This is a genomic window from Mitsuaria sp. WAJ17 (genome assembly GCF_014174515.1).
Taxonomy (GTDB): Bacteria; Pseudomonadota; Gammaproteobacteria; order Burkholderiales; family Burkholderiaceae_C; genus Roseateles_B.
Window position 1 is genome coordinate 1 of sequence record NZ_JACJUG010000013.1, and the last position, 55,389, is coordinate 55,389.

General features: G+C 68.2%; 53 protein-coding genes (1 of these 53 only partly in view). 38 read left to right on the forward strand and 15 right to left on the reverse strand.

The window, feature by feature from the left end; all coding sequences use genetic code 11:
• The 3 genes from H5407_RS12035 to H5407_RS12045 form a co-directional block, all read left to right on the forward strand.
• The coding region (locus H5407_RS12035; protein WP_183104697.1) for a hypothetical protein at positions 1 to 664 on the forward strand (664 nt) is incomplete at its 5' end.
• A 166-nt stretch (positions 665 to 830) separates the two neighbouring features.
• Positions 831 to 1,220 (forward strand): LiaF transmembrane domain-containing protein, encoded by a 390-nt coding sequence (locus tag H5407_RS12040; RefSeq protein WP_183104698.1) that lies wholly within the window; start codon positions 831 to 833, stop codon positions 1,218 to 1,220.
• Positions 1,217 to 1,921 (forward strand): LiaI-LiaF-like domain-containing protein, encoded by a 705-nt coding sequence (locus H5407_RS12045; RefSeq protein ID WP_183104699.1) that lies wholly within the window; start codon positions 1,217 to 1,219, stop codon positions 1,919 to 1,921. Before H5407_RS12040 ends, H5407_RS12045 begins: the two co-directional genes overlap by 4 nt.
• Positions 1,922 to 1,981: 60 nt before the next feature.
• Here the strand turns inward: H5407_RS12045 and H5407_RS12050 are convergent, their stop codons facing one another.
• From H5407_RS12050 to H5407_RS12065, 4 genes are all read right to left on the reverse strand, one after another.
• Positions 1,982 to 2,566 carry a hypothetical protein gene (locus H5407_RS12050; RefSeq protein WP_183104700.1) on the reverse strand — a complete coding sequence of 195 codons (585 nt, stop codon included), beginning with the start codon at positions 2,564 to 2,566 and terminating at the stop codon, positions 1,982 to 1,984.
• A 52-nt stretch (positions 2,567 to 2,618) separates the two neighbouring features.
• Positions 2,619 to 3,371 (reverse strand): hypothetical protein, encoded by a 753-nt coding sequence (locus tag H5407_RS12055; protein ID WP_183104701.1) that lies wholly within the window; start codon positions 3,369 to 3,371, stop codon positions 2,619 to 2,621.
• 123 nt (positions 3,372 to 3,494) lie between these two features.
• Positions 3,495 to 3,854, reverse strand: a complete 360-nt coding sequence (locus tag H5407_RS12060) for a cytochrome c (RefSeq protein WP_183104702.1) — start codon at positions 3,852 to 3,854, stop codon at positions 3,495 to 3,497.
• Positions 3,854 to 5,068, reverse strand: a complete 1,215-nt coding sequence (locus tag H5407_RS12065) for a sulfite oxidase (RefSeq protein ID WP_183104703.1) — start codon at positions 5,066 to 5,068, stop codon at positions 3,854 to 3,856. The genes H5407_RS12060 and H5407_RS12065 overlap by 1 nt, the downstream gene beginning before the upstream one ends.
• A gap of 189 nt (positions 5,069 to 5,257) precedes the next feature.
• Between H5407_RS12065 and H5407_RS12070 the strand changes: the two genes are divergently transcribed.
• Both H5407_RS12070 and H5407_RS12075 read left to right on the forward strand, forming a co-directional pair.
• Positions 5,258 to 6,430, forward strand: coding sequence for a rhodanese-like domain-containing protein (locus H5407_RS12070; protein ID WP_255501211.1), 1,173 nt, complete (start codon positions 5,258 to 5,260; stop codon positions 6,428 to 6,430).
• A gap of 200 nt (positions 6,431 to 6,630) precedes the next feature.
• On the forward strand, positions 6,631 to 7,677 hold the full coding sequence (locus tag H5407_RS12075; RefSeq protein ID WP_183104705.1) for a M35 family metallo-endopeptidase: 1,047 nt from the start codon (positions 6,631 to 6,633) through the stop codon (positions 7,675 to 7,677).
• 188 nt (positions 7,678 to 7,865) lie between these two features.
• On the opposite strand, the gene H5407_RS12080 is transcribed toward H5407_RS12075, so the two are convergent.
• Positions 7,866 to 8,729: an HDOD domain-containing protein gene (locus tag H5407_RS12080; RefSeq protein ID WP_183104706.1), complete on the reverse strand. Its 864-nt coding sequence runs from the start codon at positions 8,727 to 8,729 to the stop codon at positions 7,866 to 7,868.
• A gap of 281 nt (positions 8,730 to 9,010) precedes the next feature.
• Here H5407_RS12080 and H5407_RS12085 point away from each other — a divergent pair, with 281 nt between their 5' ends.
• Together H5407_RS12085 and H5407_RS12090 are read left to right on the forward strand one after the other, a co-directional pair.
• Entirely contained in the window at positions 9,011 to 9,679 is a 669-nt protein-coding gene (locus H5407_RS12085; RefSeq protein WP_255501212.1) for a transglutaminase-like cysteine peptidase, read from the forward strand.
• Positions 9,680 to 9,707: 28 nt separating this feature from the next.
• Positions 9,708 to 11,630, forward strand: coding sequence for a LapD/MoxY N-terminal periplasmic domain-containing protein (locus H5407_RS12090; RefSeq protein WP_183104707.1), 1,923 nt, complete (start codon positions 9,708 to 9,710; stop codon positions 11,628 to 11,630).
• A 30-nt stretch (positions 11,631 to 11,660) separates the two neighbouring features.
• On the opposite strand, the gene H5407_RS12095 is transcribed toward H5407_RS12090, so the two are convergent.
• A complete protein-coding gene (locus H5407_RS12095; RefSeq protein WP_183104708.1) occupies positions 11,661 to 12,209 on the reverse strand; it encodes an NUDIX hydrolase in 549 nt (182 codons plus the stop codon).
• A gap of 93 nt (positions 12,210 to 12,302) precedes the next feature.
• Between H5407_RS12095 and maiA the strand changes: the two genes are divergently transcribed.
• Together maiA and pgeF are read left to right on the forward strand one after the other, a co-directional pair.
• The gene (maiA, locus tag H5407_RS12100) at positions 12,303 to 12,941 is read left to right on the forward strand and encodes a maleylacetoacetate isomerase (RefSeq protein WP_183104709.1); all 639 of its coding nucleotides are present in this window, start codon (positions 12,303 to 12,305) and stop codon (positions 12,939 to 12,941) included.
• Positions 12,938 to 13,723 carry a peptidoglycan editing factor PgeF gene (gene pgeF / locus H5407_RS12105; protein WP_255501213.1) on the forward strand — a complete coding sequence of 262 codons (786 nt, stop codon included), beginning with the start codon at positions 12,938 to 12,940 and terminating at the stop codon, positions 13,721 to 13,723. The genes maiA and pgeF overlap by 4 nt, the downstream gene beginning before the upstream one ends.
• Here the strand turns inward: pgeF and H5407_RS12110 are convergent.
• Positions 13,655 to 13,951, reverse strand: coding sequence for a hypothetical protein (locus tag H5407_RS12110; protein WP_183104710.1), 297 nt, complete (start codon positions 13,949 to 13,951; stop codon positions 13,655 to 13,657). The genes pgeF and H5407_RS12110 overlap by 69 nt on opposite strands.
• Before the next feature lie 325 nt (positions 13,952 to 14,276).
• Here H5407_RS12110 and phaC point away from each other — a divergent pair, with 325 nt between their 5' ends.
• From phaC to phbB, 3 genes are all read left to right on the forward strand, one after another.
• Positions 14,277 to 15,938: a class I poly(R)-hydroxyalkanoic acid synthase gene (gene phaC / locus H5407_RS12115; RefSeq protein WP_404935626.1), complete on the forward strand. Its 1,662-nt coding sequence runs from the start codon at positions 14,277 to 14,279 to the stop codon at positions 15,936 to 15,938.
• Positions 15,939 to 16,002: 64 nt separating this feature from the next.
• Entirely contained in the window at positions 16,003 to 17,184 is a 1,182-nt protein-coding gene (locus H5407_RS12120; protein WP_183104712.1) for an acetyl-CoA C-acetyltransferase, read from the forward strand.
• A 182-nt stretch (positions 17,185 to 17,366) separates the two neighbouring features.
• Complete coding sequence (gene phbB / locus H5407_RS12125; protein ID WP_183104713.1) at positions 17,367 to 18,110, forward strand: acetoacetyl-CoA reductase; 744 nt, start codon at positions 17,367 to 17,369, stop codon at positions 18,108 to 18,110.
• 144 nt (positions 18,111 to 18,254) lie between these two features.
• Here the strand turns inward: phbB and H5407_RS12130 are convergent, their stop codons facing one another.
• A complete protein-coding gene (locus H5407_RS12130) occupies positions 18,255 to 19,061 on the reverse strand; it encodes an IclR family transcriptional regulator C-terminal domain-containing protein (protein WP_183104714.1) in 807 nt (268 codons plus the stop codon).
• Between the two features lie 87 nt (positions 19,062 to 19,148).
• Here H5407_RS12130 and H5407_RS12135 point away from each other — a divergent pair, with 87 nt between their 5' ends.
• From H5407_RS12135 to ntrC, 14 genes are all read left to right on the forward strand, one after another.
• Positions 19,149 to 19,961 (forward strand): TIGR00266 family protein, encoded by an 813-nt coding sequence (locus H5407_RS12135; protein ID WP_183104715.1) that lies wholly within the window; start codon positions 19,149 to 19,151, stop codon positions 19,959 to 19,961.
• Positions 19,962 to 20,221: 260 nt separating this feature from the next.
• On the forward strand, positions 20,222 to 21,319 hold the full coding sequence (locus H5407_RS12140; RefSeq protein WP_183104716.1) for a diguanylate cyclase: 1,098 nt from the start codon (positions 20,222 to 20,224) through the stop codon (positions 21,317 to 21,319).
• Positions 21,316 to 22,074, forward strand: a complete 759-nt coding sequence (locus H5407_RS12145; RefSeq protein WP_183104717.1) for an ABC transporter substrate-binding protein — start codon at positions 21,316 to 21,318, stop codon at positions 22,072 to 22,074. Before H5407_RS12140 ends, H5407_RS12145 begins: the two co-directional genes overlap by 4 nt.
• On the forward strand, positions 22,071 to 22,931 hold the full coding sequence (locus H5407_RS12150) for an ABC transporter substrate-binding protein (protein WP_220800586.1): 861 nt from the start codon (positions 22,071 to 22,073) through the stop codon (positions 22,929 to 22,931). Before H5407_RS12145 ends, H5407_RS12150 begins: the two co-directional genes overlap by 4 nt.
• Positions 22,928 to 25,312, forward strand: a complete 2,385-nt coding sequence (locus H5407_RS12155; RefSeq protein ID WP_183104718.1) for an ATP-binding protein — start codon at positions 22,928 to 22,930, stop codon at positions 25,310 to 25,312. Before H5407_RS12150 ends, H5407_RS12155 begins: the two co-directional genes overlap by 4 nt.
• A 97-nt stretch (positions 25,313 to 25,409) precedes the next feature.
• Positions 25,410 to 26,405, forward strand: a complete 996-nt coding sequence (locus H5407_RS12160) for a YncE family protein (protein ID WP_183104719.1) — start codon at positions 25,410 to 25,412, stop codon at positions 26,403 to 26,405.
• The gene (locus H5407_RS12165) at positions 26,405 to 27,211 is read left to right on the forward strand and encodes a polysaccharide deacetylase family protein (protein WP_183104720.1); all 807 of its coding nucleotides are present in this window, start codon (positions 26,405 to 26,407) and stop codon (positions 27,209 to 27,211) included. The genes H5407_RS12160 and H5407_RS12165 overlap by 1 nt, the downstream gene beginning before the upstream one ends.
• Before the next feature lie 27 nt (positions 27,212 to 27,238).
• Positions 27,239 to 28,222 (forward strand): sterol desaturase family protein, encoded by a 984-nt coding sequence (locus H5407_RS12170; RefSeq protein ID WP_183104721.1) that lies wholly within the window; start codon positions 27,239 to 27,241, stop codon positions 28,220 to 28,222.
• A 102-nt stretch (positions 28,223 to 28,324) separates the two neighbouring features.
• Entirely contained in the window at positions 28,325 to 29,227 is a 903-nt protein-coding gene (locus tag H5407_RS12175; RefSeq protein ID WP_255501214.1) for an EI24 domain-containing protein, read from the forward strand.
• A gap of 13 nt (positions 29,228 to 29,240) precedes the next feature.
• Entirely contained in the window at positions 29,241 to 30,035 is a 795-nt protein-coding gene (locus H5407_RS12180) for a molybdopterin-binding protein (RefSeq protein ID WP_183104722.1), read from the forward strand.
• Between the two features lie 277 nt (positions 30,036 to 30,312).
• Entirely contained in the window at positions 30,313 to 31,728 is a 1,416-nt protein-coding gene (gene glnA / locus H5407_RS12185) for a type I glutamate--ammonia ligase (protein WP_183104723.1), read from the forward strand.
• 162 nt (positions 31,729 to 31,890) lie between these two features.
• Positions 31,891 to 32,436 (forward strand): hypothetical protein, encoded by a 546-nt coding sequence (locus tag H5407_RS12190; RefSeq protein ID WP_183104724.1) that lies wholly within the window; start codon positions 31,891 to 31,893, stop codon positions 32,434 to 32,436.
• A gap of 26 nt (positions 32,437 to 32,462) precedes the next feature.
• Positions 32,463 to 33,554, forward strand: a complete 1,092-nt coding sequence (gene glnL, locus H5407_RS12195) for a nitrogen regulation protein NR(II) (protein WP_183104725.1) — start codon at positions 32,463 to 32,465, stop codon at positions 33,552 to 33,554.
• A 30-nt stretch (positions 33,555 to 33,584) separates the two neighbouring features.
• Positions 33,585 to 35,063 (forward strand): nitrogen regulation protein NR(I), encoded by a 1,479-nt coding sequence (gene ntrC, locus H5407_RS12200; RefSeq protein ID WP_183104726.1) that lies wholly within the window; start codon positions 33,585 to 33,587, stop codon positions 35,061 to 35,063.
• Positions 35,064 to 35,069: 6 nt separating this feature from the next.
• On the opposite strand, the gene H5407_RS12205 is transcribed toward ntrC, so the two are convergent.
• Positions 35,070 to 36,029, reverse strand: a complete 960-nt coding sequence (locus tag H5407_RS12205; protein ID WP_183104727.1) for an MBL fold metallo-hydrolase — start codon at positions 36,027 to 36,029, stop codon at positions 35,070 to 35,072.
• A 52-nt stretch (positions 36,030 to 36,081) separates the two neighbouring features.
• Here H5407_RS12205 and def point away from each other — a divergent pair, with 52 nt between their 5' ends.
• On the forward strand, positions 36,082 to 36,618 hold the full coding sequence (gene def, locus H5407_RS12210; RefSeq protein WP_183104824.1) for a peptide deformylase: 537 nt from the start codon (positions 36,082 to 36,084) through the stop codon (positions 36,616 to 36,618).
• Between the two features lie 101 nt (positions 36,619 to 36,719).
• The gene (locus H5407_RS12215; RefSeq protein WP_183104728.1) at positions 36,720 to 38,834 is read left to right on the forward strand and encodes a DUF6600 domain-containing protein; all 2,115 of its coding nucleotides are present in this window, start codon (positions 36,720 to 36,722) and stop codon (positions 38,832 to 38,834) included.
• A 7-nt stretch (positions 38,835 to 38,841) separates the two neighbouring features.
• Here the strand turns inward: H5407_RS12215 and H5407_RS12220 are convergent, their stop codons facing one another.
• A complete protein-coding gene (locus H5407_RS12220; protein ID WP_255501215.1) occupies positions 38,842 to 39,456 on the reverse strand; it encodes an arylesterase in 615 nt (204 codons plus the stop codon).
• Positions 39,457 to 39,484: 28 nt separating this feature from the next.
• Between H5407_RS12220 and H5407_RS12225 the strand changes: the two genes are divergently transcribed.
• Positions 39,485 to 40,198 carry an ABC transporter ATP-binding protein gene (locus tag H5407_RS12225; RefSeq protein WP_183104730.1) on the forward strand — a complete coding sequence of 238 codons (714 nt, stop codon included), beginning with the start codon at positions 39,485 to 39,487 and terminating at the stop codon, positions 40,196 to 40,198.
• A 225-nt stretch (positions 40,199 to 40,423) separates the two neighbouring features.
• Here H5407_RS12225 and H5407_RS12230 read toward each other — a convergent pair whose 3' ends face one another.
• The 5 genes from H5407_RS12230 to H5407_RS12250 form a co-directional block, all read right to left on the reverse strand.
• Entirely contained in the window at positions 40,424 to 41,224 is an 801-nt protein-coding gene (locus tag H5407_RS12230; RefSeq protein WP_183104731.1) for a peptidylprolyl isomerase, read from the reverse strand.
• A 138-nt stretch (positions 41,225 to 41,362) separates the two neighbouring features.
• Entirely contained in the window at positions 41,363 to 41,653 is a 291-nt protein-coding gene (locus tag H5407_RS12235; RefSeq protein WP_183104732.1) for a BolA family transcriptional regulator, read from the reverse strand.
• The gene (locus tag H5407_RS12240) at positions 41,650 to 42,309 is read right to left on the reverse strand and encodes a septation protein A (protein WP_183104733.1); all 660 of its coding nucleotides are present in this window, start codon (positions 42,307 to 42,309) and stop codon (positions 41,650 to 41,652) included. Before H5407_RS12240 ends, H5407_RS12235 begins: the two co-directional genes overlap by 4 nt.
• A gap of 24 nt (positions 42,310 to 42,333) precedes the next feature.
• Positions 42,334 to 42,741: a peptide-methionine (R)-S-oxide reductase MsrB gene (gene msrB / locus H5407_RS12245; protein ID WP_183104734.1), complete on the reverse strand. Its 408-nt coding sequence runs from the start codon at positions 42,739 to 42,741 to the stop codon at positions 42,334 to 42,336.
• Positions 42,738 to 44,237 carry a protein adenylyltransferase SelO gene (locus tag H5407_RS12250; protein ID WP_404935627.1) on the reverse strand — a complete coding sequence of 500 codons (1,500 nt, stop codon included), beginning with the start codon at positions 44,235 to 44,237 and terminating at the stop codon, positions 42,738 to 42,740. The genes msrB and H5407_RS12250 overlap by 4 nt, the downstream gene beginning before the upstream one ends.
• 173 nt (positions 44,238 to 44,410) lie before the next feature.
• Here H5407_RS12250 and H5407_RS12255 point away from each other — a divergent pair, with 173 nt between their 5' ends.
• The 9 genes from H5407_RS12255 to H5407_RS12295 all read left to right on the forward strand — a co-directional run.
• Positions 44,411 to 46,069, forward strand: a complete 1,659-nt coding sequence (locus H5407_RS12255) for a 3-(methylthio)propionyl-CoA ligase (protein ID WP_183104735.1) — start codon at positions 44,411 to 44,413, stop codon at positions 46,067 to 46,069.
• A 110-nt stretch (positions 46,070 to 46,179) separates the two neighbouring features.
• The gene (locus tag H5407_RS12260; RefSeq protein WP_183104736.1) at positions 46,180 to 47,427 is read left to right on the forward strand and encodes a branched-chain amino acid ABC transporter substrate-binding protein; all 1,248 of its coding nucleotides are present in this window, start codon (positions 46,180 to 46,182) and stop codon (positions 47,425 to 47,427) included.
• A 179-nt stretch (positions 47,428 to 47,606) separates the two neighbouring features.
• A complete protein-coding gene (locus tag H5407_RS12265; protein ID WP_183104737.1) occupies positions 47,607 to 48,623 on the forward strand; it encodes a branched-chain amino acid ABC transporter permease in 1,017 nt (338 codons plus the stop codon).
• Between the two features lie 12 nt (positions 48,624 to 48,635).
• Positions 48,636 to 49,943 (forward strand): branched-chain amino acid ABC transporter permease, encoded by a 1,308-nt coding sequence (locus H5407_RS12270; RefSeq protein ID WP_183104738.1) that lies wholly within the window; start codon positions 48,636 to 48,638, stop codon positions 49,941 to 49,943.
• A gap of 11 nt (positions 49,944 to 49,954) precedes the next feature.
• On the forward strand, positions 49,955 to 50,740 hold the full coding sequence (locus H5407_RS12275) for an ABC transporter ATP-binding protein (RefSeq protein WP_183104826.1): 786 nt from the start codon (positions 49,955 to 49,957) through the stop codon (positions 50,738 to 50,740).
• A complete protein-coding gene (locus tag H5407_RS12280; protein WP_183104827.1) occupies positions 50,740 to 51,456 on the forward strand; it encodes an ABC transporter ATP-binding protein in 717 nt (238 codons plus the stop codon). Before H5407_RS12275 ends, H5407_RS12280 begins: the two co-directional genes overlap by 1 nt.
• Before the next feature lie 247 nt (positions 51,457 to 51,703).
• Positions 51,704 to 52,048, forward strand: a complete 345-nt coding sequence (locus H5407_RS12285; RefSeq protein ID WP_183104739.1) for a hypothetical protein — start codon at positions 51,704 to 51,706, stop codon at positions 52,046 to 52,048.
• A gap of 298 nt (positions 52,049 to 52,346) precedes the next feature.
• A complete protein-coding gene (locus H5407_RS12290; protein WP_183104740.1) occupies positions 52,347 to 54,455 on the forward strand; it encodes a 3-hydroxyacyl-CoA dehydrogenase NAD-binding domain-containing protein in 2,109 nt (702 codons plus the stop codon).
• A 157-nt stretch (positions 54,456 to 54,612) separates the two neighbouring features.
• On the forward strand, positions 54,613 to 55,389 hold the 5' portion of the coding sequence (locus tag H5407_RS12295; protein WP_183104741.1) for an acetyl-CoA C-acyltransferase. Its footprint extends 399 nt past the window's final position; only the first 777 of its 1,176 coding nucleotides appear in the window; its start codon is at positions 54,613 to 54,615; the stop codon falls past the right edge of the window.

Below are 55,389 nucleotides of genomic sequence, written 5' to 3' on the forward strand. Positions count from 1 at the left end.
CCTTGCCGCGCCGCGCGGCGCCGCAAGGCCTGCTGCGGGTGCGGGTGCCGGCGGGCGCTGGGTGCTGGCCCTGCTGGTGCTGGCGATTGGCGGCGTTCTCGCGGCCTGGCTCTGGCCCCAGCGCGCAGCAAAGGAAGACGACTGGGCCGGTCTGCGGCAGAGTTTCTCTGCGCCCGGCCACACGGAAGAGGAGCTCCAGGCCTTGCTGCGCCGCAAGGAGGCCCTGCTGCAACGCTCGCCGGCCCTTCGCGAGCGCGAGGCCCAGGACGCTGCCCGCGACCGTGAGGCGCGCAGCCTGGACCTGCTGGACCAGCCCATGGAGGTCTACCTGGGTACCGGCACCATGACCATCCCCCGCGTGCAGCTCGTGCTGGGCAGCTTTGACGGCCCGGCCCTGCGCAGCTACATCCTGAAGAACCGGGAGACCTTGGTCAGGGAGGTCAACCGGGCGCTCAATGCTGCGAAGCCCGAGCGGCTCCTGGGGCCGGATGCGGAGCAGAACCTGCAGACCCTGATCCAGGACACCTTGACGACCGCCCTGGGCACGCAGCCCCAGGAGACCTACCCCTCCACCTGGTTCGAGTCCCCCGGGCGCTATGGCGTGGTGGCGGTGCAGCTGCCGGGGCGCTACAGCTTCAAGGCCTACAGTCTGGGGTCGGGCTGAGACGGGTCTGCGGCGGGCTCGGGCCGGCCAGCCGTTCGTCGTCCGCCCCTGCGTTTCGTCCCCCGGTGCAGCCGATTCACGACATTTCCGGCGACAGCCGCGAGGCCTGGGGCTATGGTCCGGGCTTGTACAGGGCAAGGGATGCCCGGCAACGCTTGGAGGACCCATGGAGATCGAACAGCAGAGTTGGCGGGCACGACGCCGCTGCGAGCGCAGGCGGCACCGCGGGGACGGGTGTGGTGGTTTCGGGCTCTTCCTGATCCTCGTCGGCCTGGTGCTGCTGGTGCAGCGCAATGGTTGGCCCAGCTGGTTCCAGTTCGAGGCGCCCTGGTCCGTGGTGATCGCTGCGCTGGCCGGCCTGAGCCTGCTGCTGGCGCGCACGGCGCGCGGCCTGAGCCGGGCCTTGTTCCTGGGCGCCGTGGCCGCCTGGTTCTACGCCTGCGAGACGGGCTGGCAGGGCTTCAGCTTCCAGCAGTCCTGGCCCTGGCTGCTGATCGCGCTGGGTGTGGCCAAGATTCTTCACTTCCTGCTGGATCGAGGGGAGGGCGAGGCATGAGCACAGGCAACACACCGACACGCGCCGCGCGCCACCAGCTGTGGCTGGGCCTGGCCTTGGTCCTGGCAGGCGGGGTCTTCCTGCTGGACAACCTCCACTTCCTGGAGCTGCGCCGCATCCTGCCCTTCTGGCCGGTGCTGCTGGTGGCCCTGGGCGCCGCGCGCCTGCTGACGGCCGCGCCGGGCGACAAGGGTGAACAGATCGTGGGTGGCCTGCTGCTGGGCTTGGGCAGCCTGATGCTGCTGCGCCGCCTGGGCTGGTTGCACATGGAGTGGCGCGACTTCTGGCCCCTGGTGCTGATCGGCCTGGGCATTCTGGTGATGACGCGGCAGCCGAGCCGGGGCGGACCTTTCGGCCAGGTGAACCGGGACGTCCACGATCGCCAGCTGGACGTCAAGGCCGTGCTGAGCGGCCAGCAGTTCCGGGTGCAGACCCCTGACTTCGTCGGCGGCCAGGTGCAGGCCGTGCTGGCAGGCGTCGAGCTGGACCTCAGCCAGGCGGGATTCGAGCGAGCGGTGCTGGAGGTCTCGGTGGTGATGGCCGGCCTGGAGCTGCGCCTGCCGCCGGACTGCCGGCTGCGGGTCACGGCCTCCTCGGTGCTGGGCCAGGTCGAGGACAAGACCCAGCCACTGCCTGGCGCCAGCCGTGAGCTGGAGCTGCGGGGTTCTCTGGTCCTGGGCGGGATCACCGTTCGGCACTGAGCGAGGGCGCGCCCGGCGGGGCGCTCAAGGGAAGGCTCAAGCGGGTGTTCAAGCGGGTGCTTAGCGCGCGCCCGGCACCGTGCTGCAGTTGGCCACGCCGAAGCGATCCACGAAGAGCCGGAACTGCTGCCCAGGCTTCAGCGCCTGCCATTGCTGCAGGCTCAGTCGGCAGGTCCAGTCGCGCTCCTTGGCATCCACCATGAGTACCTCGTAGACGCCCTTGTACCGGCCGATGCGCTCAGCGCCGGCCTGGTTCGGCCGCAGCTCCGCCAGCACCGGCGAGCCCCACTGCGGCGGCTGCTCATGGCCGCCCTCCGTGCGCACGGTGCGCAGCGGGCGCCATTGCAGGCCGGTGTACCGGCAATGCGGGCTGGGTTCGTGCCGCTGGCCGCTGGGGTCCTCCATCAGCTTGCGCTGGACTTCCTGCACGCCGGCGGGCATCTCGTCACACCAACTGGAATCGTTGACCTGGACCAGGCGTTCGACCTCGATGTCACGCTGCCAGTGCAAGGACTGGATGGTGACCCACTCGCCCCGCGGGCCGAAGAGCTTCCAGCCCAGGGGGGCGAAGAGCAGGGCAATGATCAGGGCGGCGATGCGGTGCTGGCGCTCGCGGTGCGAGAGGAAGTGGAGGCTGGCGGGCATGGCGCCATTGTCGATCCAGTGGCGGGCTACCTTGGCTTCGCGGCTGGCCGCTTCAGGCCGGCTGCCCTTCGCGGCGACGCTGTTCGCGGCGCAGTCGCACGGCTTCGGTGACGGCGGCCAGCTCCTCGCTCTGGCGGGCCAGCTCGCCGCGCAGGCGCATGTGGTCGCTCACCGCCTCGTCCAACGCGCCCAGGTCGGTGCGCATCTGGTCCCAGACCGGCTGCGCTGCCGAGGGCAGCCGCTCACGCCGTGCCCGGCCCAGCCGCCATCCCCAGCTGATACCGAGGACCAGGGCCAGCGCGGCACTGCTGGCGACCAGGCCCAGCAGGTGGCGGTTCAGGGCCAGGGTGTCCGGCGTCGGGGCGGCGTCTTCCAGGCGCCGGACCTGCAGGGACCAGCGCTGGCCGTTGTTGACCGGAAGAATCCAGGTGGCCGGACCCGAGAGCCCGTCATGGACCCGGCGTGCCTGCGGTCCACCCTGCCAGGCCTCGGTCCAGGCGGGGGTGTCGGCCACCAGCAGCAGCTCCGAGCGGAAGGGCGTGTTGAGCGCATAGGAGCGCAGCACGGCCAGGGTCTCCTGGCGGGCGCGGAAGGCCAGCACGTCGTCATTCTGGACGCCGGGCTGGCGCAGGGGGCGGGCCAGCTCGCCGGCCAGCCGTCTCACGGCCTGGTACTCGGCCAGGCGAGCGTCGGCCTGCAGCGTCGGCGGCAATGCCGCCTGGAGCTGCAGGTACTGATGGCAGCTCAAACCGGCCAATCCAGCCAGCAGGGCCAGGACCAGCCCCAGGCGCCAGCGACGTGACATGACATTGTTCTCCCTGATTGCGCGCATCCTAGGGAGTCGGAGCCGGCCGCTCGCTGAGGGTTTGACCGCAGCGCCGTGCACTACTGCACGAACGGTCGTGCGGCACGGTGCCCGGCCCCGGGGTCAGGGTTTGACGGCGCCTGCCGAGCGCGAGACGAACTGGGCCAGGGCCTCGATGTCGGCGGCGTCCAGCTTGCCGGCATAGCTGGGCATGACGCCCAGCCCGCTTTGCAGCACCCGTCGCACGCGGGCGGCGTCTGGCTTGAGCTCGTCCAGCACCGGGCCGATCTCGCCGCTGCTGCCCGCGGCGGCCAGCGTGTGGCAGGTCGCGCAGGGCGGAGCGGCCTTGGCCGTGAACAGCTCGCGTCCGCGCTGCGTTTGTGTGTCCTCGGCCGCCTGGGCCGCGGGGCAGAAGCCCGCGGCCAGCAGGGGCAGCAGCAGCCCCGCCAGGGTCTGACGCAAGCTGGGGTCAGGTCTTGTCATCAGGCCACCACCAGCTTGACGGCGTGGTCGCGCCAGCTGTTGTTGTTGTAGCCATGGGCATTCTCGACACGGTCAGCCGGCTGCACATTGCCCGCGGCATCAACGGCGCGGCTGGCGAGCTGGTAGGTGCCCGCGGGCAACTGCACGGAGAGCGCGAACTGGCGCCAGGCGAAGCGGCCGAGGTCTGGGCCGACCAGACGTGCCGTGTGCCAGCTGTCGCCGCCGTCCACGCTCACCTCCACCCGCTCGATGGCCTTGGTGCCGCCGAAGGCCACGCCATGGATCTGCACCCGGCCTGCCTTGACGGGGCCGGCGTCGGCCGTCGGGCCGTTGATCCAGGACTTGACGTTCATCTCCCAGACCGAGTCTTGGTCCGGGCTGCTCAGGGCGCCCGGCGGGGTCATGCGGTAGCCGTGGGCCATGATCTTGGCCTTGGACTCGCTGGCGCCGAAGGACAGGCGCTTGATGTACTTGATGTTGTTGACGCCCTGGTAGCCCGGCACGATCAGGCGCAGGGGGCCGCCATGGGCCAGGGACAGGGGCTCGCCGTTCATCTCCCAGGCCAGCAGGCAGTCCTCCAGGGCCTTGATGGGCACCGAACGCTCGACGACCACGCTCAGCGGGTCAACGCCCTCGGGCAGCTTCTCGCCACCGGTGCCGGTCAGGAACACGGCGCCTTCGGCCAGGCCGCCCAGCGCGGCGACGACATGGCGCACCGGCACGCCGCTCCACAGCACGCAGCCCGCGGCGCCCACGGTCCAGGGTGTGCCGCTGGGCTTGCTGGGGAAGAAGCCGCGGCCGTTGCCCGAGCACTGCAGCACGGTGGCGACGGTCTCCAGGCCCAGGGTCTTGAGCTCGGCCAGGCTGAGGCTGCGCGGCTGCTTCACGCCGCTGACCTCCAGGGTCCATTCGTCGCGCTTGTCCAGAATGCTGGCGTCCGGCGCGGGCAGGTTGTTGCGGATGTAGAGCTGCTGGGCGGGCGTGACGACGCTGCTGCCGAAGGCACTGCGGCGGGTCTCGATGGTGGTGCCGCTGTGGACCACCAGCGCGGCTGGGTTCTTCCAGGCGGCGTAGGCGGGCAGGGGTTTGGTCGGCGGCAGAGTCGCAGGGGACGCCCCCTGGGCCTGGGCCCAACTGCTGAGGCCCAGGGCGCCCAGCGCGGTGGCAGCGCCCCCCAGCACACGGCGGCGGGCAATCAGATCGTCATGGCTCATCTTGGCTCCTTATCGTCATGGTCTCGGCCCGGAGGGCGCAGCGCGCATTGTGGGGGTTGGCGTATTGCGCGCGCCCCCGTTCCAGAGGACGTAGCTGTGACGATCTGAAACAAAACTCACCGTCATTCGACAGTGTGTGTGCGGATGTCCCACTACGCTGAGCGCCTATCAAAACAGTTGGGGATGTTCATGAGCAAGAAAAATGTCATGCGTGCCTTGGGAGCACTGGCGATGGGCCTGCAGCTGGCAGGGCTGGCGCAGGCGGCGGTCAATGCCATGGTGGTGGTGGAACCCACGCAGCGCAAGGCGGGGCTGACCGTCTCCCAGCAGGGCGTCGAGGCTGGGTTGGGCAAAGTGCTGGGGCAGCCCGTCAGCCTGGGGACCAGCGAGGACCTCACCGACATGATGCGAGCCACGCGCAGCGGCGGCTATGAACTCTTCATCGGCCCGGCCCAGATCGCGGCCTCCGCGCTGAGCCGCGGCTATGAGCTGCTGGGTGCGACCCAGAGCTCCGAGCCCTTCGTGCTGGTGGCCCGCGCCGAGCTGGCGGACCTCGGTGCCCTGCGCGGCAAGCGCCTGTACCTGCCCCAGCAGGATTCCATCTATACCTACATGGCGCGCGGCCTGCTGACCCAGGGTGGTCTGTCCATGCAGGACCTGCGCGTGGCGCATGAACGCTATCCACAGGCCGGCCTGGCTGCCCTGCTGGTGGGCAGTGCGGACGCGACGGTGGTGCGCCAGAGCGAATGGAAGGAATGGCAGGGCCAGTACGGCCAGGCGGCCAAGGTGCTGGCCAGCTCCGAGCCCGTGCCCGGCGGTTTCAGTGTGGTCGTGAAGAAGGACATGCCGGCCGAGGCCCGGTCCCGCCTTGCCCAGTGGTTCGCCGCCGTGCCTGCCGGCACGGGCCTGAGCCAGGCGCGCTTCAAGCCCGAGATGCAGGAGTACAAGCGCGTGGCCGACCTCGGCCACTTCACGCCCATCCAATTGCCCGGCGTCACGCGCGTGAGCGCCCGCGAGGCCCAGCAGCTGCAGGCCAAGGGCGCCGTGCTGGTGGACACCCGCATCGAGAAGGAGTACCAGGCCCGCCACATCCGCGGTGCCTTGTGGCTGCCCTATGTGGAAAAGAGCCTCAAGGACGTGGCCTTCAATGCCTCCCTCGACGACTTCAGCGCCCTGGAAAGGACGGACAAGATCAAGCCCTCGCAGGCGGTGATCTTTGCCTGCAATGGCGCCGAGTGCTGGAAGTCCTACAAGGCCGCCAAGATGGCGCAGGCCAAGGGCTTCAAGACGGTGTACTGGCTGCGCGGCGGCCTGCCCGAGTGGGAGGCCGAGGGCCTGCCGGTGGAGGCTGCGGGCAGCTGAGCCCTCGAGGCCGGGCGGGCGAAGATGTCATGAAAGCCCAATGCCCGCCTCATCGTTTTCCCTTCATGCCTGTCCCCTGCAGCATTGACTGTAGGCCCTGACAGTTGGCGCCCCGTAGGCGCCTCCATAGAGTCGCCGGCAGCCTGAGCACCACCACGGGGGTGGTGTGCAGGCGCCCCTCAAACTCGATGGAGTCACCGATGAACCCAACCATGGTCAAGTGGGCAATCCTGGCCGGCGCTGCCACCGCAGCGGTCTCGGCCCAGGCCGCAGGTCTGTCTGTCCGTCTGGAAGTGGCCAGCCCGGTGCTAAAGGGCGACGTGGATGTGCACGTCACCTTGACGCTCACCAACACCTCGCGCATGCCCTTGTTCCTGCCCAAGGCTCAACTGCCGGGCGAGGTGCATGAGTCCGCGCTGTTCCGCATCACACGCGACGGCGAACCCGTGGCCTATACCGGCCGTCTGGTGAAGCGCACCGCCGCATCTGGGCACGAAGTCGTGCGCCTGGCTCCCGGCACGTCCATGAGCTTCCAGGTGGAACTGACCGGCGGCTATGACCTGAGCCAGAACGGCCGCTATGCCATCGAGTACGTGGGCCTGGCCAAGCAGCAGTCGGGTCAGACGGCCCTGCTGGCACCGGATGCCGGCAGCGCTCCGGTCTACCTGTGGCTGGAGGGCCGCACCCAGCAGCCCGAGGCGCAGGCCACGCTGGCGCCTTCACTGGCGGCCTCCATTTCCTACACGGGCAACTGCACGTCCACGCAGAAGAGCACGCTGGCCAGCGCCGTCACCGCCGCAAGCAACTACTCGCAGTCCGCCTATACCTACCTGAGCGCCACGCCCTCGGCGACCACGCGCTACAAGACCTGGTTCGGTGCCTTCAGCACCACGGGTTGGAGCACGGCCAAGGCGCACTTTTCCAAGACGCTGGACGCATTCAAGACCAAGGCCCTGACCCTGGATTGCAGCTGCAAGGACTCGGGCACCTATGCCTACGTCTACCCCAACCAGCCCTACAAGATCTATGTGTGCGGCGCCTTCTGGTCAGCACCGATGACGGGCACGGACTCCAAGGGCGGCACCCTGGTGCATGAGATGACCCACTTCACGGTGGTCGCGGGCACCGATGACTGGGCCTATGGCCAGAGCGCGGCCAAGTCGCTGGCGCTGTCCAACCCGACCAAGGCGCTGGACAACGCGGACAGTCACGAGTACTTCGCCGAGAACACGCCAAGTCTGCCGTGAGCTGTTGACCCCTCGCCCAGTTTCGCCCCGCTGAACGCGGGCGAAGCTGGGCGGTCCCCCGGGGGGGACGGCTCGGGGCGGCCCGGCGCAGGCCCGCTGGTTTCGTGGCGCTGCGCGCGCGGGGTCAGGCAGGGCCAAATGAAAAAGGCAGGCTTGCGGGCCTGCCTTTGGCTTTGTGCGGCGGCGCGCTATTCCTCGGCCAGCAGGTCCTGCACGGCCTCGTTCCAGTTCTCGAGCTCTTCGTCGTCGATCTGCAGCCAGTCCATGGCGCGGCGGTGGTGGCTGGCCCAGTCGGCATCCTGGGGCAAACCCTCGTGGCGACGCATCAGGTGCTCGGCGATCAGGCCAGCGGCAACAAGGGTGTGAACCTCGGGCTCGATGTCGGCATTGCCCAGTGACACTAAGTCATGGTGCAGGCGGATAGCCGCCATCAGCGACGGCGCCAGGTTCCAGGCGCGGGCCAGCAGGGCACCGACCACGGCGTGGTCGGTCTTGTGGTTAGCATTCTCGGTGGCGATGTAGGGGCGGTCGATGCGCGCGCCAGCCTCCACCATCGTCGCGCCATAGCCACGTACGCTCTGAAGCAGGACCGGGATGCCCACATGGCAGAACAGGCCGTAGGTATGGGCCAGGTCCGGCGAAAGGCCCGGCAGCTGGCGGGCGATGTAGCGCATGGCATGGGCGCGCTTGGCCGCACGCTGCCAAAAACGTGTCAGGTGCGGGCTGTTGACTGGGATGGCATTGCGCAGCGCGAACCCGGTCAGAATGGCCGCGGTCTCGTCCAGGCCCAGGCGCGTCATGGCCTGGCCCACAGAGCTGCAGGGCATGCCGTCGGCGAGGTGCAGCGGACTGTTGGCGATACGCAGCAGGATGGCGGACATGGCCACGTCGCTGGCCGCGATGCGGGCCACCTCAGTGAGGTCCGGCTCAGGGCCCTGCATGGCCAACTGCAGGCGCTGCAGCATCTCGGGGCAGGGGGGGATGACGATCTGGCGCAGGGGACCGGTGGCGCGGGCCTGGTCCAGTTCCTGGCGAATGGCTTGCGACTTCATGGGGGGTGTGGAGCCGTCAAAGAGGTGGCGGCGATGCGCCCGATTATCGGGGGGGCGTCAGGCCCGGGCCGGACGCAAACTGTGGAAATTGCCCGCTCTGCGAGCTTTGCTGCGCCCGCGTCCGGCGCTGCCCCGCATTTCGCCGCCGGGGGGAGGGACGGGCAAGCGATACTGGCCCCGCCCCATCCACCGGTTTCCCTCCAGTTTCAGAGAACTCCACCAGGCATCCCTTGCTGTCGTTGACTGCTCTCCATGCCCCTGCGAGGTGCCCTGCCGCAGGCTTGCGGCAGACTCTGCCCTGGCCCGCGTTGCGGCGTGGGCGGCAGCTCCTGCTGCTGGCGCTGCTGGCCGGCCTGTGGCTGGGGAGCCAGGCCCTGGACAGCAACCGCCTGCTGGAGATTGCCGCCGGCCGCTCGGCCAAGGCCCTGGCTGGCGCACGAGCCCTCACGCAGATGCTCGAGAAGGCCCAGGGGCTGGACGAGGAGGGCCGCCTCGCCGCGGTCAACGACTTCTACAACCGCCGCATCCAGTTCCGTGATGACCAGGACGTCTGGGGCGTGGTGGACTACTGGGCCAGCCCGCTGGAGACCCTGGAGAAGGGCCGGGGGGATTGCGAGGACTACGCCATCGCCAAGTACTTCAGCCTGCTGGCGCTGGGCCTGGAGCCGACCCAGCTGCGCCTGGTCTACGTGCGGGCCCTGCTCGACGGCCGTCCGCAGGCCCATATGGTGCTGGCCTACTATGCGCAGCCGCAGTCCGAGCCCCTGATCCTGGACAACCTGCAGGCCCAGGTGCGTCCGGCGTCGTCCCGCACCGACCTGTCGCCGGTCTTCAGCTTCAACAGCGAGGGGCTGTGGAGCGGCGTGGCGGGTGCGTCGGCTGGCAACCCGACAACCCGCCTGTCGCAATGGCGCGACGCGCTGGGCAAGGCCAGGGCGGAGGGCTTCTAATGAACAGTGCCGAGGGGAATCACTCACCATGTCTTTGATGCGTCAAGTCGCGGCTCTGCTGCTCGCCGTGCTGCTGCTGGCCCTGTTGGCCAGCGTGGCCGTATCGGCCAGCTCGGTGCGCGAGGTGCTGCAGACCCAGCTGCAGCTGAAGAACGAGGACAACGCCGGCGCCCTGGCCCTGGCCCTGTCCCAGCAGCAGGGCGACGAGAGCCTGATGAGCCTGCTGGTCTCGGCGCAGTTCGACACCGGCGCCTACCAGTCCCTGCGCTGGAAGCGGGCCGATGGCACGGTCGCTTTCGAGAAGACGGCTGCCGGCACCAAGGGCAGTGCGCCCGCCTGGTTCATCGCCTGGCTCCCGCTGGACGTGCGGCCCGGCGTGGCCCAGGTCTCGGACGGATGGAAGTCGATGGGCAGCGTGGAGGTGCGCAGCCAGAGCGCCTTCGCCCACGAGACGTTGTGGCAGAGCTTCCTGCGCATCGCCGCCTGGCTGGCCGGCGTGGGCGCCGTGGCGGTGGGCCTGGCAGCGCTGGGCCTGCGCCGCATCCGCGAACCGCTGGATGCCGCGGTGCAGCAGGCCAATGCCCTGGTCCAGGGCCAGTTCTTGACCATCGAGGAAGCCCGCGTGCCCGAGCTCGCCCGCCTGACCGGTGCGCTCAACGCCATGGTGGCCAAGGTCCGCTCCCTGTTCGAGGCGCAGGCCGAACAGCTGCAGGTGCTGCAGCGCCAGGCCTATTGCGACGGGCTGACCGGGCTGACGGTGCGCAAGCAGTTCCTGGCCGAGTTCGAGTCCGCACTCAACCGCGATGACGGCCCGGTGCGCGGCGGCTTCATCCTGATGCGACTGTGCGCGCTGGCTGAACTCAACCAGCGCCTGGGCCATCAGCAGGTCGATCAGCTGATCCAGACCATCGCCCGGGCGGTGAAGGCCTACCCCGATCGGGTGCGCGGCTGCCTGGCCGGACGCCTCAACGGGGCCGACCTCGCCCTGTGGCTGCCCGCCCCGGACGTGGCCGAGGACACGGCCCATGCCCTGGCCGAAGCCCTGCGCTCGGGCCTGCATGGCGGCGAAGGCGGCGTGCACCTGGCCGTGGCGGCCGTCGATATGGGGCGCAGCCGGCCGATGTCTCAATGGTTTGCCGAGGCCGATGCCGTGCTGGCCCGCGCCGAGCAGGGCACGGGTGTCTGCCTGGCCTTCCAGCGCGTGGCGGACGAGGACCAGCCGGCACAGGGCGAGCGTGTCTGGCGCCAGCAGATCAGCGACTGCCTGGACGCCGGCCGCGCGCGCCTGCAGCCTTTCCCCGTGATGGACCGCCAGGGCCTGCTGCTGCATTGGGAGTGCCCTCTGCAGCTGCAGCTGCTGCCGCAGGGCGACTTCCTCCAGGCCGCGCGCTGGCTGCCCCTGGCCCTGCGCAGCAAGCTCAGCGCCGAGACCGACCTTCGCGCCGTGCAACTGGCGCTGGCGGCGATCTCGGAAGACGGCCAGCCCCGCTGCGTCAACGTGGCGCCTGCCTCGCTGCAGGAGGGGGGCTTTGTCGCACGGCTGCGCGAGCTGGTCTTCCAGTCGCCGCAGTCCGCGCGCCGCCTGGGGCTGGAGCTGGGCGAGTCGGCTGCGCAGCTGCATTTTGAGCTGCTGCACGAGCTGGGTCGCCAGATCCGCCCGCTGGGCGTGGCCCTGGGGCTGGAGCATGCGGGCGCGGGTCTGGCCCAGGTCGATCGCCTCTATCAGGCCGGCCTGGACTATGTGAAGCTGGATGCGGCGGTGGTCAGTGGCATCGCCGGGGACGCCTCGCGGGCTGCCTTCGTGAGGGGCCTGGTCATCATGCTGCGCAGCCTGGCGCTGAAGGTCTATGCCGAGGGTGTCAACGACGGCCTGGACGCCCAGGCCCTGTGGGACATCGAGATCGACGGCATCACCGGTCCCTGGGCGACGGGGCAGATGATCAAGCCCTGAGCGCCGGGTCCGGGCCGCTGCGGCACGGCCTCAGCGGATGTCGGCGCTGTGCAGGCCGTAGCCCAGGCCGCGGCGGCGGTCTTCGAAGAAGCAGACGAGGGTCTCGCGCACGGTGCGGAAGGCCAGCTCGTCCCAGGGGATCTCGTCCTCGCGAAAGAGCCGGGCCTCCAGCGTCTCGGGGCCTGGATTGAACTCGGGCGACAGCAGCCGCGCCCGATAGAAGAGGTGGACCTGGCCTGCCTGCACCACGTTGTGCACGCAGTAAAGCCCCTGCAGCTCGATGCGGGCGCCGGCTTCCTCGTCGGTCTCGCGCAGCGCGCCCTCGGCGGTGGTCTCGCCCAGTTCCATGAAGCCGGCCGGCAGGGTCCACTTGCCGTAGCGAGGCTCGATGGCTCGCCTGCACAGCAGGATCTGGTCTTCCCACACCGGCAGGGTGCCCACCACATTGAGCGGGTTCTCGTAGTGGATGGCGCTGCAGACGGTGCAGGTGGCCCGCTCGCGGTTGTCATCGGCCGGCACCTGGTAGGCGACCTGGCTGCCGCAGCTGGGGCAATGCTTGAAGCGTCGGGTGAGGAACATCGATCCAGTGTAGCGGGCCCGTGGCAACATACCGGGATCGGCCCCTGGCTGTACTCCGGCTCTGCGGCCTCATCATCTGCCTTGCGAACCATCATGGAACTCTTCAACTACTTCCGCTCCTCCGCCTCCTTCCGCGTGCGCATCGCCCTGGCGCTCAAGGGCCTGGACTACGACTACCGCAGCGTGCACCTGGCGAAGAATGAGCAGTTCAAGGAGTCCTACGCCGCCGTGTCGGCCTCGCGCCTGGTGCCCCTGCTGCGAGACGGCGAAGCCAGCGTGACCCAGTCCATGGCCATCATCGAGTACCTGGACGAGACCCATCCCGAGCCGCCCCTGCTGCCGCGCGAGGCGCTGGATCGCGCTTATGTCCGTGCGCTTTCGCAGGACATCGCCTGCGAGATCCACCCGCTCAACAACCTGCGCGTGCTGCGCTACCTGACCCAGGAGCTGGGCGTCAGCGAGGAGAACAAGGACCGCTGGTACCGCCACTGGGTGGAGACCGGGCTGGAGGTGGTCGAGCGCCGCCTGGTGGGCGAGGGGCGCGCCGGCCTCTTCTGCTTCGGTGATACCCCCGGCATGGCGGACTGCCTGCTCGTGCCCCAGGTCTTCAATGCCCAGCGCTTCAAGGCCCGCCTGGATCATGTGCCCACCGTGATGCGCATCCACGAGGCCTGCATGAAGCTTGACGCCTTCGCCAAGACTCAGCCCTCGGCCTGCCCGGACGCTGAATGAGCCTGGCGATCCACCCCGACTGGATCCGGCCCGAGTGGGAGGCGCCCCAGGTGCGCGCCTTGATGAGCACGCGGGCCGGCGGCGTCAGCACCGGCCCCTACGCCAGCCTCAACGTGGGCTCGGCGGTGCAGGACGAACCCGCGGCCGTCGAGGAGAACCGGCGGCGCGTGGCCGAGGCGCTTGGCGCGCAGCTGGTCTTCTTGCCCCAGGTGCATGGCAGCAAGGTGCTGGCGCTCAAGCCCGAGTGGGCGCGGCCCGAGGCCCGCGTGCCCAAGGCCGATGCCTGCATCAGCACCATCCCGGGGCTGGGCTGCGCCATCCAGGTGGCGGACTGCCTGCCGGTGCTCTTCGCTGCACCAAAGGCGGTCGGCGGGGCGCATGCGGGCTGGCGCGGCCTGGCGGACGGTGTGCTGGAGAACACCGTGCAGGCCCTGTGCGAGGCCTCGGCCTGCGAGCCCGGCGAGGTCCAGGCCTGGCTGGGCGCCTGTATCGGTCCGGAGGCTTTCGAGGTGGGGGCCGATGTGCTGGAGGCCTTTGGCGTTGAGCCGCGGGCGGACCTCGGCCCGGCCCAGGGCCAGCTCTTCCGCTACCAGCCCAACGCGGCGGGCGAGCCGCGCTGGCGAGCCAATCTGCCGGCCCTGGCGGCCTTGCGGCTGCGCGCGGCAGGTGTGTCGCGCCTCAGCGGCGGCCGCTGGTGCACCTGGAGCAATCCCTCACGGTTCTTTTCCTACCGGCGGGAGCGGCTCAGCGGGCGCATGGTGGCGGCCGTCACCCTGGCCTGAGTCGGAGGCGGGCTCGCTCACGGCTTGAGCCTGCGCCTGTGCTTCGGCCAGGTGCCGCGCCCTGCGCCGCGCCGGCGTGCCGACGAGGTAGAGCACCAGGGCCATGGGCGCCACGCCGTAGAGCAGGAACGTGATGAGGGCACCGAAGATGCTGCCCTGCGGACTGCTGGCTTCGGCCAGGGCCATCATGAGGGCAACGTAGAGCCAGGCGATCGCGATGAGGTACATGGAAGAGGGGAAACGGGGGCGGGAGGCTTGCCTCGCGATCCTCGATTCACGAGCGTCATAAGAAGGTAAGTTTTCAAGCGTACAACAAGGACTGTGGCAAGCTTCTTGCCTAGGTATGCTTGCAGGGCTGGCTCAAGAGGTGAGCTCCCCGGCATGCGGCCCGGACCGAGGTCCCGGCCCCTGGTGCGAGACTGTCATGGACGGCGTTGAACCAGCGGCCGTTCATTCCGCGAGGAGATACATGAATTCCAAGAGCAAGGATGCGGGCGCCGCATCCGCCACCGATCCCTTCTCCCTGGGCGCTGCCGCTGAGGCCGCCGGCAAGATGGCCGAACACATGGCGGCCGACTTCCAGACGGGGCTGGGCGAGGCCATGAAGACTTTCGCCGGCCTGAAGATCCCCGTGGATGCCTGGGCAGCCCTGCAGAAGGACTATCTCAGCCAGGCCAGCGGCCTGTGGAACCAGGCCGTTACTGCCTCCGCCGCTCATCCCGCCAAGCTGCCCGACAGACGCTTTGCCAGCGAGGCCTGGGGCAGCAATCCCGTGGCGGCCTTCACCGCCCAGCTCTACCTGCTCAATGCCCAGACCCTGCAGCGCATGGCCGAGCAGGTGGAGGGGGACGACAAGACCCGTGCGCGCATCAAGTTCGCCGTCCAGCAGTTCGTCGATGCGTCGGCGCCCAGCAACTTCCTGGCCCTCAACCCCGAGGCACAGCAGCTGGCCCTCAAGACCCAGGGCGAGAGCATCGCGCGCGGCATGCAGCTGCTGTGGGCAGACATGCAGCGCGGCCATGTCTCGCAGACGGACGAATCGGCCTTCGAGGTTGGCCGCAATGTGGCGACAACCGCAGGCGATGTGGTCTTCGAGAACGACTTCTTTCAGCTGATCGAGTACAAGCCCCTGACCAAGGAAGTGCACGAGCTGCCCTTCCTGATGGTGCCCCCCTGCATCAACAAGTTCTACATCCTCGACCTGCAGCCGGACAACTCCCTGATCCGCTACGCCGTGGAGCAGGGGCACCGCACCTTCGTCGTGAGCTGGCGCAACCCTGATGAGTCCTGCAAGGGCTGGACCTGGGACGACTACATCGAGCAGGCCGCCATCCAGGCCATCCGCACGGTGCAGGCCATCAGCGGCAGCAAGAAGATCAACACCCTGGGCTTCTGCGTGGGCGGCACCATTCTGGCCACGGCGCTGGCGGTGCTGGCGGCGCGCGGCGAGCAGCCAGCGGCCAGCCTGACCCTGCTGACCACCCTCATCGACTTCACCAGCAACGGCGTGCTGGACCTCTTCGTCGATGAGGGCTCGGTGCGCATGCGCGAGATGAGCATTGGCCCGGACGCCCCCAAGGGCCCGAGCCTGCTCAAGGGCCAGGAACTGGCCACCACGTTCAGTTTCCTGCGCCCGAACGACCTGGTCTGGAACTATGTGGTCGGCAACTACCTCAAGGGCGAGGCGCCGCCGGCCTTCGACCTGCTCTATTGGAACGGCGATTCCACCAATCTGCCCGGGCCCATGTACTGCTGGTACCTGCGCCACACCTATCTGCAGAACGAGCTGAAGAAGCCGGGCGCCTTGAGCGTCTGCGGCGAGCGCCTGGACCTGGGCGCCATCGAGGCGCCCATCTACATCTACGGCTCGCGCGAGGACCACATCGTGCCCTGGGAGGCCGCCTATCGCAGCACCCAGGTTTTCAAGGGGAAGAAGCGCTTTGTGATGGGCGCCTCGGGGCACATCGCCGGCGTGATCAACCCGCCGGCCAAGAAGAAGCGCAGCTTCTGGACCGGCAAGAGCACGGCCCTGCCTGCCGAGGCCGTGCAATGGCTGGAAACGGCTGTCGAGCACCCCGGCTCCTGGTGGACCGACTGGTCGCATTGGCTGGCCGGCCATGCCGGCGCGATGAAGGCGGCGCCCAAGGCGCCGGGCAACCGCCAGTTCAAGGCCATCGAGCCGGCCCCGGGCCGCTATGTGAAGCAAAAGGCCTGACCCCCGCATGGAAGGCGGCGCCTGGCGCGCTGCCTGCCTCATTCCTTCTTTTGGAGAATTCCGCATGAGCACCGAGATCGTCATCGTCGCCGCGGCGCGCACCGCCATCGGCAAGTTCGGCGGCAGCCTGTCCAGGACCGCCGCCCCTGAGCTCGGCGCCACCGTGGTGCGTGAGCTGCTGCGCCGTTCTGGCGTGGCGCCCGAGCAGGTGGGCGAGGTGATCCTGGGCCAGGTGCTGACTGCCGGCTCGGGCCAAAACCCCGCGCGCCAGACCGTGATCAAAGCCGGCCTGCCGCACGCCGTGCCGGCCATGACCATCAACAAGGTCTGCGGCTCCGGCCTCAAGGCGGTGATGCTGGCCGCCCAGGCTATCCGCGACGGCGACTCCGAGATCATCATCGCCGGTGGCCAGGAGAACATGAGCCTGGCGCCCCACGTGCTGCCCGGCTCGCGCGAGGGCCAGCGCATGGGCGACTGGAAGCTCGTGGACACCATGATCGTGGACGGCCTCTGGGACGTCTACAACCAGTACCACATGGGTATCACGGCCGAAAACGTGGCCAAGCAGTACGCCATCAGCCGCGAGGCCCAGGACGCACTGGCCCTGGGCTCGCAGCAGAAGGCCGCCGCGGCGCAGGATGCCGGCCGCTTCAAGGACGAGATCGTGCCGGTGAGCCTGCCGCAGAAGAAGGGCGATCCCATCGTCTTCGACGCGGATGAGTTCATCAATCGCAAGACCCATGCCGAGGCCCTGGCCGGCCTGCGTCCGGCCTTTGACAAGGCGGGCTCGGTCACCGCAGGCAATGCCTCCGGCCTCAACGACGGCGCCGCCGGCCTGCTGCTGATGAGCGCCGACAAGGCCAAGGCCCTGGGCCTGACGCCGCTGGCGCGCGTCGCGTCCTATGCCAGCGCGGGCCTGGACCCGGCCACCATGGGCATGGGCCCGGTGCCCGCCGCGCGCAAGGCCCTGCAGCGCGCCGGCTGGACGCCGCAGGACCTGGACCTGCTTGAGATCAACGAGGCCTTCGCGGCCCAGGCCTGCGCGGTCCATCAGGAGATGGGCTGGGACATGGCCAAGGTGAACGTCAACGGCGGTGCGATCGCCCTGGGCCACCCCATCGGGGCCTCGGGTGCACGCATCCTCGTGACCTTGCTGCACGAGATGCAGCGTCGTGATGCCAGGAAGGGCATCGCCTCGCTGTGCATCGGCGGCGGCATGGGTGTGGCGCTCTGCGTGGAGCGTTGACCCGGGAGGGATTTCAGGGGACGCTCAGGGCCAACCCGCTTGACCCCTTCCGGGGGCTGGGCGAGCCTGGGGTTCCGGTAATGCGCGTCTTCTTCGAATGACAACAGCAGCCCGGATGGCGCGTAGGACGCGGCGCCGACACCGGGCTCCCCTGAACAGCCATGGAGGCGAAGGAGATTCACATGACTCAATCACAAAAAGTTGCATACGTCACCGGCGGCATGGGCGGCATCGGTACCGCCATCTGCCGCAAGCTGCACAACGCGGGCTACAAGGTCATCGCGGGCTGCGGCCCGAGCCGTGACTTCCAGAAGTGGCTCGACGAGCAGAAGGCCGAGGGCTATACGTTCTACGCATCCGTCGGCAACGTGGCCGACTGGGAATCGACCGTTGCCGCCTTCGGCAATGCCATCGCCGAGCACGGCACCATCGACGTGCTGGTCAACAACGCCGGCATCACCCGGGACCGCATGTTCCTGAAGATGACGCCCGACGACTGGAAGGCCGTCATCGATACCAACCTCAACTCCATGTTCAACGTGACCAAGCAGGTCGTGCCGGGCATGGTGGAGAAGGGCTGGGGCCGCATCATCCAGATCAGCTCCGTCAATGGCGAGAAGGGCCAGGCCGGCCAGACCAACTACTCGGCCGCCAAGGCCGGCATGCATGGCTTCACCATGGCCCTGGCACAGGAGCTTGCCTCCAAGGGCGTGACGGTCAACACCGTGAGCCCCGGCTACATCGGCACCGACATGGTCCGTGCCATCAAGCCCGAGGTCCTGGAGAAGATCGTCGCCACCATCCCCGTGAAGCGCCTGGGCACCCCCGATGAGATCGGCTCCATCGTCGCCTGGCTGGCCGGCGAGGACTCTGGCTTCACCACCGGTGCGGACTTTTCCTGCAATGGCGGATTGCATATGGGTTGATCCCCCCCCCCTACCGGCTCCGCCGGCTTTGCAGGTCGCGCCAGACCAGAGGTCTGGCCCTTCGGTCGGCACAAACGCCAAGGCGTTTGTGTCCGACCTCAGCCCTCCAGGGGGGGCTGCGGAGCCGGGCGGACGTCCCCGGGGTCAGGTCTTGATCTGGAGCAGGCGGGAGATGCTGCGGGCGGAATCAAGCAGGCGGGGCAGGGTGTTTTCCAGCAGGGCCTCGGGCGGCGTGCGGTTGACCTGGGCGCCGATATTGAGGGCGGCGATGGTCTGGCCCTGGCGGTCTGTGATGGGGGCGGCAAGGGAGACGAGGCCGTCCTCCAGTTCCTGGTTCACCAGACACCATCCCTGCATGCGGGCCTGCAGGATGCGGGTGCGGACCTCGTCAAGGTTCATGGCGGTGCGCTGGGTGTAGGGTTGCCACTTCACCTGGGCCAGGTGCTGGTCTAACTGCGCGTCCGGCAGGCCGGCCAGCAGCACGCGGCCCATGGAGGTGCACCAGGCCGGCAGGCGGCTGCCCACGCCCAGGTTCACGCTCATGATCTTGCGGGCGGGCACGCGCAGCACATAGACGATGTCCTGGCCCTCCAGCACCGCCGCCGAGCAGCTTTCCTTGAGGTCGCTGGCCAGCACCTGCATCACCGGTTCGGCGAACTGCCACAGGGGCTGCGAGGACAGGTAGGCAAAGCCCAGGTCCAGGATCTTGGGGGTCAGGGAGAAGAGCCGGCCCTCGGTGCGCACATAGCCCAGGGTCTCCAGGGTCAGCAGGATTCGGCGCGCGCCGGCGCGGGTCAGGCCGCAGCGGCGGGCGACCTCGGTCAGCGTCTGTGCCGAGGCTTCGGCGCTGAAGGCCCTGATGACGGAAAGGCCGCGCGCGAAGGACTGCACATAGCTGTCCCCCGGCTTCAGTGCGGGCTCCCCCCTGGGCTGCGTCGTCGACTCGTCCATGCGGCGCAGTATAGGCAGTGCCCCGAAGCAAATGGGTTTGCATTCGTTAACATCGCCGGGCCAAGGTTTTTATGAGGAGGACTGGCAATGGCAATGGATGTCGTGGACTACGAGATCAAGGGCGCGGAAATGCAATTCGTCGAGGTCGAGCTGGACCCCGGCGAGGCCGCGATCGGCGAGGCGGGCAGCATGATGTACATGGATTCCGGCATCGCCATGGACACCGTCTTCGGCGACGGCGGAGCCAACCAGGGCGGCTTCTTCGGCAAGCTGCTGGGCGCAGGCAAGCGGCTGATCACGGGCGAGTCGCTCTTCACCACCGTCTACACCAACAATGGCAGCGGCAAGCAGCGCGTGGCCTTCGCCGCGCCCTACCCGGGCAAGATCCTGCCCATGGATCTGCGCCAGCTCGGCGGCACGCTGATCTGCCAGAAGGACGCTTTCCTGTGCGCGGCACGCGGCGTGTCCCTGGGCATCGCCGTGCAGCAGAAGCTCAGCACCGGCTTCTTCGGCGGCGAGGGCTTCATCATGCAGAAGCTGGACGGCGACGGCATGGCCTTCGTGCATGCCGGCGGCACCGTGGTGCGCCGCACCCTGCAGCCTGGCCAGACTGTGCTGGTCGATACCGGCTGCGTGGTGGCCTACACGCCCAGCGTCAACTTCGAGATCCAGTACGTGGGCAAGATCAAGACCGCGCTGTTCGGCGGCGAGGGCCTGTTCCTGGCCAAGATGACTGGCCCAGGCGAGGTCTGGCTGCAGAGCCTGCCCTTCTCGCGTCTGGCCTCGCGCATCTTCGCCGCAGCACCGCAGAACGGCGGGCGCAAGGAGGAGGGCTCCCTGCTGGGCGGCTTTGGTGCCAGCGGTGTGCTGGGCTCCATCCTGGGCGGCGACGACGAATAAGCTGCCCCTTCGCCCCGCCCCTTCGAGCCACCGCTTCGTAGCCCGGCCTCGCCCGGCCCTCGCCCGGCGTGCCGGCAGGGCGACGTCTGATGCCGGCTTGAGCCCTGCTCCCGGGACATTGCCCTGCCGCAGGGCCGGCCGGCGCGCTAGACTGATCTGACCGCCTGATGTGCCCCTTGACGAGGGCAAGCGGCGGCTGGCATGTCGTCCCGGCCTTGTGCCGTGGTGCCAGGTCTTGCGCTCGAGTCGATGGGGGGCGAATGGACAGTGTCGTACTTTGTGTCGATGATGACCTGACGCTGCTGCATGCGCTCAGGGCCTTGTTGTCCCAGCAACTGGGGCTCAAGCCGGGGCGCCAGATCGAGATCGCCGAGAGCGGCGAGGAAGCGCTGGAACTCATCGAGGAGCTGGGCGGGCAGGGCCGCCGCCTGGCGGTGATCATCTCCGACTACATCATGCCCGGCATGCGCGGCGATGCCCTGCTGGCCGAGGTGCATCAGCGCTGGCCGGACAGCCTCAAGATCATGCTGACCGGTCAGAGCGACCTGGGGGGCATCAAGAGCGCCATCAACAACGCCAATCTCTACCGCTTCCTGGAGAAGCCCTTCGATCACGACGACATCGTGATGACCACGCGCGGCGCCCTCACAGCCTTCCAGCAGTCCAGGGAACTGGAGCGCTACTGCCTGGCCCTTGAGGCCGCCAATCAGGAACTGGATGCCCAGGTGCGCGCGCAGACGGCCGAGCTGCGCAAGCGGGCTGCCCTGCTGGAGGCTCAGAAGAAGGAGCTAGAGCAGAAGAGCCTGGCCCTGGAGCGCCTGTCTGTCACCGATGCCCTGACGGGACTGCCCAACCGGCGCGCCCTGGACGAGGCCCTGTCCCAGGAGCTGGAGCGCGCGCAGCGCTACGGCCAGCCCATGACCGTGGTGATTCTGGACGTCGATCATTTCAAGCAGGTCAACGACGGCCACGGCCATGCGGTAGGCGACCTGGTGCTGCGGCGTTTCGCGTCTCTGATGGGGGCCCAGATCCGCGCCAATGATCTGGTCGGCCGCTGGGGCGGCGAGGAGTTCCTCCTGCTTTGCCCTGGCATAGGCGCCGATGGCGGGCTGGCCCTGGCTGAGAAGCTGCGGGTGACCCTGGCCGGGCATGTCTTCGAGGGGCTGGGCTGTCGCAGCGCCAGCTTTGGCGTGGCGACGCTCAGCGAAGGCGACACCCTGCAGACGCTGCTGAGCCGCGCCGATGCCGCGCTGTACGAGGCCAAGCGCCGCGGGCGCAATCGCGTGGAGCTGGGGCTGGCGCCGCCAGCTCAAGCTCAAGCTCAAGCCGCGGTCTCCTCCCTGCCGGTGCGCGAATGAAGCCCGACCTGCTGCGCGCCGGGCTGCTCGCGTGGGCGCTGGGTGCCTTCGGCGGCTCCGTGGCCCTGGCCGCCCCGCCGGCGCCGCCGCAGGTCGTGGCCGTCACCGAGCCCACCTCCTATGCCTACATGGAGCAGGGGCAGCTCAAGGGCAATTCGGTGGCCTTCGTCGAGCTGAGCCTGCGGCGGGCCGGACTGCAGCCCTACCAGTCGATGCTGGTGCCCTGGGCCCGGGCCTACGACATGGCCCTCAAGGAACCCAATGTCCTGATCTACCTGCTGGCCAGGACGCCCGAGCGCGAGCCCCTGTTCGAATGGGTCGGCGAACTGCTGCGGCTGCGGTACAGGCTCTACGGCCTGAAGGCGCGCGAGGACCTGCAGCTTCACAGCATGGCCGATGCCCGCGATCTGCGCGTGGGTGTGGTGCGTGACGACGTGCGGCACCAGCGGCTCAAGGCCCTGGGCTTCACCCGCCTGGTGGTGTCCTCGGACATCTCGGAGACGCTGCGCCAGCTGCGGCGCGGGCAGGTGGACCTGGTCCCCATGGGTGCCCGCGACTTGGCCGAGAACTGCAGGCTGATGGGCCTGGACTGCGCCCAGTTTCGCCTTGTGCTGCCGCTGCCGGAGCTGGACGTCTCGGCCTACATGGCCTTCAGCCGCGGCACCCCGGTGGCCAAGATACAGGCCTTGCGCAAGGCCTACGAAGCCCTGCGCCGCGAGGGGCAGCTCCAACAGATGATGGGAGAGGAGCCGTGAGCCGCACGCGCGCAACAGCGAGCCTGCTGCGGCGCGAGTTCATGGCCCTGTGCACCGCGCTGGGATGGTCGGCCGCATCGCGCGCCGACCCTCGACGCCAGGGGGCTCCCACCGAGGAGGGCTTGCGCATCGTCACCGAGGAGCTGCCGCCCTACAACTTTGGCAGCGCCAGCGGGGCGCAGGGCATGACGGGCCTGTCGACGCAGGTGGTGCAGGCGGTACTGCAGCAGCTGCAGCTGTCGGTGCCCATCCAGTCCATGCCCTGGGCCCGGGCCTACGAGCTGGCGCGGCTGAACAAGGACGTGCTGGTCTATTCCATCGGGCGCAGCGCGGAGCGGGAGGCGCTTTTCAAGTGGGTGGGCACCATCGCGCCGACGGACTTCTACCTGTTCTCGCATGCCCGCCATCCCGTCACCCTGCGGCGGCTGGAGGAGGCACGACCTTACCAGGTGGCCACCGTCAACGAGGACATCGGCGAGCAGTTCCTCGAGGCCCGCGGCTTCGTCAAGGGCCTCAACCTGCAGTCCAGCGTCCGCTATGAGCACAACTACGACAAGCTGCGTCGCGGCCGCGTGGACCTGTGGATCATGACCGAGCTGGCGGCGCGCTACATCGCTCGGCGCAGCGGCGACGACCCGGACCGGGCCTTGCACAAGTCGCTGGCCCTGCCGGAACTCGGTTCTGCCTGGTACATGGCCTTCGGCAACAAGACCTCCGACGCCCAGGTGGAGCGCTTCCGTGCCGCGCTGGACGAGGTGAAGCGTTCGGGGCTTTATGACCAGATCTTGCAGCGCTGGCGCGAGGGCGTGGAGCCCGCCGGGGCGCTGATGGCCCAGGGGCGCGGAGGCCGCCGATGATGCGCCGCCCCGCGCTGCACGGACCAGCTACCCTGGGCGGCAAGCTGGTGCTGGCCACTCTGGCCTTCTGCGCGCTCTTCACCCTGCTGGCCGTGGGCGTTCGGACCTGGATTGCCTGGGGCGAGGGCATTGCCCGCATGAGCAACGAGCTGGTGCTGATGGAGCAGGTCTACCAGCACACGCTCGCCAAGGTGATCTGGGAGGTCGATCGCGACGGCCTGGCCGTGCACCTGCGCAGTGCGGCGCAGGTCGAGTCCATCGGGTGCATCGAGGTGCGCCCCTCGGGAGAGAGCTACGAGGGCGGCAACCTGCTGGCCGAGGTCTGCAAGCCGGGCTGGCAGGCCTCCAGCGTGGCGCCGTCGCGCGTGGTCCCGCTGAGCTACCAGGCCTTTTCCGGCCAGGCCAGCATGATGCTGGGCGAGCTGGTGCTGCATGGCGACGAGCGCGTACTGTGGCGGCGTCTGCGCGCCGATACCCTCAACATCGTGCTGACGCAGCTGATCCAGTCCCTGGCCCTGGCGGGCTTCATCATGCTGATGTTCAACCGTTCGGTGACGGTCCATGTGCGCCGCATCGCCAGCCACCTGGCGGCCCTGGCTCCGGAGCGGCTGGACACGCCGTTGGCCCTGCGCCGCCGCGGCGGACGCGGCGACGAGCTCAGCCAACTGGTTGCGGGCGTCAACCTGCTGCAGGCCAATCTCTCGGACTATCTGGCCCAGCAACAGGCCTACGAGAACGAGCTGGCCCGGCACCGCGACCACTTGGCCGAGGCTGTGCAGGAGCGCACCGCGGAGCTGTCCCAGGCCAACGAAGCGCTGGCGGGCTCGGCGTCCACGCTGCGCCAACTGGGTGACATCGGCCTGCAGCTCACCACCAGCCTGGATCAGCAGGCCATCTGCTACACCCTGCACAAGCACCTGGCCGAGCTGCTGCCCCTGGACGGCTTCGGCGTGGCCCTGCTGGAGCCGGACGGCCGCGCGCTGCGCCTCGTCTATTACGTGGAGGATGGCCAGCGGGCGGCGCAGATGCTCATGCCGCTGGACGACCTGCGCTGGAACACCGTGCGCAGCTTCCTCGCGGAGGCCGAGGTGACCGCCGTCGATGACGAGCAGGCCGCGCTGGCGCCGCTGCCGGAGGGCATCGCGACCCGCAATGCTGTGCGTTCCGCCCTGTTTCGGCCCCTGGAGGTGCATGGCGAGCGCCGCGGCGTGGTGATCGTGCAGTCCTATCAGGCTGAGGCCTACCAGGCCCGCGAGCGGGTGCGCGAGATCCTGCGCTCTACCGCGGCCTTTGCCGCCATCGCGCTCTCCAATGCCTCGGCCTATGCGGCGGAGGAGGCGGCCCGCCAGGAAGCGGACCGCACCCTGCGCGAGCTGCGCCAGGCGCAGGGGCAGCTGGTGCAGTCCGAGAAGATGGCGGCACTGGGCCAATTGGTCGCGGGCGTGGCCCACGAGATCAACACCCCGCTGGGCGCGGTCAAGGCCAGCGCACGCAACATCCTGGCCTCGCTGCAGGAGTGCCTGGGTGGCCTGCCCGAGCTGATGCAGCGCCTGGACCTTGAGCGCCTGACCCAATTCCGCCAACTGATGGAGCTGGCTGGCGCCGCGACTGCGGTGCTGTCCAGCCGCGAGGAGCGGGCCCTGCAGCGCCGCCTGCTGGAGCGCCTGGAGGCCGAGCAGGTGCCGCAGGCCGAGGAACTGGCCGGCCTGCTGGCGCAGATGCAGATCGAGGCGCAGCTGCCCGACTGTCTGCCCCTGCTGCGCGGCGAGGACGGCCTGGCGCTGGCGAGGGCGGTCTTCGCCCTCTCGGCGGTGGCGCGCAATGCCGAGAACATCAATGCAGCGGTCGATCGCGTGGCCAAGATCGTCTTCGCGCTGCGGGCCTACTCGCGCTTCGACGCCGGCAGCGACCCGGTGATGGCGGATGTCACCGAAGGCCTGGAGACGGTGCTGACCATCTATCACAGCCAGATCAAGCAGCACGTGGAGCTGGTGCGGCACTACGAGCCCGTCGAGCCCCTGCTGTGCTGGCCGGACGAGCTGAACCAGGTCTGGACCAATCTCATCCAGAACGCCCTGCAGGCCATGCAGTACCGTGGGCGGCTGGAGATCGCCGTGAAGTCCGACGGGCGGCAAGTGGTGGTGAGCATCCGCGACAGCGGGGCAGGCATTCCCGCCGAAGTGCTGCCGCGCATCTTCGACGCCTTCTTCACGACCAAGCCTATCGGCTTGGGCAGCGGCCTGGGGCTGGACATCGTCAGCAAGATCGTGGCCAAGCACCAGGGCCGCGTGGAGGTGAGCTCGACGCCGGGCGTGGGCAGCTGCTTCCAGGTGAGTCTGCCCTATGCGCGCAGCACCGCCGACGCGACGCCGGCGACTTGATCCAGCTCAGGGCGCCCGCGGCGGTCGCGAAGGGGCGGGCGCATACACTTGAGGGTGATGGCGGCGCCGATTGCCGCCCCCGGTTCAAGGAATTCTCATGTCCCGTTTCTGCCGGCCGCTGCTGGCCCTGGCGTTCCTGGCTGGCGCGGCCCTGGCCCCGGCCCAGGCCGCTCCGCATCCGCTGTTCGTTCTCAACTCGCTGGACGCCGACATCAGCGTCATTGATCCGGTGAGCTTCACCCAGCTGCGCCGCATCCCCACGGGCAAGGAGCCGCATCACCTGTACCTGTCGCCTGACGACAAGTCCATGATCGTCGCCAACGCCCTGGGCGATTCGCTGACCTTCATCGACCCGGTCACAGCCCAGGTGCAGCGCGTGCTGCATGGCATCACCGACCCCTACCACCTGCGCTTCTCGCCGGACATGAAGTGGTTCATCACCGCGGGCAATCGCCTGGACCACATCGCCCTGTACCGCTGGCAGCCGCAGAACGTCAAGGAGCCCCTGCAACTGGTCAAGCGCATCCCGGCGCCCAAGACGCCCAGCCATCTCTACGTCGATACCAAGAGCACCGTGGTCTACGTGAGCTTGCAGGATTCGGACGAGATCACCGCCATCGACCTCAACACACAGGCGCCGCGCTGGAAAGTGCCCGTGGGCAAGATGCCGGCCGACATCTTCCTGACCCAGGACGACAAGCACCTGCTGGTGGCCCTGACCGGCGACAGCCATGTGGAGGTCTACGACGTCAGCGGCCCAGCGCCCAAGCTGGTCAGGCGACTGCTGACGGGCGAGGGCGCCCACAGCTTCCGCTCCATGGGCGACAAACGCCATGTGCTGGTCAGCAACCGTGCCAACAATACGATCAGCAAGATCGACTTGCAGGGGTTCACCGTCGTCGAGACCTTCAAGGCGCCCGGCGGCCCCGATGACATGGAGATCCTGCCGGACGGCAAGACCCTGCTCGTGACCTCCCGCTGGGCCCGCAAGCTGACCATGATCGACCTGCAGACCAAGAAGGTCGTCAAGCAGGTCAACGTGGGCAAGTCGCCGCACGGGGTCTGGACCCTGGACCATGTGTCGAGGCAGTGATGAAGCAGTGGATGGTGGCGTCGGCCATGGCCGCCGCCCTGGCGGCCCAGGCCGCCTGCAAACCCGATGAGAAGCCGGTTTTCCTGAGCTTCGACACCGGCCACATGGGCGTCGCGCCCCTGGTGGCGGACCTGCTCAGGCGCTATGACGCGCAGGCCACCTTCTTCCTGGCCAACGAGCCCACGCTGTCGGACGGCCGCACGCTGGACGAGGAGTGGGCGCCCTGGTGGCGAGCCCGCGCGGCGGAAGGCCATGACTTCGGCTCGCACACTTGGTCGCACGACATCTGGATGGAGGACCTGCCGGACGGGCGCTTCCGCATGAAGGTGCAGGCCGGCGTCGAGGCGCCGAAGATGCGCGATCTCAGTGCGGCCGAGTACTGCGAGGAACTCAACAAGACCGCCCAGCGCTTCACCGAGATGACCGGGCGCCGCCTGGACCCCATCTTCCGCGCGCCGGCGGGCAGGACCTCGCCGGCCCTGCTGGCGGCGGCCAAGGCCTGCGGCTACAGCCATGTGGGCTGGAGCCAGGCGGGCTTCCTGGGGGACGAGTTGCCCTCGGAACGCTATCCCAACGATCAGCTGCTCAGCCGCGCCCTGAAGAACGTCAAGCCGGGCGACATCCTCATGGCCCACCTGGGCATCTGGTCGCGCCAGGACGCCTGGGCGCCGGCGGTGCTGGAGCCGCTGATGAAGGGCCTCAAGGACAAGGGCTACTGCTTCGCGCCCCTTCGCGAGCATCCGCGCTACGCCGGCCTGATGCGCGGAGGCAGCGCCGAGCGCCCTCTGGCCGCACGCAAGCCCTGACCCCCAAGACCTCGCAGGCAAGCATGCATGGACTGGTTCACTGATTTCTTCGCGCTGGCCCAGCAGTGGCTGTTCGAGCTCGTCGTCCAGCCCCTGGGCTTTGCCCTGGGCCTGGGCAATCGCCTGGAGGAGGCCTATGACGGCACCGGCTGGCTGCTGGTCGGGCTGATCCAGGTGCTGCTGATGCTGGCGCTGATCCGCAGCCTGGAGCGCTGGCGGCCGGTGGAGCCGCAGCAGGACCGCCGCGCCGTCCGCGTGGACATGGTCTACACCCTGATCCACCGCCTGGGCCTCTTCCGCCTGGCCATGTTCTTCAGCCTGGACCCGGTGCTGGACATGGTCTCGGGCGAGATGCGCCTGGCAGGCCTGCCCACCTGGCAACTGGACGCGCTGTGGCCGGGCATCACCGACCTGCCCTGGGTCAGTTTCCTGCTGTACCTGCTGGTCTTCGACTTCTTCAACTACTGGCTGCACCGCGCCCAGCACCAGTTCGAGTGGTGGTGGGCCCTGCATTCGCTGCACCACAGCCAGCGCTCCATGAGCATGTGGAGCGACAACCGCAACCACCTGCTGGACGATGTGCTGCGCGATGTCTTCTTTGTGCTGCTGGCACGCTTCATCGGCGTGGAGCCGGGGCAGTTCGTGGCCGTGCTCGCCTTCTCGCAGCTGATGGAGAACCTGCAGCATGCCAATGTGCGCCTGTGGTTCGGGCCGGTGCTGGAGCGGGCCTTCGTGAGCCCACGCTTCCATCGACTGCACCATTCCATCGGCATCGGGCATGAGAGCGACGGCAAGGGCACGCTGGGCGGGCACAACTTCGCCGTGCTCTTCCCGGTCTGGGACGTGCTGTTCGGCACGGCCAACTTCGAGTTGCGCTACGACCCCACTGGCGTGCGAGACCAGCTCCCCGAGGAAGGTGGCCGGGATTACGGCCGCGGCTTCTGGGCGCAGCAGTGGCTGGGCCTGAAGCGCTTGGCCGCAGCCCTGCGCCCGGCGCGACGCCAAGGCTGAGGCACCCTGACGGCTGGCACGGCGAGCGCGCCGGCGGCCTTGCTATGCTGGTCACCCCAGCGGACCCGGCAACAGGCCGGGCGCTGCCTCTTGAGGAGATCCATGCTCAGCACCCTGTCCCGCTTGGCCGATGCCTTCTGGCGTGCCGCGGCCTACTGCCTGCATCCGCGTGTCATCGGCCTGTCCCTGCTGCCTCTGTTGATCGCCGGGCCGCTGGCCGGGGGGCTCATGTACTTCTTCTGGGAGCCAGCCCTGGACAGCGTGCGGGCCAGCCTGGAATCCTGGCGCCTGGTCGAGACGGTGCTGACCTGGCTGGACCACGTCGGCCTGCAGGGCCTGCGCACCGCCATCGCGCCCCTGGTGCTGCTGGCCGTGGCGGTGCCGGCGCTGCTGGTCTTCAGCCTGCTGCTGGTGGCCGTCTTCATGACGCCGGCCATGAGCAATCTGGTCGCCCAGCGTCGTTTCCCGGGCTTGGAACACAAAAAGGGTGCGCCCTTCTGGCTGAGCGTGGCCTGGTCCCTGGGCCACACCCTGTTGGCGCTGCTGGCCCTGCTGCTGAGCATGCCATTCTGGCTGATCCCGCCTCTGGCCCTGTTCCTGCCGCCGCTGATCTGGGGCTGGCTGGGCTACCGGGTCTTCGCCTTCGACGTGCTGGCCGAGCATGCCTCGCGCATCGAGCGGCGGCGCATCCTCAGTGAGCACAAGCTGCCCCTGCTGGGCCTGGGCCTGCTGACCGGCTTCCTGGGGGCGGCCCCCACGGCCATCTGGGCCTTCGGTGTGCTGAGCCTGGCGCTGGCCCCCTTCCTTATCCTGGCTTCGGTCTTCCTCTACACCCTGGTCTTCGCCTTCAGCTCCCTGTGGTTCGCCCATTACTGCCTGCAGGCTCTGCACGAGCTGAGGCAGTCGCGTGCGACCGAGGCGCCCGGTGATCTCCTCGACCCCTTACCGCCGGGCCAGATGCCGCCCCCGGCGCTGGCGGTCGCGCCTGAATTGCCGCCGCAGTGAGGGGAGGGGCGCCATGCGGGTCGGACTGATCATCGTGGGCGATGAGATCCTGTCGGGCAAGCGGCAGGACAAGCACCTGGCCGCCTGCGTCGAACGGCTCAGCGCCCGCGGCATGGGCCTGGCCTGGGCGCGCTACATCGGCGATGACCGCGAGGCCCAGACAGCGGTGTTCCGCGAGGCCTTCGCCAGCGGTGATCTGGTCTTCAGCTGCGGCGGCATCGGCGCCACGCCGGACGATCACAGCCGCCAGGCCGCCGCCGCTGCGCTGGGCCGGCCGCTGTGCCTGCATCCCGAGGCACGCGCCCTCATCTGGCAGCGCATCCAGGAGATGGCCCGGGAGCAGGGCGCCGCCGCGGACGAGCAGTCCGAGGACACCCAGCGCCGCTTCCAGATGGGTGAGTTCCCGCAAGGGGCGGGCCTCATCCCCAATCCCTACAACCGCATCCCCGGCTTTTTCGTGGGCGATGTGTACTTCGTGCCCGGCTTTCCGGTGATGGCCCACCCGATGATGGAATGGGTGCTGGACACCCGCTACCCGCAGCTGCACCGGGCGCAGCGCGTGCGGGAGCGCTCTGTGATCCTGCCCGGGGCGCTGGAAGCGGCGCTGACGCCCCTCATGCTGCAGATCGAGGCGGCCTTCCCGGGCATCAAGGTCTTCAGCCTGCCCAGCGTGGACCATCCACGGTGGGGGCGCCATGTGGAACTGGGCGTGAAGGGCGAGGCCGAGGGCCTGGACGCCGCCTTCGACGCCCTGAAAACCGGTCTCATCCAAATTGGTGCATCCATCGGCACCGAGTTGGTGCGATGATGCGGGGTGTCGTGAACCACAATGGTGCGGCTCTCTGACGGATGAATCTACGCTTGTGGATCGGCGTCACGGCGTCGCAGGGCTGGCGGCGCATAATCCCGCCTCGCCAGGGCCTGTGCACCGGGCTGGGCCACCGCCGCGCCAGGCGAAGGCCGCCACGCCACGCTTTGGCACGAAACCTGCTCTGGTTTTGGTGCATGCGCCGTCGGCTTCCGATCAGCCGCAGCGCCCGCCGAATTCCGAGACCCCCCTACCTGCTACCCGCTAGGAGTGATTGATGGCCAAGACCGTCGCTGATGTGATGAAGATGGTGAAGGAGAACGAAGTCAAGTTCGTCGACTTCCGTTTCACCGATACCCGTGGCAAGGAACAGCACGTGTCCGTGCCTGTGTCTCACTTCGATGAAGACAAGTTCTCGTCGGGCCACGCCTTCGACGGTTCGTCGATTGCCGGCTGGAAGGGCATCGAAGCCTCCGACATGCTGCTGATGCCGGACCCGAACACGGCCAATATCGATCCCTTCTTTGAAGAGCCGACCCTGATCCTGACCTGCGACGTCATCGATCCGGCAGACGGCAAGGCCTACGAGCGCGATCCCCGCTCTCTGGCCAAGCGCGCTGAAGCCTATCTGAAGGCCTCCGGCCTGGGCGATGCCGCCTTCTTCGGCCCCGAGCCCGAGTTCTTCATTTTCGACTCCGTGCGCTGGGCCAATGACATGTCTGGCTGCTTCTTCAAGATCGAATCCGAAGAAGCCGCCTGGAACACCGGCAAGGAATACGAGCACGGCAACAGCGGCTATCGTCCCACCGTCAAGGGCGGCTACTTCCCCGTGCCCCCGGTCGATAGCGGCCAAGACATGCGCTCGGAGATGTGCCTGATCCTCGAATCGCTGGGCATCCCCGTCGAAGTGCATCACCATGAAGTGGCCAACGCCGGCCAGATGGAAATCGGCACCAAGTTCAGCTCCCTGGTCGAGCGCGCCGACTGGACCCAACTGCAGAAGTACGTGATCCAGAACGTGGCCCATGCCTACGGCAAGACCGCCACCTTCATGCCCAAGCCCATCGTGGGCGACAACGGCAGCGGCATGCACGTGCACCAGTCCGTGTGGAAGGACGGCAAGAACCTGTTCGCCGGTGACGGCTACGCCGGTCTGAGCGATTTCGCCCTGTACTACATCGGCGGCATCATCAAGCACGCCCGTGCCCTGAACGCCATCACCAACCCCGGCACCAACAGCTACAAGCGCCTGGTGCCCGGCTTCGAAGCCCCGGTGAAGCTGGCCTACTCGGCCAAGAACCGCTCGGCCTCGATCCGTATCCCCTACGTGGCCAACCCCAAGGGTCGTCGCGTGGAAGCCCGCTTCCCGGATCCCAGCGCCAACCCCTACCTGTGCTTCGCCGCCCTGCTGATGGCCGGCCTGGACGGCGTGGAGAACAAGATCCATCCGGGCGAAGCCGCCACGAAGGACCTGTACCACCTGCCCCCGGAGGAAGACGCGAAGATCCCGACCGTCTGCCACAGCCTGGACCAGGCCCTGGAATACCTGGACAAGGACCGTGCATTCCTGACCAAGGGCGGCGTGTTCACCGATGCCTTTATCGATGCCTACATCGATCTGAAGATGCAGGAGGTGACCCGCTTCCGCATGGCGACCCACCCGGTCGAGTACGACATGTACTACGCCCTGTGATGGCGATGTGCGGGGTCTCTGCACGAACCTCGCAAAGAATGGGACGGCCTGGGCCGTCCCTTTTTCTTTTGTTGCGGGGTGTTTGCAAGGGACTATCCCGCGCGAAGATCAGCCTTGAATGCGCCACAATGCCTGCTCATGGCTTCGATCGCGCCCCGCTGCATGCAAAGCAAACCCTTTTCCCCGTCCCGCGGCCCCGTCGCGTCTGGCCTGCTCGCCCTGTGTGGACTCGTGGCCTTCGGCGCCACGGCCCAGTCTTCGGGAACCCATGCGGCCCAGGCCTCCCAGGTCTACCGTTGCCCCGGCCCGCCGGTGCTCTATACCGACGCCCTGTCGCCCAAGGAAGCCCAGGAGAAAGGCTGTCGCACGATCGAGGGCACGCCGGTGACGGTGGTATCCGTGCCCAAGCCGCGTACCGCGGCCTCGGGACAGGTCGTGTCCGAAGGGCCGCCGGCAGCCAAGGTGGACCCGGCCCTCCAGAAGGCCCGTGATTCCGACCGTCGCGGCGTGCTGGAGCGCGAGCTGCGTGAGGCCGAGGCCAAGCTCGGTGAGCTGCAGAAGGAATATGCCAACGGCCAGCCCGAGCGCCGCGGTGACGAGCGCAACTACCAGAAGTACCTGGACCGCGTGGCCGAACTCAAGGCCAGCATTTCGCGCCAGGAGGCCGACATCGCGGCCATCAAGCGGGAAATCACCAAACTGCCCTGAGCTGCATGCCGGGGCTGGACTCCGACATGACTGCCATTGATCAAGACCCCGAGGGCCTGCGCGCCCTGGACATGCTGGCCACCATGGTGGCCCTGGTGCACCCCGATGGTGCCTGCGTGCATGTCAATGCGGCGTTCGAGACCCAGATGCAGCTCTCGCGCCGTGTGCTGGCTCGGGGCCATGCCCAGGATTGGCTCGAGGACACCAAACGGCTGCGCGAGGCCATGGAGGGCGTGTCTCGCAACGCCTACTCCAGCAGCCGCTTCGAGACTCAGCTGAAGCGCGGCCTGCGGCCGCATGAGGAGCCGCTGCCCGTCCACGTGATCGTCAGCCAGACCGACCAGCCGGACCTGCTCCTGCTGGAGCTGATCGAGAACGCCCAGCAGTCCCGGCAGGATCGCGAGGAGCGCACCCTGGACCAGGTGCAGGCCACCAAGGAACTGATCCGCAACCTGGCGCACGAGATCAAGAACCCCCTGGGCGGCATCCGAGGCGCGGCCCAGCTGCTGGCCCTGGAGCTGCAGCCCACCGAGCTGGGTCCCGAGCTGGCCGAGTACACGGACGTCATCATCCACGAGGCCGACCGCCTGCAGTCCCTGGTCGATCGACTGCTGGCGCCGCACCGCCGGGCCGTGGTGGTGGGGGACGTCAACATCCACGAGGTCTGCGAGCGCGTGCGTTCGCTGATCCTGGCCGAGTATCCCAAGGGACTCAAGGTACGGCGCGATTACGACACCTCGCTGCCCGACTTCCGCGGCGACCGCGAGCAGCTGATCCAGGCCGTGCTGAACATTGTGCAGAACGCCGCCCTTGCCCTGGCGCCGCGCATCGCGGTCGGGGATGCAGAGATCGTGCTGCGCACCCGCGTGGCCCGCCAGGTCACCCTGGGCAAGCAGCGCTGGCGCCTGGCACTGGAATTGCATATCGAGGACAACGGGCCGGGCGTGCCGCCTGAGATTCGCGATCGCATCTTCTATCCCCTGGTCTCTGGGCGAGAAGGCGGTTCGGGTCTCGGGCTGACACTCTCGCAGACGATCGCTCAACAGCACCAGGGCATGATCGACTGCGACAGCGAGCCTGGACGGACGGACTTCCGAATCACCCTGCCTTTGCCCTGAGGGAATCCTGGTGGCAAAGGGGAGAGCTGCATGAAATCCATCTGGATTGTTGATGACGACCACTCGATCCGCTTCGTGCTCGAGAAGGCCTTGACGCGCGAGGGGCTGCCGGTGCGCTGCTTCTCGAACACGCGCGAGCTGCTGGCGGCCCTGGAAGAGGACAGCCCCCAGGTCCTGGTCTCCGACATCCGCATGCCGGGGGGCTCGGGCCTGGACCTGCTGGCAAAGGTCAAGGAGAAGCATCCAGGCCTGCCGGTCATCATCATGACGGCCTACTCCGACCTGGACAGCGCCGTCTCGGCCTTCCAGGGCGGCGCCTTCGAGTACCTGCCCAAGCCCTTCGACCTCTCCCGCGCCGTGGAGCTGATCCGCCGGGCGCAGGAGGAGAGCCTGCGCGAGGCGGCGGTCGAACAGGAGTCGGCCGCCCAACTGCCCGAGATGCTGGGCCAGGCGCCAGCCATGCAGGACGTGTTCCGCGCCATCGGGCGGCTTTCGCAGAGCAATGTCACGGTGCTGATCACCGGCGAGTCGGGCTCGGGCAAGGAGTTGGTCGCGCGGGCCCTGCACAAGCACAGCCCGCGGTCCGATGGCCCCTTCGTGGCCATCAACACGGCTGCCATCCCCAAGGACCTGCTGGAGTCCGAGCTCTTCGGCCATGAGCGCGGCGCCTTCACCGGCGCCCAGGCCACGCGGCGTGGCCGCTTCGAGCAGGCCGAGGGTGGCACGCTGTTCCTCGATGAAATCGGCGACATGCCTCTGGACCTGCAAACCCGCCTGCTGCGCGTGCTGTCTGACGGCCAGTACTACCGCGTGGGTGGCCACAGCCCCTTGCGCAGCAATGTGCGGGTGATCGCTGCAACCCACCAGAACCTGGAGGAACGGGTGCGCCAGGGCGCCTTCCGCGAGGACTTGTTCCACCGCCTCAACGTGATCCGCCTGCGCCTGCCGCCCCTGCGTGAGCGGCGGGAGGACGTGCCCGTGCTGGCGCGCTTCTTCCTGCAGCGCAGCGCCACCGAGCTGGGCGTGGAGCCCAAGCGCCTCTCCGAGGCGGCGCTGGCCTCGCTGTGCGCCTTCGATTTCCCGGGCAATGTGCGGCAGCTGGAGAACATCTGCCACTGGCTCAGCGTGATGGCGCCCTCCCAGCAGGTGGAGGCCAAGGACTTGCCGCAGGAGCTGCTGCAGGCCGAGCGCTGCGTGGAGGCGGCGGTGGCCGGCGAGGCCCCTCAGCCGGCAGTCGCAGCCTCGGCCTTCGTCAGCAGCGGCCCGGCATTGCCCAGCTTCGGTGGCGGACCCGATGCCTGGGTCGCGGAGATGGCCCGCGAGGCCCGGCGCCTGCTGGCGGCGGGCGAGCCCGAGGTCTGGGACCAGCTGTGCCGCCGCTTCGAGGCCAGCCTCATCATGACGGCCCTGGACATGACCCGTGGCCGCCGCATCGAGGCCGCCCAGAAGCTGGGCATCGGCCGCAACACCATCACCCGCAAGATCCAGGAACTGGGCCTGGACGTCTGATCGCTCTCAGGCGGCGGGCTTGTCCAGCCAAACGCCGATGCCCTGGGCATTGAGCTCGATGTCCATGGCCAGAAGCGCCAGCTGGCGTTCGACCGGCAGTGTGCAGCCGTGGTCGGCCAGGGCGCGCAGGTAGAGGGCTGCCTGCGCCTGCTTGAGCGCTTCATGGCGATCGTCGGCCTCGCGCAGCGAGAGGCTCAGCGCCGTGGTCTCGTCCAGCAGGACCAGCAGATGCTGGTGCAGCTCGCGCACCTCCGCTTCGCTGTGGCCGACGCGGCCGAAATGCGTCAGCAGCATGCCCTGCGGGCGCAGGTCCAGCATGCGCTGCATGGACTGCTTCAGCGCGGGCGGGTCGAACTGCACGGGCGTGCTGGTGGGGAAGAGCCAGGGGCGGCCGTCCACGTCGAACTCGCGGTAGGAGAGGCCGAAGGTGTCGCCGGTGAACCAGCAGCCGCTCTGGGCGTCGAAGATGCAGTGGTGGTGGCGGGCATGCCCGGGTGTGTCGATCAGCAGCAGCTCGCGGCCGCCAACGTGCAGGCGCTGTCCGTCCATGCTGGCCTCGGCGCGCTCGGCGGGCACGGCCTGAAGCTGGCCGTAGGAGCGCTGCATCTCCTCGTCACCATAGACGGCCAGGGCGCCGGCCCACAGGGCACGCGGGTCCACCAGATGGCGCAGGCCGCGCGGATGGGCCAGCAGGCGGGCCGAGGGCAGAGACTGCATCAGCAGGCCCACGCCGCCTGCATGGTCCAGGTGCACATGGGTGGGGATCACCCAGTCCACCGCCTCGGGTGCCAGGCCCAGGTGGGCCAGCGCCCCAAGCAGGCGCGGCACGGCATGGTTGGTGCCGGTGTCGATGAAGGCGGCGCGGCCCTGGTCGATGATCAGATAGGCGGCGTCGAAATCGTCTCGCTGGAAGGCGGTGTCGATGCGGTACAGGCCTGTACCCAAGGACAGCAGATACGGTGGCATGCAGGCTCCCTAGAATGGCCTGCAACGATAACTGATGCACGAGGGCTCTCCGATGGCCGTGAGGGAACTGCTGAAGATGGGGGATGAGCGCCTGCTGCGCCAGGCCCAACCGGTGCGCGAGTTCGGCACGCCGGCGCTGGAGGCCCTGGTCCAGGACATGCTGGACACCATGAAGGCCGCCAATGGCGCCGGCCTGGCCGCACCGCAGATCGGCGTGGACCTGCAGCTGGTGATCTTTGGCTTTGAGCGCAATGAGCGCTATCCGGAGGCCCCGCCGGTGCCGCTGACCGTGCTGGCCAACCCCGTCATCGTCCCCCTGGGCGACGAGGAGGAGGAGGGTTGGGAAGGCTGCCTCTCGGTGCCGGGCCTGCGCGGCGTCGTGCCGCGCTTCAAGCGCATTCGCTACAGCGGCATTGACCCCCAGGGCCGGCCCCTCGAGCGCGAGGCCGAAGGCTTCCATGCCCGCGTGGTGCAGCACGAGTGCGACCACCTGATCGGCCGGCTCTACCCCTCGCGCATCCGCGATTTCAGCCGCTTCGGCTACACCTCGGTGCTGTTCCCGGACCTCGATCCGAACAGCGACGACTGAAGCCCGGGCGAGGCGGGGGCGGCCATCGCCCACTTGTTACATCCCGTCCGTCATCGGGCGGGCCCCTTGCTGCGTTGGGGCGACAGCCGAGGAGAGCCTCCATGACGATGAGACACCTGCAGGGCGCGTCCCTGCCGCGCCCCCTGACCCGGGCCTTTGCCAGCGCGCTGGTGCTGGCCTCCTGCCTCTGGGCCCTGCCCGCGCAGGCGGAGGACCCGCCCACACGCGCGGCCCGCGTGGCGGAAACCCAGGGCACGGCCTGGGTCTTCGATGCCGAGACCAAGGACTGGCAGCGCCTCGGCCCCAACCAGACCCTTGGTCAGGGCGACCGCATCCGCACCGAGCGCGACGGCCGGCTGGCCCTGCGCGTAGGCTCTACCAGTCTGTGGCTGGATGATTCCGCCGACCTGGAGCTGAGCCGCCTGGACGAGGACCACCTCGAGCTCCTGCTCGCCCGCGGCCAACTGGGCCTGCGCCTGCGCAATGCCGAGGCGGCGCGCGAGCTGCAGGTGCGCACCCGCGAGGGCCGCTTCCTCTTTGACCGCAAGGGCCTGTACCGCGTGGACCAACTGGACCGCGGCAGCCGTGCCTTCAACTGGGAGGGCGAGTTGCGTTTCGAGGCCCGCGCGCCCGGCACGCCGGCCGTGTGGCTGCAGCCCAATGAGCAGGCCGAGTTCTGGTGGGCCGACGGCCCCCGCGTCGAGCGCCAGGTACTGGAGCGCGACCGCTTTGCAGACTGGCTGCTGGGCATGAGCCGCAGCGAGGGCGACCTGCCGGCCTACCGCTATGTCTCGCCGGAAATGACCGGCGCCGAGGACCTGGACCGCTACGGCCGCTGGGAGCAGGCCGCGGAGTACGGCACCGTCTGGATCCCGCAGCAGGTGGCACCGGACTGGGCGCCTTACCGCTATGGCCGCTGGGTCTGGACCCGGCACTGGGGCTGGTCCTGGGTAGACGACGCGCCCTGGGGCTTCGCGCCCTTCCACTACGGCCGCTGGGTCATGGTGCGCGAGCGCTGGTGCTGGGTGCCCGGTCGCTACGTTCCGCGCCCGGCCTATGCACCGGCCCTGGTCGCCTGGGTGGGCGGTCCGGTGGTGAGCGTGGGCATCAGCATCGGTTCTCGGCCGCCGCGCTATGGCTGGTACCCGCTGGCGCCGCGCGAAGTCTACGTGCCCAGCTATCACCACAGCCCGCATTATGGCCAGCGCATCAACCGCGAGCACGACCCGGTGACGGTGGTGCACCCCGGCTCGGCCCTGCCGCCCCCGCGCAGCAACCGCGAGGTGCGGGGCGCCGTGAGCATCTGGAGTGACGCGGCCGCGCGCGCCGTGGCCAATACCGACGCCAACGTGCCTTTGCGCGTCCTGCCCCAGGCCCCCAGCCGCCAGGAATGGCGACCGCAGGAAGCCCGCGGTGACGCCGGCGTGCCACTGCGCGGCCTGGTGCCTCAGGCCCCGGTGGTGCAGACCGCGCCGGTCTTGCCCGGACATCCGGCCGCCCAGGACCCGGTGCCTGTGCGCCGAGACAACCCCCGCGGTCGCGGCGATCGGGAAGAGGGAGGCGTGCCACTGCGCGCTGTGCCCCAGCCTCAGGCGAGCCAGCCTGCGGTCCAGCCGCCTGTGCATTCGCAAGTCCAGCCGCAGATTCAGCCGCAGATTCAGCCACCGATCCCTCCCACCGCGACCCCGCCCGCCCCCTCCAGGAGCCGTGAGGACGGCCCACCCCTGCGTCGCTTGCCGGAGCAGCCGGTGCGCCCGGAGAGCCGCGAGACCGCGGTCCCACAGGTCCAGCCGGACCGTGGTCTGCAGGAGCGCATGGAGCGCGATCGCCTGGAGCGGGAGCGTGTCGATCGCGAACGCATGGTCGAGCGTGATCGACAGGAACGCCAGGACCGGCAGGATCGTGTCGAACGCGCGGAACGCCAGCAGCGCTTCGAGCAGCAGCAGCGAGACCAGATGCAGCACGAGCAGGCGCAGCGTGAACAGGTTCAGCGTGAGCAGCAGCAACGCGAGCAGCAGCGCCGCGAGCAGATGCAGCGTGAGCAGCAGCAGCGCGAAGTGCCCATGCGCCAGATCCAGCCCGAGCGGGCGCGTGAACCGGTGCGTGGGCCGGAGCCGCCGCGCGTGAGCCCGCCTCAGCGCCAGGAGGAGGCGCGTCCGGGCCGTCCGGCCCAGCAGGACAATGTGCCGCGCAAGGGGCGCCAGGAGGAGCGCTGAGCCGCGCTCAGAGCAGGGGCGAAAGCCCCTTCCACACCTGCTCCAGCATCAGCGGGTGAGCCTTGGCCAGGGGATGAATGCGGTCGGCCTGGAACCAGGCCTCCGCATCAGGCCGGTCGGCCACGCCCGCCAGCAGGAAGGGCACCAGGCCCACCTTCTCTTCTCGGGCGACGGATTCGAAGCTGCCGGCGAATTCCCGGCCGTAGGCGGCGCCATAGTTGGCCGGCATCTGCATGCCCACCACCAGCACCCGTGCGCCTGCCTTCTTGCAGGCCTGGACCATGGCACGCAGGTTCTCGCGCGTCATGGCCAGGGGCAGGCCGCGCAGGGCGTCGTTGCCGCCGAGTTCGATGATGACGTGGCTGGGCTGCTCCTTTTTCAGCAGGGCGGGGAGTCGGGAGCGGCCGCCGGAGGTGGTGTCGCCGCTGATGCTGGCGTTGACCACCTCGACCTCGCGCCTTTGCGCCTTCAGCCGCGCCTCCAGCAAGGCCACCCAGCCACTGCCGCGGGCGAGGCCGTACTCGGCGGACAGGCTGTCACCCAGCACCAGGATCTTGCGCTTCGTCGCGCGCGCCAGGCCTGGCACCAGCAGCAGGCCCAGGCTCAGGCTACAGTGGGCCATCCACATCCGGCGTTGCATCGCTCTCCTCATGTCTGCATCCATTCTTGAAGTCGAACACCTGGGCAAGACCGTCCGCGATGCCACCGGCGAGCTGCAGATTCTGCATGACATCAGCTTCAGCCTGCAGGCCCGGGAGTCCGTGGCCATCGTTGGGGCGTCGGGCTCCGGCAAGAGCACGCTGCTGGCCCTGCTGGCCGGCCTGGACACGCCCAGCCACGGCACGGTGCGCTTGCAGGGGCAGGACCTCTACGCGCTGGACGAGGACGCCCGCGCGGCCCTGCGTGCGGCTCATGTGGGCTTCGTGTTCCAGAACTTCCAGCTGCTGTCCAACCTGACGGCCCTGGAGAACGTGATGCTGCCGCTGGAGCTGCGCGGCGACCGCGAGGCCCGCGCCCAGGCGCAGGCCATGCTGGAGCGCGTCGGCCTGGGGCAGCGGCTCTACCACTACCCCCGCGTGCTCTCGGGCGGGGAGCAGCAGCGCGTGGCCCTGGCCCGCGCCTTCGTGCAGCGCCCGGCCCTGCTGCTGGCCGATGAGCCCACCGGCAGCCTGGACTTCGCCACCGGCGCCCAGGTGATGGCGCTGATGTTCGAGCTCAACCGCGAGGCCGGGACCACGCTGGTGATGGTCACGCATGACCTGGGCATCGCGGAACGCTGCGAGCGGCAGCTCCGCATCGAGGCAGGGGAATTGGCCAGCCCCAACGGCCATCGGCCTCATCCTCAAGGGGGCAATGCCGGCTGACCGGCAGCGCCGGATCGGCGGCATTCGTGCCGGGGCGAGCGCCGACTGCGCCGAGCGCTCTTGGGTGCGACGCGCGCCATCCGGGCGATCGCTCGGGCGCTGCCGTCCGACGGGAACCGGTCCCTCAGGCGGCGGCCGGTGCACAACAGCGGCAGGCATGAAAAAACCCGGCACAAGGCCGGGTTCTTCAGAGCGCTGCAGACGCAGCGCCAGGGGCACTCAAGCTCACTGGGCGAACTTGTAGTCGGTCTTGGCCTTGCTCACCAGCTCGCGCTGGAACTCGCCCATCTTCTGCTGCTCGATGCGCTGCTTGATCTGGGCCTTGACGTCGTCGAAGGCCGGGAAGGTGGCTTCGCGGGTGTCTTCCAGCTTGATGATGTGGAAGCCGAACTGCGACTTCACCGGCTCCTGGGTCATCTCACCCTTCTTCAGGGCGGTCATGGCCTTGGAGAACTCGGGCACGAAGTTGTTGGGGTTGGCGAAGTCCAGGTCGCCGCCATTGGCAGCCGAGCCGGTGTCCTTGGAGTTCTTGGAGGCGAGGTCCTCGAACTTGGCGCCGCCGTTGAGCTGCTTGATCAGGGCCTTGGCCTCGTCTTCCTTCTCGACCAGGATGTGGCGGGCACGGTATTCCATGCCGCTGTTGGCGGCCTTGAACTGCTCGTATTCCTTCTGGGCTTCAGCGTCGGTGACGGGATTCTTCTTCTTGAAGTCTTCCATCAGGCTGCGGATCAGGATCATCTGGCGAGCCAGTTCCATCTGCGTCTTGTAGTCGGCGCTGGCGGGGATGCCGCGCTTCTCGGCTTCCTGGATGAAGATTTCGCGACGGACCACTTCGTCCTTGACCTGGGTTTCCAGCTCGGGGCTGCGGGGCTGGCCATTCTTGGTGACCTGCTCGATCAGCTGGTCGGCGCGAGCCTTGGGCACGGCCTTGCCGTTGACCGTCGCGATGTTCTGGGCGCTGGCCGACAGGGGAGCCAGAGCTGCGGTCAGGGCCGCGATCGAGGCGGCGAGCACAATCTTCTTCATGGACATTGGGCCTTTCAACAGACTCCACCGGCGAACTTGCCGCCGGCTCTATCAGTGATACACCGCGTTACGCGGAGAGGTTTGTATAAAAACAGACGCCCTCAGAACCATCCGGTTCGGGGCGCCATTCGGTGCGGCTCAGGGTTCTCCCGGGGCCTTCGCATCGATGACCAGGGCATGAATGCCCTGACGCATCAGCTCAGCCATCAAATCATATACGAGCCGGTGACGAGCGACCCTCGTGAGACCCCTGAAGCGCTCGCTGACCACGCGCACCGTGTAGTGCCCGCCCTCGCGTGCGCCGGCGTGGCCGGCGTGCTGGGCGCTGTCGTCCTGGATCTCCAACTGCTCGGGCTGCAGGCCTTCGCGCAGGCGCTGCTCGATGACGACCAGCGAGGCGCGGGGCAGGGGCGTCGCGGGGGTGTTCATGGGAGGACTTCCTTATCGGTGCCAGCATCCTGCTCCGGTGCAGACTCCACGATGTGGCGGCTCATGTAGACCCCCTGGCCCAGCGTGAAAAGCACGAACAGGCCCGTCACGCCGAAAACCTTGAAGTTGGCCCAGGTCGCCGTGGGGTAGTGAAAAGCTACGTAAAGATTCAGAAAACCCAGGGCGATGAAGAACAGCACCGAGCCCCAGTTCATGCGCCGCCAGGCGAAGTCGGGCAGCTTCACGTCCTTCTCCATCATGCCGCGCAGCAGGTTCTTGCCGAAGAGCAGGTCGCTGAGCAGGAACACCAGGGCCATGCCCCAGTAGAGGCCGGTGGGCTTCCACTTGATGAAGGTCTCGTCGTGCAGCCAGACGGTGAGGCCGCCCAGGGTCACGACCAGGCCCAGGCTGATCCACAGCATGAGGTCGATCTTGTGGCCGCGCAGCTTGGTGATGAGGGCCTGCGCCAAGGTGGCCGCCATCACCACCAGTGTGGCCAGCAGCACGGGTGCCTCCTCGGGGCCCACCGTGCCGCCGGACACCATGAAGCCGAAGTGCGAGGACGCGAAGGCCGCGGCGGCTGCCTTGTGCGACTCGGCGATCTTGAAGGTGCCGAAGAAGAGGATCAGCGGCAGGAAATCGAGCAGGAGCTTCATGAGGGGGGTGTCAGCGCCTGAGGCTCAGGCATCGGGCGCGAAGTCTATCGCGGCCGAGTTGATGCAGAAGCGTTCGCCGGTCGGCGCCGGGCCGTCGGGGAAGACGTGTCCCAGGTGCGCGCCGCATTGCTGGCAGCGCACTTCGACTCGCACCATGCCGTGGCTGCGGTCCTCGATGCGCTCGATCACATCGGCGTTCACCGGCGCCCAATAGCTGGGCCAGCCGCAGCCGGCGTCGAACTTGGTCTGCGCCTCGAAGAGCCGCGTGCCGCAGCAGACGCAGTCGTAGTGGCCGCGCTCCCAATGGTCCCAGTACTGGCCGGTGAAGGCGCGCTCGGTGGCCGCGTGGCGGGTCACCTGGTACTGCATGTCGTCGAGCTGGGCGCGCCAGTCGGCGTCGCTCTTCTGGATGGGGTAGGGCTTGTGGCTCATGATGAACAGGACACCTCGAGATGGGAGGCCCAGTCGGGCGGGAAGTCCGCATCGGACGCTTGAACCGGTTCGTCGAACGGGCGCTGCAGAACTTTCAGCAGGCGCTCGATTTCGTTGAAATCGCCGGCCTGGGCCTGGCGGATGGCGGTCTCGGCGAGATGGTTGCGCAGCACCACGGCCGGGTTGACGGCCTGCATGCGGGGCAGGCGCTCGGCATCGATGCTGCCTTCGCGGGCCAGGCGCTCGCGGTAGCGCAGGGCCCAGAGGTCGAAGCGCTCGCGGTCCAGGAAGAGATCGCGCAGCGGCCCGCCCTCAGCTTCGGCCATGGCCGGCCAATGGGACAGACGCCGATGGGCGATGGTGTAGTCGGTCTGGTGCAGGGCCAGCAGTCGCAGCCAGTCATCGATCAGGGCCTGGTCCTCGGGCTGGGCCTGGGCCAGGCCCAGCTTGGCCCGCATGCGCGTCAGCATGGCCTGCTGGAAGACCTGACGGTAGGGCTCCAGGGCTTCGCCCAGCAGTTCGGTCACGGCCTCCTCGTCGCCGCCGATCAGGGGCATCAGCGCCTGGGCCAGGGCATGCAGGTTCCAGAAGGCGACCTGGGGCTGGCGGGCGTAGGCATAGCGGCCCTGGTGGTCGGAGTGGTTGCAAACGTGGGCGGGGTCGAAACCGTCCAGGAAGCCGAAGGGGCCGTAGTCCAGGGTCAGGCCCAGCAGGGACATGTTGTCGGTGTTCATGACCCCGTGACAGAAGCCGACGCACTGCCAGGCGGCCAGCAGCTCGGCGGTCTGGCGCGCGATCTTCTCCAGGAAGGCCACGGGCGGCACCGGGGCCTCCAGGCATTCGGGCGCATGGTGGCTCAGCAGATGAGCCACCAGCAGGCGAAGCGCCTCATGCTGGCCATGGTGCGCGAAGTGCTCCAGGTGGCCGAAGCGCAAAAAGCTGGGCGCCACGCGGGTCACGACGGCGGCGGTCTCGACCGTCTCGCGCTGCACGCCCTGGGGCGAACCGGCGATGCACAGGGCGCGCGTGGTGGGGATGCCCAGCGCGGCCATGGCCTCGGAGCACAGGAACTCGCGGATGGAGGAGCGCAGCACCGCGCGGCCATCGCCGCGGCGGGAGTAGGGCGTGCGCCCGGCGCCCTTGAGCTGAACCTCCCAGCGCTGGCCTTCGTGCAGCAGCTCGCCCAGGTGCAGGGCGCGGCCGTCGCCGAGCTGGCCGGCCCAGACGCCGAACTGGTGCCCGCTGTAGACGCTGGCCCAGGGATCCATGCCTTCCCACAGCGCATTGCCGCTGAAGACCTGCAGGGCTTCCTCGCTGCGCCAATCGGGCGGCAGGCCCAGCAGACGCGCGCAGGGCTCGCTGTGCGCCACCCAGTGCGCCGCGGCCAGCGGCTCGGGCGGGAGTCGTGTCAGGAAGCCGTCACCCAGGCGGGTGAAGCTGGCTGGATGCCTTACGGGGACCTGACCCAGCTGCTCCTGCCAATCCATCGCGGCCATCGCGGTATTGGCAAGGGCCTCGCTGCCCGGGTCCAGAGAGGGGGGCTTGCCCTTGTCGAAAACCATGAGATCCAGTGTAACGAGAGTGACTAAGCCGCCACGCCGCGCAGGGTTAACATGGTCCGATACGTTCGAGTTCAGCCCCACGCAGGGCAGGAACCAAGGAGACATTGATGGGCTTGATGGGACAGATGATGTCCATGCCGCTGCTGATCTCTTCGCTGATCCAGCACGCGGCCCGGCACTCGGGTGACACCGAGATCGTCAGCAAGCGGGTCGAGGGCGACCTGCACCGCTACAACTGGCGCGCGTGCGAGCTGCGCTCCCGCAAGCTGGCCCAGGCGCTGGCCCGGCTGGGGCTGCAGCCCGGCGACCGCGTCGGCACCCTGGCCTGGAACGGCTACCGGCATCTCGAGATCTACTACGGCAGCTCGGGGTCCCAGCTGGTCTGCCACACCATCAATCCGCGTCTCTTTCCCGAACAGATCGCCTGGATCGCGAACGACGCGCAAGACCTGACCCTCTGCTTCGACCTCAACTTCCTGCCCCTGGTCGAGAAGCTGGCGCCGCAGCTGCCCCACATCCGTCACTACGTGCTGATGACGGACCGCGCCCACATGCCGGCCCAGACCAGCCTGCAAGGCCTGCTGTGCTACGAGGAGCTGGTGGAGGCCGAGGACGGCCGCTACACCTGGCCCAGCTTCGACGAGAACGCGGCCTCCAGCATCTGCTACACCTCCGGCACCACGGGCCATCCCAAGGGCGCCGTCTACAGCCACCGCTCCAGCGTGCTGCATGCCTTCGCCTCGGCCCTGCCGGACGCCATGGACTGCTCCTCCAAGGACGTGATCCTGCCCGTGGTGCCCATGTTCCACGTCAACGCCTGGGGCCTGCCCTACAGCAGCGCCATCGTGGGCGCCAAGCTGGTCTTCCCGGGGCCGCACCTGGACGGCAAGTCGCTCTACGAGCTCTTTGAATCGGAGCAGGTGACCTTCAGCGCCGGTGTGCCCACCGTCTGGCTGGGCCTGCTGAACCACGTGGGCAGCAACAAGCTCAAGTTCAGCAGCTTCAAGCGCACGGTGATCGGCGGCTCAGCCTGCCCGCCGGCCATGCTGCGCACGCTGATGGACGACTACGGCGTCGAGGTCATCCACGCCTGGGGCATGACCGAACTGTCGCCCTTGGGCACGCTGTCCAAGCTCACCGCGCGCCAGCTCAAGCTGCCGCAGGAGGAGCAGCGCCGCATCCTGGAGAAGCAGGGCAAGGTGATCTACGGCATCGACATGGCCGTGATCGACGATGCCGGCGACGCCCAGCCCTGGGACGGCGCCAGCAGCGGCAACCTCGTCGTGCGCGGCCACTGGGTGATCAACAGCTACTTCGGCCAGAACGAGTCCGCCCTGGTGCCGGTGAAGGAGCAGGGCGTCGATGCGGGCCTGTGGTTCCCCACCGGCGACGTGGCCACCATCGATGCCGACGGCTTCATGCAGATCACAGACCGCAGCAAGGACGTGATCAAGTCCGGCGGCGAGTGGATTTCCTCCATCGACCTGGAAAACATCGCCATGGCCCACCCGGCCGTGCACGAGGCCGCCGCCATTGCCTGCCGCCACCCGAAGTGGGACGAGCGCCCGCTGCTGGTGGTGGTGCGCAAGCCCGGCGCCAGCCTGAGCCGTGAGGAGATGCTGGCCTTCTACGAGGGCCGCATTGCCAAGTGGCAGATCCCTGACGATGTGGTCTTTGTCGATGAGATCCCGCACACGGCCACCGGCAAAATCCAGAAGCTCAAGCTGCGCCAGCAGTTTGCCGAGCATCGCCTGTCCGGGGCCTGAAGCCTGGCCGGCCACCGCGTTCGCTGAAGCAGGCCCGGCAGGCGGGTCGGGCCCTGCATGACATGTTGAGACCGAGAACAGGCCCGCCAATGGGCCAGAAGGAGACATCCATGTTGACTGCATCGCGTGAGTTCAAGCTGCGGCACCTCGCAGCGTCCCTGCTTCTGGCCGGTCTGAGCCTGGGAGCCCAGGCGCAGAAGGGCGAGACGGTGAAGATCGCCTGGATCGATCCGCTGTCCGGCCTCATGGGCCCGGTGGGCCAGAACCAGGTCAAGAGCTTCCAGTTCTTCGCCGAGAAGTTCAACGCCACGAATCCGGCCGGCGTGAAGTTCGAGATCATCGCCATCGACAACAAGCTGAGTCCGGCCGAGACGCTCAATGCGCTGAAATCGGCCATCGACCAGGGCGTGCGCTACGTTACCCAGGGCAATGGCTCGGGCGCGGCGCTCGCGCTGATCGATGCCATCAACAAGCACAACGAACGCAACCCGGGCAAGGAGGTGCTGTACCTCAACCACTCGGCCGTGGACCCGGACCTCACCAACAGCAAGTGCAGCTACTGGCACTTCCGCATGGACGCCGACACCTCCATGAAGATGGAGGCCATCACCACCTTCATGAAGGACCAGACCGACGTCAAGAAGGTCTTCCTGCTCAACCAGAACTACGCCCACGGCCAGCAGGTAGCCAAGTACGCCAAGGAGATGCTGGCCCGCAAGCGGCCGGACATCCAGGTCGTCGGCGAGGACCTCCATCCCCTGGCCCAGGTGCGCGACTTCGCGCCCTACGTGGCCAAGATCAAGGCCAGCGGCGCCGACACCGTCATCACCGGCAACTGGGGTTCAGACCTGACCCTGCTGGTGAAGGCGGCGAACGAGGCCGGCTACACGGGCAAGTTCTTCACCTACTATGCCGGCGTCAGCGGCACGCCCACGGCCCTGGGCGCGGCTTCGGCCGGGCGGGTCTTCCAGGTGTCCTACAACCACTACAACCTGGGCGGCCAGATGGGCAAGTGGATGGACGAGTACAAAAAGCGCTTCAATGACGACTTCTACACCGGCAGCGTGATCCACATCTACAGCCTGCTGGGCGAGGCCATGGCCAAGGCCAAGAGCACCGACCCCGTCAAGGTGGCGGTGGCGCTGGAGGGGCTCACGGTGAAGAGCTTCAACGGCGAGGTGCAGGTGCGCAAGACCGACCACCAGCTGCAGCAGCCGCTGTTCATCTCGGTGTGGAACAAGGCGGATGCCAAATATCCGTACAGCCCGGAGAACACGGGCTACACGCTGGTGCCGCTGAAGATGTACGACTCGTACGTCTCCTCCACCCCCACCTCCTGCCAAATGAAACGCCCCTGAATCGGGCTGCAGCTGCGGGCTGCGCGGGCCGATCTGGCGCCTGCGGTGCTCGCCGTACGCCTGTACGGCTGTGCTCCTCAGCGCTACCTCGACCCGCTCGCTGCCGCAGCTGCATACTCGATGCCCTGGCGGTGGCACAGGGGCGTGCTTGCTGTCGATGAACACCTGTACGAGGTGATGTGGACCAACTCCTGATCAACCTGCTCAACGGTCTGGCTTCGGGGCTGCTGCTGTTCATGCTCAGCGCGGGACTGACGCTGATTTTCAGCATGATGGGCGTGCTGAACTTCGCGCATGCCAGCTTCTACATGCTGGGCGCCTACGCGGCCTATGTGCTGGCGGGCTGGCTGGGCTTCTGGCCGGCCCTGCTGCTGGCGCCGCTGGTGGTGGGGCTTCTCGGCGCGCTGTTCGAGCGCACGGCGCTGCGGCGGGTGCACAAGTTCGGTCATGTGCCGGAGCTGCTGATCACCTTCGGGCTGTCCTATGTGATCCTGGAGCTGGTGCAGCTGGTCTTCGGTCGCACCTCGGTGCCCTTTGCGCCGCCGCCTGCGCTGCAGGGCTCGGCCTTCACCCTAGTGCAGGCCGTCGGGCAAGACCTGACCCTTGTGTGGGGGGATGCCAGCCCAGCCCAGTGCGCGGCCGCGGCCTGCTCCAAGTTCCCGCTGACCCGCGCCTTCATGATGGCCGTGGCCCTGGCCATGCTGGTGGCCTTGTGGGCCCTGCTGACGCGCAGCCGCATCGGCCTGGTGATCCAGGCGGCGCTCACCCATCCCGAGATGGCCGAGGCCCTGGGGCACAACGTGCCACGGGTGCTGATGCTGGTCTTCGGCAGCGGCTGCGCACTGGCGGCGCTGGCGGGCGTCATCGGCGGCATCACCTTCGTGACCGAGCCGGCGATGGCGGCCATCGTGGGTTCCATCATCTTCGTGGTGGTGGTGGTGGGCGGCGTGGGATCGCTGGCCGGGGCCTTCGTGGCTTCTCTGCTGATCGGTCTGATCCAGACCCTGCCGCTGACGGTGGATGCCTCGCTGGCCACGCTGGCGCAGCGCCTGGGGCTGGCCATCACGGCCTCGACGCCGGGGTACCCGCTGCTGAAGCTCTCCCTGGCCCAGGTCGCGCCCATCCTGCCTTACCTGCTGATGGTGCTGATCCTGATCTTCCGGCCCAAGGGCCTCTTTGGCACGCGGGACGACTGAGGGAGCCGGCCGATGAACCATGTGCGCGCCAGCGCGGCGCATTTTCACTTCAAGCCCTGGAACGTCGGCCGCTGGCTCGTGTGGGGCTTCTACGCCGTGGTCCTGGGCGTGGCGCCCCTGCTGTGGACCAGCAGCCTGGCCCACACCATGTTGTCCCAGATGGGCATCGGCATCATCGCCTGCCTGGCCTACAACCTGCTGCTGGGGCAGGGCGGCATGCTCAGCTTCGGCCATGCGGTCTACAGCGGCCTGGGCGGGTTCCTGGCCATGCACACGCTCAACCAGGTCTCGGCCGGGCACCTTGCCCTGCCGGTGAGCCTGGTGCCGCTGGCGGGCGGACTGGCGGGGCTCTTCTTTGCCGCCCTGTTCGGCTACGTATCGACCAAGAAGTCCGGCACGCCCTTCGCGATGATCACCCTGGGGCTGGGCGAGCTGATCTGGTCCATGTCCCTGATGCTGCCGGAGTTCTTCGGCGGGGAGGGCGGGGTCTCGGGCAATCGCGTGGTGGGCAAGCCGGTGCTGGGCATCAGCTTTGGGCCGCAGATCCAGGTCTACTACCTGATCGCGCTGTACTGCTTCTTCAGCACCGCGGCCCTCTTCGCGCTGACGCGCACGCCCCTGGGGCGCATGCTCAACGCCGTGCGCGACAACCCCGAGCGTGTCGAGTTCATCGGCTACGACACCCGCTGGGTGCGCTTCCTGGCCTTCCTGATCTCGGGCTTCTTCGCGGGCATCGCGGGCGGCCTGGGCGCGCTGAACTTCGAGATCGTCACGGCCGAGGTGGTGGGCGCCGCTCGCTCGGGTGCCTACCTGCTCTTCACCTTCCTGGGCGGCGCCACCTTCTTCTTCGGGCCCATCATCGGCGCGGTGCTGATGGTGCTGGCCGGCGTGCTGCTGTCCGAGCTGACGCAGGCCTGGCTGCTTTACCTTGGCCTCGTGTTCCTGTTCATGGTGATGTATGCGCCCGGCGGCATTGCGGCGCTGATCATGATGAACCTGCGCGTGGCGGCCTTCGGCAAGCTCTCGCGCCTGTGGACGGCCTATCTGGCCCTGGCCGGCACCGGGTTGACCGTGCTGCTGGGTGCCAGCTGCATCGTCGAGATGCTCTACCACCTGCAGCTCAATGCCGCGATGGGGCCGGAGCTGGGCTTCATGGGGGCACGCATCCGCAGCAACTCGGTGGATGCCTGGGTGGGCGCGGTGCTGGCGATCGTCGTGGGCATCGCGCTCTTCGAGCTGGCACGGCGCCGATTCCGGGCCGAATGGGACCAGACCCAGGAAGAGATCGAGCAGGACATCAAGCGCCGGGAGAGTCTGTGAGCCCAGCTGACATGCGAGGAAGCGCCTATGCGCTGGAACTGCTGGACCTGCGCAAGCGCTTCGGCCGCAGCGAGATCATCCGCGGCGCGCAGCTGCAGGTGAGGGCGGGCGAGCGCGTGGCGCTGATCGGCCCCAACGGCGCCGGCAAGTCCACGCTGTTCAACCTGATCAGCGGCCGCTTCGCGCCCACGAGCGGCGAAGTGCGCCTGCATGGCCAGCGCATCGACGGTCTGCCGCCCTACAAGATCAACCGCCAGGGCCTGGCGCGCAGCTTCCAGGTCTCCAATCTCTTCTCGCGCCTGTCGGTGTTCGAGAACATCCGCTGCGCCCTGTTGTGGTCCATGGGCTACCGCTACAGCTTCTGGCACTTCCTGGCCGGACTTGACGGGCTCAATGACCGGGTGGAGGAGCTGCTGGAGCAGATCCAGCTGGACAAGCGCCGTGACGTGCTGGCCCTGAACCTCACCTACGCCGAGGCCCGGGCGCTGGAGATCGGCATGACCATCGCCAGCGGCGCCTCGGTGATCCTGCTGGACGAGCCCACCGCGGGCATGAGCAAGAGCGAGACCCAGCGTTTCATCCAGCTGATCCGCCAGGTCACCGAGGGCCGCACCCTGCTGACGGTGGAGCACGACATGGGCGTGGTCTTCGGCCTGGCGGACCGCATCGCGGTGCTGGTTTACGGCGAGGTCATCGCCTTCGACACGCCCGAAGCCGTGCGCGCGGACGCCCGTGTGCAGCAGGCCTATCTGGGATCGGTGCTGGCCGAGCAGGCCGCAGCGGGAGCGACGGCATGATGGCTCAGCAGAACGGACGCCGCCTGGTACTCGACAAGGTCCATGCCTTCTATGGCAAGAGCCACGTTCTGCACGGCGTGGACATGGTGGTGCAGCCCGGTGAGATCGTCGCGCTGCTGGGGCGCAACGGCTCGGGTCGCTCGACCACGGCCAAGACCATCATGGGCCTGGTGGACGGGGCGGGCTCGGTGCGCTTCGGCGAGCAGGAGCTGCTGGGCCGCAAGGCCTTCGAGATCGCCCATGCGGGCATCGGCTACGTGCCGGAGAACCGCGACATCTTTCCCCGCCTCACCGTGCACCAGAACCTGCTGCTGGGACACAAGCGCGGGCAGAAGGCGCCACGATGGAGTTTCGAGGACATGTACCGCATGTTCCCCCGCCTGCTGGAGCGCCAGCACACCGAGGCCGGCGTGCTCTCGGGTGGCGAGCAGCAGATGCTGACCCTGTGCCGCACGCTGATGGGTGATCCGGACCTCATCCTCATCGACGAGCCCACCGAGGGCCTGGCGCCCATGATCGTGGAGTTGGTGGCCGAGTACCTCAAGGAGCTCAAGCGTCGCGGCATCGCGGTGCTGCTGATCGAGCAGAAACTGGCTATCGCGCTGGACATCGCCGAGCGCTGCTATGTGATGGGCCACGGCCGCATGGTCTTCGAGGGCAGCCCGGCCGAGCTGCGGGCCAATGCCTACATCCGAAAGGAGTGGCTGGAGGTCTAGGGCCCGTTCGCGGGTCTATGTTGTGTGAACGGGTCCCAGCCCCGGTACTGAGGCTTCCGCACCACAGACCCGCGTGAAGGATGGCCGGCTCCCCCCTGGTGCGGGGGCCAGGTCTTGCTTGCCCCTACCTTGAGGATGGTCTGGGTTCCCAGGCAGAGTTACATTGTTTCCAGCCCGGTGGGGCGGCGCTCACCGGTTGCCTCCGTTCACCACCGGCGCAGGGGGAATGATGGGGAATCAAGCAACGATGTCGATGTTGATGGCTGCACTGGGCGGCCTGCTGCTCGGGATACTGGCAACCTGGCTGTGGGCCTGGCAGCGCCAAAAGGTCCAGCAGCATCGCTTGGCCCAGCTGGACGCCGCGCGCCATCAGCTCGGCCAGCAGAACACGGCCGCACGCCGCCAGATCGAGCAGCTGCAGAAGGAGCTGTCCGAACTGCGCCTGGCCGATGAGCGGGCCCATCACCGGGTCGTGCATCACGAGCCCCTGCCGCAGAGCGGGGACAGCGTTACGCCCGAGCTCCTGCCCGAAGACGAGCCCGAACGCCCCAACGACGGTTTCGCGCCCACGCAGCTGCTGAACCGCGGCTGAGCGGCAGCCCGGCGGCCTTGCCCGGCACGCAGAGCAGGCTTGAGGCCTGCGGGCCGCATGGGGCCACGGCGGGCTGAGCGCCGTGGCGGGCGGGCAGGGTCCAGGCGCTTATCGCCTGTTCTTGATGCCGGTTCTTGCCACAGGCTCTTGTGCGCGGCACGCTCAGGGTTCTCCCCCGTTTGTCGCCGCTGGGACAGGACCGCGTTGCTGGGTCTGCCTAGAATCGAACGATCGTTCTATTTCTGCGGCACGCCTCGTGACCGCAGCCCTCCCACCGCACAAGGAAGGAAGCCCGCCCATGAGTGCCAGCTACGAGGTTCACGGCGCCGTTGCCGTGATCACCCTGAACAACCCGCCGGTCAACGGCCTGGGTTATGCCACGCGCAAGGCGGTGGCCGAGGGGATCGACCAGGCCGAGTCAGACGCCGCGATCAAGGCCGTCATCATCACCGGTGCCGGCAAGGCCTTCTCCGGCGGCGCGGACATCCGCGAGTTCGGCAGCCCCAAGGCCCTGGCCGAGCCCAATCTCCATTCCCTGATCGCCAAGGTCGAGGCTTGCAGCAAGCCGGTCATCGCGGCCATCCACACGGTCTGCATGGGCGGTGGCCTGGAGCTGTCCCTGGGCTGCCACTACCGCGTGGCCGCGCCGGGCGCCAAGATCGCGCTGCCCGAGGTCAAGATCGGCCTGCTGCCGGGCGCGGGGGGCACGCAGCGCCTGCCCCGTGCCCTGGGCGTGGAGCCGGCGCTGAACATGATCGTCAGCGGTGAGGCGGTGGAGAGCCAGCTGCTGGCGATGGTCCCAGGCCAGAAGCTCTTCGACAAGATCACCGGCCCTGAGCTCATGAGCGAGGCCCTGGACTTTGCCGAGACCGTCATCGCCAAGCATGCCGACGGCAGCCCGCTGCCCCGCGTGCGCGATCTCAAGGCCCGCCATGCCGAGCCGGACGCCTACTTCCAGTTCGCCCGCAACATGGTCACGGCCCAGGCCAAGCACTTCCCGGCGCCGCTGCGCTGCCTGGAAGCCGTGGCGGCCTCGGTCTACAAGCCTTTCGATGAAGGCATCAAGGCTGAGCGCGAGGGCTTTCTCGCCCTGATGATGACGCCCGAGAGCAAGGCCCTTCGCCACGCTTTCTTCGCCGAACGCGCCACCAGCAAGATCCCCGACGTGCCCGAGGACACGCCCCGGCGCGAGATCAGGAAGGTGGCCGTGATCGGCGCCGGCACCATGGGCGGCGGTATCAGCATGAATTTCCTCAACGCCGGCATCCCGGTGGTCGTCCTGGAGATGAAGCAGGAGGCCCTGGACCGCGGCGTGGCCACCATCCGGAAGAACTACGAGGCGCAGCTCAAGAAGGGCAAGCTCAAGGAGGACAAATACCAGCAGCGCATGGCCCTGCTGAGCACCACCCTGAGCTATGCCGAGATCGGCGACGCCGACCTCGTCATCGAGGCCGTGTTCGAGGACCTGGGCGTCAAGCAGCAGGTCTTCGAGCAGTTGGATGCCGTGATGAAGCCGGGCGCCATCCTGGCCTCCAACACCTCCACGCTGGACCTCAACCGCATCGCCGCCTTCACGAAACGCCCGCAAGACGTGATCGGCATGCACTTCTTCAGCCCGGCCAACGTAATGAAGCTGCTGGAGGTCGTGCGCGGCAAGGAGACGGCCAAGGACGTGCTGGCCACGGTGATGGCCCTGGGCAAGACCATACGCAAGACCTGCGTGGTCTCGGGCGTGTGCGACGGCTTCATCGGCAACCGCATGATCGAGCAGTACAGCCGCCAGGCCGGCTTCCTGCTGGAGGAAGGCTGCACGCCGCAGCAGGTGGACAAGGCGGTCGAGAAGTTCGGCTTCGCCATGGGCCCCTTCCGCATGGGCGATCTCGCCGGCAACGACGTGGGCTGGTACATCCGCAAGCGCCGCTACCAGGAGAAGCCGCATCTGCGCTACTCGAAGACCGCTGACCTGCTCTGCGAGATGGGCCGCTTCGGCCAGAAGACGGGCGCAGGCTGGTACGACTACGCTGCCGGCAAGCGCGACGCCATCCCGTCGCCGCTGGTGGTGGAGATGATCGAGAAGCGCCGTGCCGCGCAAGGCATCACGCCTCGCAAGGTCAGCGACGAGGAGATCGTGCAGCGCCTGGTCTTCTCCCTGGTCAACGAAGCCGCCCACATCCTGGAGGAGGGCATCGCGCTGCGCGCGTCCGACATCGACATGGTCTACCTCACCGGCTACGGCTTCCCGCTGTGGCGCGGCGGCCCCATGTGCTATGCCGACACCATGGGCCTCTACAACGTGGTCGAGGCCATGAAGCGCTTCGCCCGCAACCCGCTCGACGACGCCAGCTTCTGGCAGCCGGCGCCGCTGATCCAGCGCCTGGTGTCCGAAGGCAAGGGCTTCACGGATTGATGGGGCCCACTCCCAGCCTGGCGAGGAGTCGGACCCGCAGGTCCGACGCGGCCTGCAAGGCCACCCGCAGGCCCGGCAGAGCCGGATCCTCGGGCGCCGCTGGGATTGGGTTGAGGTTTGCGGCGGGTTGTTCTCGCCTCATCGCGGAGAGTTTTTCATGAGTCAAGCACTGATTGTTTCCACCGCCCGCACCCCGCTCGGCAAGAGCTGGAAGGGTGCCTTCAACATGACCCACGGCGCCACCCTGGGCGGCCATGTGGTCAAGGCCGCCGTCGAGCGCGCCGGCATCGCGCCGGATGCGATCGAGGATGTACTGATGGGCTGTGCCTTCCCCGAGGGCAGCACAGGCAACAACGTCGCGCGCCAGATCGCCCTGCGCGCCGGCCTGCCGGTCAGCGTCGCCGGCATGACGGTCAACCGTTTCTGCTCCAGCGGCCTGCAGACCATCGCGATGGCCGCGCAACGCATCATGGCCGGCGAGGGCGATGCCTACGTGGCCGGCGGCGTGGAGAGCATCTCCTGCGTGCAGCAGGAGATGAACAAGCACATGATCACGGAGAGCTGGCTGTCGAAGCACAAGCCCGAGATCTACTGGACCATGCTGCAGACTGCCGAGAACGTGGCCAAGCGCTACGGCATCTCGCGCGAGCGCCAGGACCACTACGGCGCCGCCAGCCAGCAGAAGGCCTGTGCGGCGCAGGCGGCCGGCCTCTTCGCCGAGGAGATCGCACCCATCACCGTCACTGTGGGCGTGGTGGACAAGGTCCAGGGCCTGGTCACCCGCGAGGTGGGCGTCAGCGTGGACGAGGGCCTGCGCGAGGGCACCACCTACGAGGGCATCAAGGACCTGCGCAGCGCGCTGCCCGGCGGCGTGGTGAGCGCGGGCAATGCCAGCCAGTTCTCAGATGGCGCCGGGGCCTGCGTGCTGGTCAGC

Excerpts from the sequence above, each read along its gene's own strand:
- H5407_RS12040 (WP_183104698.1), top strand. The coding sequence starts at position 831 with ATGGAGATCGAACAGCAGAGTTGGCGGGCACGACGCCGCTGCGAGCGC.
- H5407_RS12045 (WP_183104699.1), top strand. The coding sequence starts at position 1,217 with ATGAGCACAGGCAACACACCGACACGCGCCGCGCGCCACCAGCTGTGG.
- H5407_RS12050 (WP_183104700.1), bottom strand. The coding sequence starts at position 2,566 with ATGCCCGCCAGCCTCCACTTCCTCTCGCACCGCGAGCGCCAGCACCGC.
- H5407_RS12055 (WP_183104701.1), bottom strand. The coding sequence starts at position 3,371 with ATGTCACGTCGCTGGCGCCTGGGGCTGGTCCTGGCCCTGCTGGCTGGA.
- H5407_RS12060 (WP_183104702.1), bottom strand. The coding sequence starts at position 3,854 with ATGACAAGACCTGACCCCAGCTTGCGTCAGACCCTGGCGGGGCTGCTG.
- H5407_RS12065 (WP_183104703.1), bottom strand. The coding sequence starts at position 5,068 with ATGAGCCATGACGATCTGATTGCCCGCCGCCGTGTGCTGGGGGGCGCT.
- H5407_RS12070 (WP_255501211.1), top strand. The coding sequence starts at position 5,258 with ATGAGCAAGAAAAATGTCATGCGTGCCTTGGGAGCACTGGCGATGGGC.
- H5407_RS12075 (WP_183104705.1), top strand. The coding sequence starts at position 6,631 with ATGAACCCAACCATGGTCAAGTGGGCAATCCTGGCCGGCGCTGCCACC.
- H5407_RS12080 (WP_183104706.1), bottom strand. The coding sequence starts at position 8,729 with ATGAAGTCGCAAGCCATTCGCCAGGAACTGGACCAGGCCCGCGCCACC.
- H5407_RS12090 (WP_183104707.1), top strand. The coding sequence starts at position 9,708 with ATGTCTTTGATGCGTCAAGTCGCGGCTCTGCTGCTCGCCGTGCTGCTG.
- H5407_RS12095 (WP_183104708.1), bottom strand. The coding sequence starts at position 12,209 with ATGTTCCTCACCCGACGCTTCAAGCATTGCCCCAGCTGCGGCAGCCAG.
- maiA (WP_183104709.1), top strand. The coding sequence starts at position 12,303 with ATGGAACTCTTCAACTACTTCCGCTCCTCCGCCTCCTTCCGCGTGCGC.
- pgeF (WP_255501213.1), top strand. The coding sequence starts at position 12,938 with ATGAGCCTGGCGATCCACCCCGACTGGATCCGGCCCGAGTGGGAGGCG.
- H5407_RS12110 (WP_183104710.1), bottom strand. The coding sequence starts at position 13,951 with ATGTACCTCATCGCGATCGCCTGGCTCTACGTTGCCCTCATGATGGCC.
- phaC (WP_404935626.1), top strand. The coding sequence starts at position 14,277 with ATGGCCGAACACATGGCGGCCGACTTCCAGACGGGGCTGGGCGAGGCC.
- H5407_RS12120 (WP_183104712.1), top strand. The coding sequence starts at position 16,003 with ATGAGCACCGAGATCGTCATCGTCGCCGCGGCGCGCACCGCCATCGGC.
- phbB (WP_183104713.1), top strand. The coding sequence starts at position 17,367 with ATGACTCAATCACAAAAAGTTGCATACGTCACCGGCGGCATGGGCGGC.
- H5407_RS12130 (WP_183104714.1), bottom strand. The coding sequence starts at position 19,061 with ATGGACGAGTCGACGACGCAGCCCAGGGGGGAGCCCGCACTGAAGCCG.
- H5407_RS12135 (WP_183104715.1), top strand. The coding sequence starts at position 19,149 with ATGGCAATGGATGTCGTGGACTACGAGATCAAGGGCGCGGAAATGCAA.
- H5407_RS12140 (WP_183104716.1), top strand. The coding sequence starts at position 20,222 with ATGGACAGTGTCGTACTTTGTGTCGATGATGACCTGACGCTGCTGCAT.
- H5407_RS12145 (WP_183104717.1), top strand. The coding sequence starts at position 21,316 with ATGAAGCCCGACCTGCTGCGCGCCGGGCTGCTCGCGTGGGCGCTGGGT.
- H5407_RS12155 (WP_183104718.1), top strand. The coding sequence starts at position 22,928 with ATGATGCGCCGCCCCGCGCTGCACGGACCAGCTACCCTGGGCGGCAAG.
- H5407_RS12160 (WP_183104719.1), top strand. The coding sequence starts at position 25,410 with ATGTCCCGTTTCTGCCGGCCGCTGCTGGCCCTGGCGTTCCTGGCTGGC.
- H5407_RS12165 (WP_183104720.1), top strand. The coding sequence starts at position 26,405 with ATGAAGCAGTGGATGGTGGCGTCGGCCATGGCCGCCGCCCTGGCGGCC.
- H5407_RS12170 (WP_183104721.1), top strand. The coding sequence starts at position 27,239 with ATGGACTGGTTCACTGATTTCTTCGCGCTGGCCCAGCAGTGGCTGTTC.
- H5407_RS12175 (WP_255501214.1), top strand. The coding sequence starts at position 28,325 with ATGCTCAGCACCCTGTCCCGCTTGGCCGATGCCTTCTGGCGTGCCGCG.
- H5407_RS12180 (WP_183104722.1), top strand. The coding sequence starts at position 29,241 with ATGCGGGTCGGACTGATCATCGTGGGCGATGAGATCCTGTCGGGCAAG.
- glnA (WP_183104723.1), top strand. The coding sequence starts at position 30,313 with ATGGCCAAGACCGTCGCTGATGTGATGAAGATGGTGAAGGAGAACGAA.
- H5407_RS12190 (WP_183104724.1), top strand. The coding sequence starts at position 31,891 with ATGCAAAGCAAACCCTTTTCCCCGTCCCGCGGCCCCGTCGCGTCTGGC.
- glnL (WP_183104725.1), top strand. The coding sequence starts at position 32,463 with ATGACTGCCATTGATCAAGACCCCGAGGGCCTGCGCGCCCTGGACATG.
- ntrC (WP_183104726.1), top strand. The coding sequence starts at position 33,585 with ATGAAATCCATCTGGATTGTTGATGACGACCACTCGATCCGCTTCGTG.
- H5407_RS12205 (WP_183104727.1), bottom strand. The coding sequence starts at position 36,029 with ATGCCACCGTATCTGCTGTCCTTGGGTACAGGCCTGTACCGCATCGAC.
- def (WP_183104824.1), top strand. The coding sequence starts at position 36,082 with ATGGCCGTGAGGGAACTGCTGAAGATGGGGGATGAGCGCCTGCTGCGC.
- H5407_RS12215 (WP_183104728.1), top strand. The coding sequence starts at position 36,720 with ATGACGATGAGACACCTGCAGGGCGCGTCCCTGCCGCGCCCCCTGACC.
- H5407_RS12220 (WP_255501215.1), bottom strand. The coding sequence starts at position 39,456 with ATGGCCCACTGTAGCCTGAGCCTGGGCCTGCTGCTGGTGCCAGGCCTG.
- H5407_RS12225 (WP_183104730.1), top strand. The coding sequence starts at position 39,485 with ATGTCTGCATCCATTCTTGAAGTCGAACACCTGGGCAAGACCGTCCGC.
- H5407_RS12230 (WP_183104731.1), bottom strand. The coding sequence starts at position 41,224 with ATGAAGAAGATTGTGCTCGCCGCCTCGATCGCGGCCCTGACCGCAGCT.
- H5407_RS12235 (WP_183104732.1), bottom strand. The coding sequence starts at position 41,653 with ATGAACACCCCCGCGACGCCCCTGCCCCGCGCCTCGCTGGTCGTCATC.
- H5407_RS12240 (WP_183104733.1), bottom strand. The coding sequence starts at position 42,309 with ATGAAGCTCCTGCTCGATTTCCTGCCGCTGATCCTCTTCTTCGGCACC.
- msrB (WP_183104734.1), bottom strand. The coding sequence starts at position 42,741 with ATGAGCCACAAGCCCTACCCCATCCAGAAGAGCGACGCCGACTGGCGC.
- H5407_RS12250 (WP_404935627.1), bottom strand. The coding sequence starts at position 44,237 with ATGGCCGCGATGGATTGGCAGGAGCAGCTGGGTCAGGTCCCCGTAAGG.
- H5407_RS12255 (WP_183104735.1), top strand. The coding sequence starts at position 44,411 with ATGGGCTTGATGGGACAGATGATGTCCATGCCGCTGCTGATCTCTTCG.
- H5407_RS12260 (WP_183104736.1), top strand. The coding sequence starts at position 46,180 with ATGTTGACTGCATCGCGTGAGTTCAAGCTGCGGCACCTCGCAGCGTCC.
- H5407_RS12270 (WP_183104738.1), top strand. The coding sequence starts at position 48,636 with ATGAACCATGTGCGCGCCAGCGCGGCGCATTTTCACTTCAAGCCCTGG.
- H5407_RS12275 (WP_183104826.1), top strand. The coding sequence starts at position 49,955 with ATGCGAGGAAGCGCCTATGCGCTGGAACTGCTGGACCTGCGCAAGCGC.
- H5407_RS12280 (WP_183104827.1), top strand. The coding sequence starts at position 50,740 with ATGGCTCAGCAGAACGGACGCCGCCTGGTACTCGACAAGGTCCATGCC.
- H5407_RS12285 (WP_183104739.1), top strand. The coding sequence starts at position 51,704 with ATGTCGATGTTGATGGCTGCACTGGGCGGCCTGCTGCTCGGGATACTG.
- H5407_RS12290 (WP_183104740.1), top strand. The coding sequence starts at position 52,347 with ATGAGTGCCAGCTACGAGGTTCACGGCGCCGTTGCCGTGATCACCCTG.